The sequence below is a fragment of the Lysinibacillus sp. Bpr_S20 genome (assembly GCF_023337835.1).
Lineage (GTDB): Bacteria > Bacillota > Bacilli > Bacillales_A > Planococcaceae > Lysinibacillus.
Window position 1 is genome coordinate 230,686 of sequence record NZ_JALNLQ010000002.1, and the last position, 57,671, is coordinate 288,356.

49 protein-coding genes (2 of these 49 only partly in view) are annotated in these 57,671 nt (G+C 36.5%); 37 read left to right on the forward strand and 12 right to left on the reverse strand.

Annotated elements, in window-relative coordinates:
• From MWJ95_RS05650 to MWJ95_RS05675, 6 genes are all read left to right on the forward strand, one after another.
• Positions 1 to 404, forward strand: partial view of a CAP and S-layer homology domain-containing protein gene (locus MWJ95_RS05650; RefSeq protein WP_249073482.1) — the final stretch only. The gene continues 679 nt to the left of window position 1, outside the view; the window shows 404 of its 1,083 coding nt (coding positions 680-1,083); its start codon lies beyond the left edge, outside the window; it ends in the stop codon at positions 402 to 404.
• Positions 405 to 963: 559 nt separating this feature from the next.
• Entirely contained in the window at positions 964 to 1,893 is a 930-nt protein-coding gene (locus tag MWJ95_RS05655; protein WP_249073481.1) for a C40 family peptidase, read from the forward strand.
• A gap of 238 nt (positions 1,894 to 2,131) precedes the next feature.
• The gene (locus tag MWJ95_RS05660; protein ID WP_249073480.1) at positions 2,132 to 4,030 is read left to right on the forward strand and encodes an N-acetylmuramoyl-L-alanine amidase; all 1,899 of its coding nucleotides are present in this window, start codon (positions 2,132 to 2,134) and stop codon (positions 4,028 to 4,030) included.
• A gap of 175 nt (positions 4,031 to 4,205) precedes the next feature.
• Positions 4,206 to 4,451 (forward strand): hypothetical protein, encoded by a 246-nt coding sequence (locus MWJ95_RS05665; RefSeq protein ID WP_249073479.1) that lies wholly within the window; start codon positions 4,206 to 4,208, stop codon positions 4,449 to 4,451.
• Positions 4,452 to 4,686: 235 nt separating this feature from the next.
• Positions 4,687 to 6,615: an N-acetylmuramoyl-L-alanine amidase gene (locus tag MWJ95_RS05670; protein WP_349294137.1), complete on the forward strand. Its 1,929-nt coding sequence runs from the start codon at positions 4,687 to 4,689 to the stop codon at positions 6,613 to 6,615.
• Between the two features lie 1,658 nt (positions 6,616 to 8,273).
• Positions 8,274 to 9,557 (forward strand): oligosaccharide repeat unit polymerase family protein, encoded by a 1,284-nt coding sequence (locus tag MWJ95_RS05675; protein ID WP_249073477.1) that lies wholly within the window; start codon positions 8,274 to 8,276, stop codon positions 9,555 to 9,557.
• A 250-nt stretch (positions 9,558 to 9,807) separates the two neighbouring features.
• On the opposite strand, the gene MWJ95_RS05680 is transcribed toward MWJ95_RS05675, so the two are convergent.
• Entirely contained in the window at positions 9,808 to 11,775 is a 1,968-nt protein-coding gene (locus tag MWJ95_RS05680; RefSeq protein WP_249104698.1) for an S-layer homology domain-containing protein, read from the reverse strand.
• Positions 11,776 to 12,012: 237 nt separating this feature from the next.
• Between MWJ95_RS05680 and MWJ95_RS05685 the strand changes: the two genes are divergently transcribed.
• The 4 genes from MWJ95_RS05685 (at position 12,013) to murJ (ending at position 18,393) form a co-directional block, all read left to right on the forward strand.
• Complete coding sequence (locus MWJ95_RS05685) at positions 12,013 to 14,277, forward strand: S-layer homology domain-containing protein (protein ID WP_249104699.1); 2,265 nt, start codon at positions 12,013 to 12,015, stop codon at positions 14,275 to 14,277.
• A gap of 338 nt (positions 14,278 to 14,615) precedes the next feature.
• Complete coding sequence (locus MWJ95_RS05690; RefSeq protein WP_249073474.1) at positions 14,616 to 15,761, forward strand: polysaccharide pyruvyl transferase family protein; 1,146 nt, start codon at positions 14,616 to 14,618, stop codon at positions 15,759 to 15,761.
• Positions 15,758 to 16,858, forward strand: a complete 1,101-nt coding sequence (locus MWJ95_RS05695; RefSeq protein ID WP_249104701.1) for a glycosyltransferase — start codon at positions 15,758 to 15,760, stop codon at positions 16,856 to 16,858. The genes MWJ95_RS05690 and MWJ95_RS05695 overlap by 4 nt, the downstream gene beginning before the upstream one ends.
• Positions 16,855 to 18,393, forward strand: coding sequence for a murein biosynthesis integral membrane protein MurJ (gene murJ, locus MWJ95_RS05700; protein WP_249073472.1), 1,539 nt, complete (start codon positions 16,855 to 16,857; stop codon positions 18,391 to 18,393). Before MWJ95_RS05695 ends, murJ begins: the two co-directional genes overlap by 4 nt.
• Before the next feature lie 282 nt (positions 18,394 to 18,675).
• Here the strand turns inward: murJ and MWJ95_RS05705 are convergent, their stop codons facing one another.
• Entirely contained in the window at positions 18,676 to 18,906 is a 231-nt protein-coding gene (locus MWJ95_RS05705; protein ID WP_249104703.1) for a hypothetical protein, read from the reverse strand.
• Positions 18,907 to 18,919: 13 nt separating this feature from the next.
• The gene (locus tag MWJ95_RS05710; RefSeq protein ID WP_249104704.1) at positions 18,920 to 19,096 is read right to left on the reverse strand and encodes a hypothetical protein; all 177 of its coding nucleotides are present in this window, start codon (positions 19,094 to 19,096) and stop codon (positions 18,920 to 18,922) included.
• Positions 19,097 to 19,449: 353 nt separating this feature from the next.
• On the opposite strand from MWJ95_RS05710, the gene MWJ95_RS05715 reads away from it, so the two are divergent.
• Entirely contained in the window at positions 19,450 to 20,049 is a 600-nt protein-coding gene (locus MWJ95_RS05715; protein ID WP_249104705.1) for a TetR/AcrR family transcriptional regulator, read from the forward strand.
• A gap of 65 nt (positions 20,050 to 20,114) precedes the next feature.
• On the opposite strand, the gene MWJ95_RS05720 is transcribed toward MWJ95_RS05715, so the two are convergent.
• Together MWJ95_RS05720 and brnQ are read right to left on the reverse strand one after the other, a co-directional pair.
• Positions 20,115 to 21,500 (reverse strand): S41 family peptidase, encoded by a 1,386-nt coding sequence (locus MWJ95_RS05720; protein WP_249104707.1) that lies wholly within the window; start codon positions 21,498 to 21,500, stop codon positions 20,115 to 20,117.
• 186 nt (positions 21,501 to 21,686) lie between these two features.
• The gene (brnQ, locus tag MWJ95_RS05725; RefSeq protein WP_249104709.1) at positions 21,687 to 23,039 is read right to left on the reverse strand and encodes a branched-chain amino acid transport system II carrier protein; all 1,353 of its coding nucleotides are present in this window, start codon (positions 23,037 to 23,039) and stop codon (positions 21,687 to 21,689) included.
• A 249-nt stretch (positions 23,040 to 23,288) separates the two neighbouring features.
• Here brnQ and MWJ95_RS05730 point away from each other — a divergent pair, with 249 nt between their 5' ends.
• Entirely contained in the window at positions 23,289 to 24,188 is a 900-nt protein-coding gene (locus MWJ95_RS05730; protein WP_249104711.1) for a C40 family peptidase, read from the forward strand.
• Between the two features lie 377 nt (positions 24,189 to 24,565).
• Here MWJ95_RS05730 and MWJ95_RS05735 read toward each other — a convergent pair whose 3' ends face one another.
• Both MWJ95_RS05735 and secA2 read right to left on the reverse strand, forming a co-directional pair.
• A complete protein-coding gene (locus MWJ95_RS05735) occupies positions 24,566 to 25,468 on the reverse strand; it encodes an accessory Sec system S-layer assembly protein (RefSeq protein ID WP_249073466.1) in 903 nt (300 codons plus the stop codon).
• On the reverse strand, positions 25,468 to 27,831 hold the full coding sequence (gene secA2, locus MWJ95_RS05740; RefSeq protein WP_249073465.1) for an accessory Sec system translocase SecA2: 2,364 nt from the start codon (positions 27,829 to 27,831) through the stop codon (positions 25,468 to 25,470). The genes MWJ95_RS05735 and secA2 overlap by 1 nt, the downstream gene beginning before the upstream one ends.
• A 224-nt stretch (positions 27,832 to 28,055) precedes the next feature.
• On the opposite strand from secA2, the gene MWJ95_RS05745 reads away from it, so the two are divergent.
• Positions 28,056 to 29,120 (forward strand): glycosyltransferase family 4 protein, encoded by a 1,065-nt coding sequence (locus tag MWJ95_RS05745; protein ID WP_249073464.1) that lies wholly within the window; start codon positions 28,056 to 28,058, stop codon positions 29,118 to 29,120.
• Positions 29,121 to 29,434: 314 nt separating this feature from the next.
• On the opposite strand, the gene MWJ95_RS05750 is transcribed toward MWJ95_RS05745, so the two are convergent.
• Positions 29,435 to 30,493 carry an LCP family protein gene (locus MWJ95_RS05750; protein WP_249073463.1) on the reverse strand — a complete coding sequence of 353 codons (1,059 nt, stop codon included), beginning with the start codon at positions 30,491 to 30,493 and terminating at the stop codon, positions 29,435 to 29,437.
• A 138-nt stretch (positions 30,494 to 30,631) separates the two neighbouring features.
• Positions 30,632 to 31,267, reverse strand: coding sequence for a YigZ family protein (locus MWJ95_RS05755; protein WP_249073462.1), 636 nt, complete (start codon positions 31,265 to 31,267; stop codon positions 30,632 to 30,634).
• Positions 31,268 to 31,422: 155 nt separating this feature from the next.
• On the opposite strand from MWJ95_RS05755, the gene MWJ95_RS05760 reads away from it, so the two are divergent.
• From MWJ95_RS05760 to MWJ95_RS05840, 17 genes are all read left to right on the forward strand, one after another.
• Entirely contained in the window at positions 31,423 to 32,571 is a 1,149-nt protein-coding gene (locus MWJ95_RS05760; RefSeq protein ID WP_249073461.1) for a sensor histidine kinase, read from the forward strand.
• A gap of 34 nt (positions 32,572 to 32,605) precedes the next feature.
• Positions 32,606 to 33,280, forward strand: coding sequence for a response regulator (locus tag MWJ95_RS05765; protein ID WP_249073460.1), 675 nt, complete (start codon positions 32,606 to 32,608; stop codon positions 33,278 to 33,280).
• Between the two features lie 363 nt (positions 33,281 to 33,643).
• Positions 33,644 to 34,192 carry a nuclear transport factor 2 family protein gene (locus MWJ95_RS05770; protein ID WP_249073459.1) on the forward strand — a complete coding sequence of 183 codons (549 nt, stop codon included), beginning with the start codon at positions 33,644 to 33,646 and terminating at the stop codon, positions 34,190 to 34,192.
• Between the two features lie 450 nt (positions 34,193 to 34,642).
• Complete coding sequence (locus MWJ95_RS05775; RefSeq protein WP_249104712.1) at positions 34,643 to 34,789, forward strand: hypothetical protein; 147 nt, start codon at positions 34,643 to 34,645, stop codon at positions 34,787 to 34,789.
• 14 nt (positions 34,790 to 34,803) lie between these two features.
• Positions 34,804 to 35,646 carry a DegV family protein gene (locus MWJ95_RS05780; protein ID WP_249073458.1) on the forward strand — a complete coding sequence of 281 codons (843 nt, stop codon included), beginning with the start codon at positions 34,804 to 34,806 and terminating at the stop codon, positions 35,644 to 35,646.
• Positions 35,647 to 36,059: 413 nt separating this feature from the next.
• Entirely contained in the window at positions 36,060 to 37,427 is a 1,368-nt protein-coding gene (locus tag MWJ95_RS05785) for an ATP-dependent helicase ComFA (RefSeq protein ID WP_249104714.1), read from the forward strand.
• Positions 37,424 to 38,014: a ComF family protein gene (locus MWJ95_RS05790; RefSeq protein ID WP_249073457.1), complete on the forward strand. Its 591-nt coding sequence runs from the start codon at positions 37,424 to 37,426 to the stop codon at positions 38,012 to 38,014. Before MWJ95_RS05785 ends, MWJ95_RS05790 begins: the two co-directional genes overlap by 4 nt.
• Positions 38,015 to 38,094: 80 nt before the next feature.
• Positions 38,095 to 38,508 carry a TIGR03826 family flagellar region protein gene (locus tag MWJ95_RS05795; RefSeq protein WP_249073456.1) on the forward strand — a complete coding sequence of 138 codons (414 nt, stop codon included), beginning with the start codon at positions 38,095 to 38,097 and terminating at the stop codon, positions 38,506 to 38,508.
• A gap of 119 nt (positions 38,509 to 38,627) precedes the next feature.
• Positions 38,628 to 38,888, forward strand: coding sequence for a flagellar biosynthesis anti-sigma factor FlgM (gene flgM, locus MWJ95_RS05800; RefSeq protein ID WP_249073455.1), 261 nt, complete (start codon positions 38,628 to 38,630; stop codon positions 38,886 to 38,888).
• 27 nt (positions 38,889 to 38,915) lie between these two features.
• Complete coding sequence (locus tag MWJ95_RS05805) at positions 38,916 to 39,416, forward strand: flagellar protein FlgN (RefSeq protein ID WP_249104716.1); 501 nt, start codon at positions 38,916 to 38,918, stop codon at positions 39,414 to 39,416.
• Between the two features lie 66 nt (positions 39,417 to 39,482).
• Complete coding sequence (gene flgK / locus MWJ95_RS05810; RefSeq protein WP_249104718.1) at positions 39,483 to 41,030, forward strand: flagellar hook-associated protein FlgK; 1,548 nt, start codon at positions 39,483 to 39,485, stop codon at positions 41,028 to 41,030.
• A 26-nt stretch (positions 41,031 to 41,056) separates the two neighbouring features.
• On the forward strand, positions 41,057 to 41,971 hold the full coding sequence (flgL, locus tag MWJ95_RS05815; protein WP_249104720.1) for a flagellar hook-associated protein FlgL: 915 nt from the start codon (positions 41,057 to 41,059) through the stop codon (positions 41,969 to 41,971).
• 111 nt (positions 41,972 to 42,082) lie between these two features.
• The gene (locus MWJ95_RS05820) at positions 42,083 to 42,646 is read left to right on the forward strand and encodes a DUF6470 family protein (protein ID WP_249104722.1); all 564 of its coding nucleotides are present in this window, start codon (positions 42,083 to 42,085) and stop codon (positions 42,644 to 42,646) included.
• A 16-nt stretch (positions 42,647 to 42,662) separates the two neighbouring features.
• On the forward strand, positions 42,663 to 43,106 hold the full coding sequence (gene fliW / locus MWJ95_RS05825) for a flagellar assembly protein FliW (protein ID WP_249104724.1): 444 nt from the start codon (positions 42,663 to 42,665) through the stop codon (positions 43,104 to 43,106).
• Entirely contained in the window at positions 43,106 to 43,324 is a 219-nt protein-coding gene (gene csrA, locus MWJ95_RS05830) for a carbon storage regulator CsrA (protein ID WP_249104726.1), read from the forward strand. Before fliW ends, csrA begins: the two co-directional genes overlap by 1 nt.
• Before the next feature lie 194 nt (positions 43,325 to 43,518).
• The gene (locus MWJ95_RS05835) at positions 43,519 to 44,331 is read left to right on the forward strand and encodes a flagellin N-terminal helical domain-containing protein (protein ID WP_249104728.1); all 813 of its coding nucleotides are present in this window, start codon (positions 43,519 to 43,521) and stop codon (positions 44,329 to 44,331) included.
• Positions 44,332 to 44,406: 75 nt separating this feature from the next.
• A complete protein-coding gene (locus tag MWJ95_RS05840; protein WP_249104730.1) occupies positions 44,407 to 45,831 on the forward strand; it encodes an APC family permease in 1,425 nt (474 codons plus the stop codon).
• Between the two features lie 61 nt (positions 45,832 to 45,892).
• Here the strand turns inward: MWJ95_RS05840 and MWJ95_RS05845 are convergent, their stop codons facing one another.
• Both MWJ95_RS05845 and MWJ95_RS05850 read right to left on the reverse strand, forming a co-directional pair.
• Positions 45,893 to 46,927 carry a D-alanine--D-alanine ligase family protein gene (locus MWJ95_RS05845; RefSeq protein ID WP_249104733.1) on the reverse strand — a complete coding sequence of 345 codons (1,035 nt, stop codon included), beginning with the start codon at positions 46,925 to 46,927 and terminating at the stop codon, positions 45,893 to 45,895.
• Positions 46,924 to 49,434 (reverse strand): YheC/YheD family protein, encoded by a 2,511-nt coding sequence (locus MWJ95_RS05850; protein ID WP_249104735.1) that lies wholly within the window; start codon positions 49,432 to 49,434, stop codon positions 46,924 to 46,926. The genes MWJ95_RS05845 and MWJ95_RS05850 overlap by 4 nt, the downstream gene beginning before the upstream one ends.
• Positions 49,435 to 49,673: 239 nt before the next feature.
• On the opposite strand from MWJ95_RS05850, the gene MWJ95_RS05855 reads away from it, so the two are divergent.
• The 6 genes from MWJ95_RS05855 (at position 49,674) to hpf (ending at position 54,743) form a co-directional block, all read left to right on the forward strand.
• Entirely contained in the window at positions 49,674 to 50,054 is a 381-nt protein-coding gene (locus MWJ95_RS05855; protein ID WP_249104737.1) for a flagellar protein FlaG, read from the forward strand.
• Between the two features lie 27 nt (positions 50,055 to 50,081).
• Entirely contained in the window at positions 50,082 to 52,418 is a 2,337-nt protein-coding gene (gene fliD, locus MWJ95_RS05860; RefSeq protein WP_249104739.1) for a flagellar filament capping protein FliD, read from the forward strand.
• A 40-nt stretch (positions 52,419 to 52,458) separates the two neighbouring features.
• Complete coding sequence (fliT, locus tag MWJ95_RS05865) at positions 52,459 to 52,818, forward strand: flagellar protein FliT (RefSeq protein ID WP_249104741.1); 360 nt, start codon at positions 52,459 to 52,461, stop codon at positions 52,816 to 52,818.
• A 76-nt stretch (positions 52,819 to 52,894) separates the two neighbouring features.
• Positions 52,895 to 53,305 (forward strand): flagellar export chaperone FliS, encoded by a 411-nt coding sequence (gene fliS, locus MWJ95_RS05870; protein WP_249104743.1) that lies wholly within the window; start codon positions 52,895 to 52,897, stop codon positions 53,303 to 53,305.
• Positions 53,306 to 53,655: 350 nt separating this feature from the next.
• Positions 53,656 to 54,039, forward strand: coding sequence for a PilZ domain-containing protein (locus tag MWJ95_RS05875; protein WP_249073440.1), 384 nt, complete (start codon positions 53,656 to 53,658; stop codon positions 54,037 to 54,039).
• Positions 54,040 to 54,191: 152 nt separating this feature from the next.
• Positions 54,192 to 54,743 (forward strand): ribosome hibernation-promoting factor, HPF/YfiA family, encoded by a 552-nt coding sequence (hpf, locus tag MWJ95_RS05880; protein ID WP_249073439.1) that lies wholly within the window; start codon positions 54,192 to 54,194, stop codon positions 54,741 to 54,743.
• Positions 54,744 to 54,875: 132 nt separating this feature from the next.
• Here hpf and MWJ95_RS05885 read toward each other — a convergent pair whose 3' ends face one another.
• Positions 54,876 to 55,925: a PD-(D/E)XK nuclease family protein gene (locus MWJ95_RS05885; RefSeq protein WP_249073438.1), complete on the reverse strand. Its 1,050-nt coding sequence runs from the start codon at positions 55,923 to 55,925 to the stop codon at positions 54,876 to 54,878.
• A gap of 357 nt (positions 55,926 to 56,282) precedes the next feature.
• On the opposite strand from MWJ95_RS05885, the gene secA reads away from it, so the two are divergent.
• Positions 56,283 to 57,671: the 5' portion of a preprotein translocase subunit SecA gene (gene secA / locus MWJ95_RS05890; RefSeq protein ID WP_249073437.1), read on the forward strand. It continues 1,122 nt past the right edge of the window; only the first 1,389 of its 2,511 coding nucleotides appear in the window; it begins with the start codon at positions 56,283 to 56,285; its stop codon lies beyond the right edge, outside the window.

Here is a 57,671-nt window from a genome sequence, read left to right on the forward strand (position 1 = left end):
TTCCAACAAAAAATTATTCGCCAACCATGTCTAATGATGTCATCCGTTTAGTTAACGTGGAACGACAAAAAAGAAAGCTACAACCCCTAAATTATGATGCAGCATTAACACAAGTTGCCGTTATTAAGGCACAGGATATGGTGAATCGACATTATTTTGAACACAACTCACCTTACTACGGGATGCCCTGGGATATGGCAACATTATTCGATTATCCTTATACGAGCTTTGGAGAAAACATAGGAAGAAAAATCCCATCCCCTGATGCGGCCGTTAAAGCATGGATGGCTTCTCCAACCCACCGTGAAAATATTTTACGAGAAAATTACACAAATACCGGAGTAGCAATTGCCGTGGATAGCAATGGAAATTACTATTGGGTGCAATTATTTTCTAGTCAATAGCTGAAGCGAGCGGGGTAAGAAATACCCGCGCGGAGTGTGAGAATACCCGCGGGAGGGAAGGTAAATACCAGCGCGGAGTGTGAGAATACCCGCGGGGGGGAAGGTAAATACCCGCGGAAGGGAAGCGAATACCCGCGGAAGAGAGGCGAATACCCGCGAAAGTGAAGCAAATACCCGCGGAAGGTGAGCGAATACCCGCGAAGGCGAGAATACCCGCGAATAGCAATAGAATACCCACGCAAGCAGCGTAGCGACAGGTACAGGTGTAACCCGCATTCATCTCACCACCTAAAGGGGACTTCTGCTGAAAAAAAGTAAACTGCACTAATTCTTGTAATCTATTGTGACAAAGCGTAGCGAATATTACAGGAATGTTACAAAAATCCTGAATATCCATTATGTAATACCCATATTTTAACGCTGATAAACCGCGAAACGTTGGTATATCAGTGTTTTTTTGTACTCTCAAAACCGTTACACAATTGAAAAGTTATACTAGCATCTTTTGTGATAGTCTATTTATAGGCAAAAAAGTTTCTGAGAGGGGAATACCGAATATATGAAAAAGAAATGGTTACTACCGATTTTTGCATCTTTTATGTTATTTACAACAACTCAAATAGATACAGCTGAAGCAGCTACAGCATCTGATGTTACTGATACAGCTTCAAAATATTTAGGGGTTCCATATCTTTATGGGGGTACGACTACTAAAGGAATCGATTGCTCAGGCTTTACATCAAAAGTATTTGGAGAATTAGGTATTCAATTAAACCGTACATCAGGCTCACAATATCAACAGGGTACTGCGGTAGCTAAGAATGATCTTCAAGTTGGAGATTTATTATTCTTCAATACTAGTGGTAAAGGTGTCTCACACGTATCGATATACGTAGGTGACGGAAAAATGATTCATTCACAAACAGGTAAAGGTGTTAGCTACTCAAATGTAAACGATCCATATTATTGGGGTTCTCGTTACATCGGTGCTAAACGTGTAGCAACATTTGATAGCACACAAGCTGAAGCTGTTAAAGAAGAAGTAAAGAAAGCTGCGATTGATTTTACAGTTTATGCTTCTCGTGCTGAAGTGGCAGAGCAAATTGCTAAAGCGCTTAACTTGGATACATCCGATAAAAATACGAAATTTACAGACGTAAAACCAACATTTGAACATGCTGGTGCGATTGCTGCTGTATCGAAGTTAGGTATCTTTGATGGTGATGGTAGTGGTAAATTTAATCCATCTTCACCGATAACACGTGCTCAAATCTCGAAAGTTTTAGTACAGGCCTTCGGATTAAAGCAACAAGGCAATGTTGTAACATTTACTGATGCTCCTGCAAATCATTGGGCAAATGAATTTGTTTCAATTCTAGCGTCAAATCATATTACAGAAGGTAAAGGAAATGGTACTTTCGGTTATGATGAAATGTTAAAAATTTCACAGCTTCAAGCATTTATTGAACGCGCACAAAAATTACAATAATATCAAATTCCGTATTACTTAGACAAGGGCTACGTTAGAGTAATACATGCAAGGAAGTTCTTTTAAATAATGAATAAATTGAGGAGAGTTTGCACTTGCAGACTCTCTTCTTTTTATGAAATACCAAATATAGGAGGGGTGCCCAAAAGTAGTATAATAGTTACATTTGTATGATAGTTTTGTCTGTGTGATTTTGCTAAAATGAACCACGAGAACAGGAAGGGAGGAAATAAGACAAATGTACCTCAAAAAAATCAGTCTTATATTATGTGTCTTATTCATTTCAGCTTCTATGTTTACAATACATAGTGCCCAAGCAAGTGGCGGATTTGTAGATGTTCCTAAAACGCATGAAGCCTATGATGAGATCAATTATTTAGTTAGTTTAGGTGTTATTAAAGGATATACGGAAAACGGCAAAACGTATTATAAACCTTATAATAGCGTAACCCGTGGACAAGTTGCCAAAATGGTCGTTATTGCATCAGGTAATAAGCCACTAGTTGTTAATAAATCAAGCTTCACGGATGTGAAAGTCGGAACAGAGCTTTCAGGCTATGTAGAACGTGCTATACAGCTTGGCCTTTTTAAAACAAATATTAAAGGTCAGTTCTATCCGAACAAGCCTTTAACTCGTGATGAAATGAGTTATGTTTTAACTAAAGCGTTTAAACTTGATACAAGTGAATATCAAAATATCGATTCTCCTTTTGTAGACGTAGCTATTACGAATCCGTACGTTACATACGTAAATACAGTTTACTATAATGGTATCGCGCAAGGATCGGGTCAAAAATATAACCCGACTAGCCAAATGACACGTGCGCAGTTTGCATTATTTGTAGCGCGTGCCAAAAGTGAAAAGTATCGTTTAGAGCTACCAGTTAAAGGTGTAGTTGTACCGGATACATCACAAGTCATTGGATTAGTTTCTGTAACTACCGATGGATTAAATATTCGCAAATCTAAAGATTCTTCATCTACTATTAATATTGTAGGTACTGTCAATAAAGGCGGTAAGCTATCCGTTTATGCAGTTGAAGGTGACTGGTTAAAGGTTACTTATAAAGGTGCCTTTGCTTATATTTATAAAACATATGCACAGTTTTTAGATGCAGATGGTAACCCATTAGGGAATGTCCAAAAACAAGTTACTGCAACACAAAATGTAAATCTTTACGTAAAACCAACTTCTTCATCAAAGGTAATTACGTCAATTAATAGCAAAACAAAATTACCAGTGTATAAGACAGTAAGTGGTTACCATTTAACTGTAGTAAACGGTATTCCAGGCTATGTCGTGGCTAATAGTACGGAGGACGTTGAAAAACCTTCTACTCCAGATCCAACTCCGACTCCACCACCAACAGTCTCTGGTGATGTATTAGGTCGAGTGACGGTTGACAGTTTAAATATCCGCAAAGAAGCAAACTCTACTTCTACAGTGCTAGCTAAGCTGAAAAAGGGCGAAACTGTTCAAGTAAACAGTATTAACGGCTATTGGGCTCAAGTTACTTACCAAGGTCAAAAAGGGTATGTCCATAAGTCATACGTAAAGTTACTAAACCAAAGTGGTAACCCATTGAAAGACCGAATCATTATTATTGACCCAGGACATGGCGGAAAAGACGTTGGTACATTGTATGGTTCTTTCTACGAGAAAAATATTACATTAAAGGTTAGTACGATTGTAAAGAACAAGCTGGAAGCAGCAGGTGCAAACGTTAAGATGACACGTACAGGTGATACGTTCCCTTCATTACAGGGGCGTGTAGATTTTACAAATGCTAATTACGGTGAAATCTTTGTAAGTATCCATGTTAACTCTGCATCGAATACTTCTGCACAAGGTACTGAAACATATTATGCAAAATCAACAGGTGATATGTATCAAGAGGACATTGATCTTGCGACATTTGTAAATAATCAAATCGTTAATAACGTAAAAATGAAAAATCGTGGTGTTAAAGAACAACAATATTACGTAATTCGCAACACGATTATTCCAGCTATTCTTGTTGAGCTAGGCTTCCTATCAAATAGTGAAGACCGCGCTAAACTGACAAGTGATCAATATGCTGAGATGTATGCTGATTCCATCTATAAAGGAATTTCGCAATACTACGCAAAAAAATAATAACAACGGGCTACATTGTTCAATGAACAATGTAGCTTTTTTACTTAAAAAAGCATGAGGAAGAAAGAGGCAATTGAATCACGTTGTATGTACAATTGCTGTACGCATCATGCCAAGCTGAAAGTACTATGAGAAAAACTATATTTCCGAAAAAAATGATAAAAAGAGACAAGAAATGCTTGTTGCATTTAATGAATTTGTATCTTTTGTAGATAACCATTCCTCCTTGGTAAGAAGTTTGTTATACGACCAAGTAAAAAAAGATGAATATGTAGCATTGGAAACAGCTATTGCTAAAGAAATTCTTTTATTCCAAAAAGCTGTAACTGACCCTGAAAGACGAACGCATGTCGAAAACCTTGAAGTAGCTTCGAAAGAGTTCAACAACTATATTAAAGAACAAATGGATAAAAGCATGTGATAACTTATCTTGAAAATTCTATTAATAATAGGTCCTGAAAGTCTTGTTAGATATAGGCTTTCAGAAATTTTTAATTTGGGGGATTCCAGTAGAAAGATATTGGGTTAACATGCCGAAAGATACATCCTATAATAGCATTCTATTATTTATGATAAAAGTTTAATAATTCCTGTATTTAATAGTTTTACCTGTCTAATTTTGTTAATATTAATGTTAGAACAAGAAAGGAGGAAATATGACATTGAATCTTAAAAAAATTAGTGTTGTATTATGCGCCTTATTCGTTTCAGCAATGTTTACAATACATAGTGCACAAGCAAATAGTGGTTTTGTAGATATTCCAAACAAGGATGAGGCATATGAAGAAATCAATTATTTAGTTAATTTAGGTGTTATTAAAGGATATACGGAAAAGGGCAAAACGTATTATAAACCTTATAATAACGTAACGCGTGGACAAGTTGCTAAAATGGTGGTTGTTGCATCAGGTAACAAGCCATTAGTTGTTAATCGATCAAGCTTCACGGATGTAAAAGCAGGCACAGAGCTTTCAGGCTATGTAGAACGTGCTATACAGCTAGGCTTTTTTAAAACAAATATAAATGGGCAATTTTTACCAAATAAGCCGTTAACTCGTGATGAAATGAGTTACGTATTAACAAACGCGTTTAAGCTTGATACAAGTAAGTATAAAAATATCGATTCTCCTTTTGTAGATGTAGGTATAACTCATCCGTACGTTACATTCGTGAATACGATTTACTATAATGGTATTACAAAGGGAAGCAATCAAAATTATAATCCAAATGAACAAGTGACACGTAAACAGTTTGCGTTATTTGTAGCGCGTGCCAAAGAAGAAAAATATCGTTTAGAGCTACCAGTTAAAGGTGTAGGTGTACCGGATGCATCACAAGTCATTGGCCTAGTTTCCGCAACAACTGACGGCTTAAATATTCGTAAATCAAAAGATTCTTCAGCTGCTACTAATATTGTTGGCACTGTCAACAAAGGCGGTAAACTATCAGTCTATGCAGTTGAGGGAGACTGGTTAAAGGTTTCCTATAAAGGTGCCTTTGCTTATATTTATAAAACGTATGCACAGTTTTTAGATGCAGATAGTAACGCATTAGGGAATGTCCAAAAGCAAGTTACTGCAAAACAAAATTTAAATCTTTACGTAAAACCAACTTCTTCATCAAAGGTGATTACATCCATTAATAGCAAAACAAAATTACCAGTGTATAAGACAGTAAGTGGCTACTATTTAACTGTAGTAAACGGTATTCCGGGCTATGTTGTGGCGAATAGCACAGAGGAAGTTGTAGTAGAAAAACCTACAACTCCAGATCCAACACCAACACCAACACCAACACCAACTCCACCATCAACAGTTTCTGGTGATCTATTAGGTCGAGTGACGGTTGACAATTTAAATATCCGCAAAGAAGCCAACGCTACTTCCGCAGTAGTAAGCAAGTTAAAAAAGGGCGACTTTGTTCAAGTGAACAGTATTAACGGTTATTGGGCACAAGTTACCTATCAAGGTCAAAAAGGGTATGTCCATAAATCTTATTTAAAGCTTTTAAATCAAAAGGGTAATCCGTTAAAAGATCGAATTATCATTATTGATCCGGGTCATGGTGGTAAGGATCATGGAACCATTTTCGGTAAAACGATTTTCGAAAAAGACATTACATTAAAGGTCGGTACTCTTGTCAAGAACAAACTACAGGCTGCAGGTGCAAATGTAAAGATGACACGTACAGGTGATACATTACCTTCATTACAGGGGCGTGTAGATTTTACAAATGCTAATTACGGTGAAATCTTTGTAAGTATCCATGTTAACTCTGCAGTGAATACTTCAGCACTAGGCACTGAGACATTTTATTCAGTGTCAACAGGTGATATGTTTAAGGAAGATATTGATTTAGCGACATTTGTAAACAATCAAATCATAAATAACGCAAATATGAATAATCGTGGTGTTAAAAAATACAACTATTATGTCATTCACAACACGATTATTCCAGCTATTTTAGTAGAGTTAGGCTTCCTATCAAATAACGAAGACCGCGCTAAGCTGACAGATGATCAATATGTTGAGAAATATGCTGAATCCATCTACAAAGGAATTTTGGAATATTACTCAAAACAATAATAATGAAGAGCTACATCGTTCAATAGTAGACGATGTAGCTCTTTTTGTAGTATTAAGGGGAATTTTATTAGCGTAAAGAAATGATCTACCGGCGAACCTGTATATTTAGCGGCGGAAGTCACGGGTTTAGCGGCGCACCATGCATAATTAGCGGCGGAATTCACAGGTTTGGCGGCGAACTATGTATAATTAGCGGCGGAATTCATGAGTTTAGCGGCGAATCGAGCATATCAATCGGCCGAATTCACAAGCTTATCAGCGATATATGAATAAATAGGAAACAATTGTCGATTGTTGGAACCTTTTAAGCGTGTGAACGTTTTAATTTTTGCAATCGTTTTGCAATCGTTTTGCGATCATCACGCCCTCTATAAGGATATATGTATCGTATGTTCCAGTGGCTAAATTACCAGGCATAGTAAATCTGATATTTTTCCGAATTGGTACTAATATCTCTTTGAACTCAGTATTGCCTGTTGCGGAATCATCAGCCAGTCCTGTTCATGCCCGTATTAACACCTTTATCGTTTGTGCCTAAATTTCTCCTTTCAATGTACAACGTGCAGGCACATTAACATTGTTCTTAATCGCTACAGTGGAGAAAAAAGTAAATTTACCAGACGGTGGGGCACATAGCTATCGTAGCTACCCAATTTAATGCATGCTTCATAAATATTTGTGCATTTTTGTCACCATTCGTTGTGAAATAGGCTACACCATTTTATCCTGCCAATCCGCTTCATTATTGAATTGAACAACTCGGCCTATACTGTGCAATAGCATTGGCTACGTCAATGTCAATTTCCTGTTTTATGGATAAACAGTAAGTACTCTAACACAATATCTTCAAGGGGTTTTTGCGGATTCATTATAGGCTGTCTAAAAGGCACAAATTGCATCATCTCCATTTCAAACGTACATTTTGACATTTTCACGTTCTTGTTGCTGATAAAAAAGCTTTAAGTTCCGGGCTATAGTTAACCTTTTCAGAAACAAGTTGGTCATTAACTGTTCCACAAGGGTGTGTAATATTGACATATTTCTCACTACTTCCAGAGAAAGAGCATGCTACGGGTAGTGAAATGAATAATTCTTCATACCATTCACATCCTTAATTTTGTACTTTTCTTTAATTATGTGTGATTGAACCATGAAATTTGCACTACTTATGTATCGTGCCTCTAAATAATCGATAAATCATTAAAAAAGGGTGGAACATTAGTTAAGACGTATGCTTTGAATAGAAGTAGATTGGAGTGGATGCTGGGCGACTCCTGGTGATCAATAGAGGAACGACGGTTAAAAACGCCTTCGAAAACAACAAATGTTTTCTGTAGCGAAAGCGAAGCGCTAGTCGGAACGGATATAGTGATTAGCTCAACAATTGTTGTGGTATAATTTTTTCTAAAATAGATTGTCGATTGATGTGAGGGGAAAATTGTGTGCAAGGGGACCAATGGTAGGGGGATTGGCTCGGAAGACTGGGGATAAACTCGTAATTTAGAGAAAAAGAGAAATCATTGCATAATTTTATATAAAATCAATTATAAGTCTATCTGTATTTATGTTATAATAACACTTGTTTTGCTTAAAAAGAATAAACAACTATGATTCGCGATAGAGGAGGGCAATCACATCTACTGAGATGTATGACATTTATGAATAAACTGAAACAAACCTTTGCAAAGGTCAACAAAATTGATACGTTTTCGCCGTATTTCTTTTTACCTTTTATATTAGTGCTCTATTTCTTTACAAGTCTATTTGATTTCCATCGATTTGAATTATTTAATTTACGTGTATCAATTTGGCCAGCGGTATTTTTAGCAGTAGCCTGCTATTACATCGGTGTGTACATTATTGATAAGTTACAATGGACAATCCCATCATTTGGTTTATCCTTCTTTGGGAAATATGTTGTTCATTTTATCGTACTTTTAACTTTACTAGGTTTAGTTTCATATGTATTAATGATGATTTCCGGTGGTGGGTTAGGAATTTCTGATGAATCTAACCGCCGTAACCTTGATCCAAAACTAAACTTCTTTGCACAATTATTATGGTATGGTGTTTTACTGCTAATATCTTATAAAATGATTTTAGAAAAAAATATGACATGGAAAAAAACATTAATCTACGGCTCCATGTATGCTGCTGTAATGTTCTTATTCCTATTAATGGGTTACCGTACGCCATTAATCATTATGTTATTTACTGGTATTATCATTTTCCATTACGTTGTAAAACGTGTGAAATTAACATGGTTCCTTACGGCTCTGTTTGTTATCGGAGTAGCTTTCTCAATGTTTGGTTTCTTCCGTGTTGTATCAGAGGATACAACGAAGGAATTTAATAGCCGTGAACAGCCAGAAGTAGCTTTAACTGAAACAGAAAAGGAACAACTTTTATCAGTAGAGCAGCAAGTGAATTTAACACCAAAATGGATTCGTTCATTAAATGGTGAGAGCGTAACTGGCCATATTGTTTTAAGTAAAATTATGGAATATACACAAGAAGAAGGCTACCTTAAAGGGGAAATCCATGCTGGTGTCTTCAATACCATTTTACCGGGCGAACAAGTATCGCCACGTATGAGAGTAACAGAGGTTGTAAACTCTCTAAGCGAATCAGAAGGTAAATATATTACACGTCCTAATAGAACAACAACACCTACATTTATCGGTCAATTATTCTTAGATGGCGGTTATCTACTTGTAGCAATTGGCTTCTTCTTATACGGTGTATTAATTTCATTAATTTATAATAAAGTGAAGCAAGGTGGTATTCGTAGTTTCCACTCAGTAGCTTATGCATTTGTCATTACCGTATTTACAGTATCTATGCATACGGGCTTACTTGATTTAATCTTTATTTTAATGCTTGGCTTTGTCATAATTGCGTCAGCGATTATTAAAACAGATAAAAAGAAGCTTTCATACTAAACAATACAAGAGATGTCTCAAATATTATTTGAGGCATCTCTTTTTCGTTAGGTATTATTATCCGTCGCTTTTATTTCACCAAAAACAGATGTTGGGCCGAGACTCTGGAGCGCAGCGGGGAGGGGCTTGTGATAACGTCTACGTGACCAGAACCCGACGCCCCCGGAAAAAGCACTTAGTCGGAAAGGAACCTTAAATAGCTTCCCAACAACAAAAAAAGTCGCCCTAATAGGATAGGACGACTTCTTTTTTATTTGACTGTATTGATTACTTTTACGTAGTCTTTGCTAACGAAAGCTGTACTTGTATGGAGCTTGTCAGAAAGGACTTCATACCAGCCGTTTGTAGCAGAGCTTGTGATGATAACAGGCATACCGCTTCGTGCATATGTGAATAGTGGGCTAAAGCTAGTAGCCGCGCCAGTACGAACGTTTAAGCCGTTTGTTGTTGTTAGACCAACTGTGTATGGGTTACGGGCATCCTTAAAGCCTAACGCCTTTTCAGCACGGTAATAGTGTCCGGCAATTTTTGAACCCCAGAATGGATCAGAAGCGTATTTTACGTTAAAGCCAAGCGCTTTTGAACCAACTACTGCACCATTAGCAAAGTTTTTACCAGGTGAACCCCCTGGAGTAATGTAGTTTGGCTGTAGGAATTTATCCACAAGCTCATTGATATTGTCAGCTACACTATCAAATTTTTTGTTGTCTGGGTTTGTATCATACACGTACAAACCAAATAGGTTATTTAAATCTTGTGCACGGGGACTCATACCATAAGCACTCTCATGCTGTGCAAGTGCCAACACGAGCATTGCGTTAATTTGGGATTTAGCTTCTACATTTTTCAATGTTTTCCCTAAACCTATTAACTTACTTTTCTTTGTAGCATCTTTATAACTGCTGACTCCTGTACTCTCAACTTCTGCTAGCTTTTTCATAATATAAGCATCTATTTCTTGTGCAGTATATTTTGTTTGAGCACGGGCAGGTAAAAATTGATAGTAGTTATAAGCATCACCTTTAGATGAGCCACTGCTATTTGTGAAATAAATACCGTCCCAGCTATAGTATCTTTCGCCCTGCTTCATAAATGCTGGTGCTTTTCCGAAAACATAGCTAGAAGAATACTTATTTGTTTTGTAATCGTAGAGTGTGTGTTTAATTTCGCCATTTTCATTTGAATAGTACGAACGACCTTTGCTCATTGAAAATGGGATTAATGTAACATCAGCGTGCTTTAAGTAGCCGACCTGACCTGCTAGTCGAACTTTTACTTGTGTTGCATCACTACTTAGGTATTCCATTTCTGTGTTTGCTGCAACAGATATCGCGTCATTAATTGTTTCAGATTTAAGGGCTAAATAATCATTTGTAACAACGATGCCTGAGGACATTTTTACAATTTTGTCACTTTGGACAATAACCTGTGTGTTTTTTGTCATAGCTTTTTCAGCAGCTTCAAAGGTAGAGAATCCTTGGTTGCCAACTAATGCACCGTTTGAAATTTCTTTCACAGCATATTTAGAGGGGCCAGTTGTATTACCACCGCTAGTATTACCATCATTAGAACCGCCACTGTTTGAATTGCCATCGTTTGGTTCACCAGCATCTGGATCACCAGCAAGTTGCATTAAACGTAGAATAAACGATGATGATTGTCCAATCGTTGCGTTTTTTTCAGGCATAAAATTACCATTAGAGCCTTGAATGATTCCTAGTTGTGCACCTATAGCTACTGCTTGACGGTAGTCTTTATAAATAGCTGCATTATCCTTAAAGGTAATAGAAGAAGTACCTTTAGGAATTTTTAAATAATCAATAGCTCTCTCAAGCATAACCGCCATATGTTGTCTTGAAATAACGGCATTAGGTTTAAATGAACCATCTCCGTAGCCTGTAATAATCCCAGCTGAAGCAGCAAGTTTAATACCTTTTGCATGTACATATGTATCTGGAACATCTTTAAAGACCATGTCGCTTGTCGTTTGAAGATTCATGGACTTCGCTAAATAAGAAGCAAACTCTCCACGTGTCACATTGTCATTTGGACGATAACTTCCTTTAGCATCTTTTATTAGTGCATCTTTGGAAATTAAATAACGAAGACCCTGTTCATGTGAATGCCCTGTTAGTTCATCGGCAAATGCCAGTTGGGGCTGCCAAAGAAGCATGCCGATAACTGTCATGAACAAAGCAATGATTGATAGTTTTTTCATATTTTACCCTCCTAGACTTCTACATCATTTTACCAAAGTTATAGAGTAACGATAAGGTCAAATGTTAGAAAAATCATAAAATGAGACTATATAAATAGATTTCGTGTCAATTAATATAAAACTGGAAAATAGCTTAAATGTTCCATGGCTATTTTGGCATATTTTTGCTAATCTTATAGAAGTAAAACATGTGAAGGGAGAGTTGAGAGCTCCATATTTCCTTGGAGTGCAAAAAAAATGAAAAAAATAGCGAAAAATTTACTAGTTTTAGTTGTATTATTGTCAATGGTTGTTAGTCCGTTAAATGCTTATGCAGCACAAACGGTTAAGAAGGATTATAAACTATCAAAAGGTGTGCAGTATAAACAATATACATACAGCAGTACCAAAACAAATTCTATTAATCATATTGCTATTAATGTAGATGAGCCAACGACAGAAGTACAATTAGGTATGCCCGCAACAGTCAATGGTAAAGAATCTACAGTCGCAAATGCTAATCGCCATTCACGCGAAGGGAATCGTGTAGTTGGCGCTATTAATGCAAGTTTCTTTGATATGTCGGTAGGTTTCCCATTATTTTTACTTTCTAAAGATAATGTGATTTTAAACGGTGGTGCAGTTTCAAACGGCTCCGATGAATATATGAATGTTCCTACAGCTTTCGGGGTTGCACCTGATGGCAGAGGGGTCATTGACTATTTTGATTTTGATGTAACACTTTCTCATAAAGGTAAAAACTATGAAATGTCGGGAATGAACCGTGCACGTAATATATATGAAGGAATTGTTTACACACCACAATTTTATAGTAAAACAACAAATACGAATGAATATGGTTTCGAAATCGTAGTAGATACAGGAGCTCCGATTACTGAAAACAAATTTGGTCAAACATTAACTGGGAAGGTTAAGCAAATTACACCTTATGGATCGAAGGAGAAAATATCCATTCCTTCAACTGGTTTCGTCGTTTCTTTACAAGGTGGGGATTGGCACAGTAAGTTAAGCAAAATTGCAATTGGAGATGAGTTGAGTGTTAACTTCTCGATTGATAAGCTTTGGAAGGATGCGAAGTTTATCTTAGCTAGTGGTCCGTATCTAGTAAAAGATAATAAGCCTTACATTATGATGAGTACATCTAGCAGTCGTGCAAAAGCGGTTGTGCCACGTACAGTTGTAGCGACAAGTAATAACGGAAAAACAGTTCACTATATTACCGTCGATGGAGGTCAGAAACATAGCGCAGGGATGAACATGGTTCAACTTGCTAACTATTTAGTGTCACTTGGTGTCGATCGAGCAATTAACTTAGATGGTGGCGGCTCAACAACAATGGGCATTCGAAATCCCGGTACTAATAATGTCGTTTTAGCGAACCTACCATCAAATGCAGGTAATGCGCAACGCCTTGTATCCGCAACATTACAAGCTGTTAGTACGGCACCGACCGGCAAAGGCGCAATTATTAAATATACGCACAGCACAAACCATGCAACTCTTTTAGCAGGTGCTTCGTCTAGTATAGCAGTGCAATATATTTGGGATGAAAACTATAATCCGCTACCACTAGAAGGTCGTGTATCGCTAAAATCTGAGAATAATACGTTGAAAATTAACGGCTTGAACTATACTTCAACGACAGCTGGCAATGATCGTATTTACATCAACCACGATGGTACACCTGTTCAATCGTTCCAAGTGAAAGTAGTAGATGCTCCAGCAGAAATGAACATTACACCAAAGTCAAAAACAGTAGGATCAGGCGAAACTGTCAAATTTACGATGGATGCAAAGGATGAGGGTGGCAAACCTTTAGTTTACAATGCATCACAGGTGAAATGGACTGTAGAAGGTAATATCGGTACAATTACTAGTGATGGTAAGTTTACAGCTAAAAATCCAGGGGCTACTGGTAAAGTAGTAGCGACCTTAGGGAAAAAACGTGCAGAAGCTGCAGTAACTGTAGCAAAGGGCGCGTTGTTTAAAGATATTCCTAGTAATTATGTATACTATAAAGAAATTGAGTATTTAACAAAAAATAAAATTATTACAGGTCAAGCAGATGGCACATTTAGACCAAATGACAAACTTACACGTGCACATGCAGCAGTTATTATTAGTCGTGCACTTGGTTTAAATACATCAAACGTCAAAAATCCAGGTTTTAAGGATATTCCAGCGAATCACGTTTACTATAAACAAATCGCATCTGTCGTTGAGTCTGGTATTATGAGTGGTAAGGGCAACAATACCTTTGATCCGAATGGTACTTTAACTCGTGCACAAATGGCGAAGGTTGTAGCATTGGCTTATAAACTAGACGGGACAAGCAGTATCAACTTTAAAGATGTATCAAAAAATCATTGGGCATACACATATGTTCAGCAGTTAGCTGCAAATAAAATTACAACTGGCTATGGTGATAATACCTTTAAGCCAAATGAAGCAATTAACCGAGCTCATTTTGGATTATTCCTTTATAGAGCAATCCATAAATAAAAGCCGCCCTTAAAAGAAAGGCTTCGTATTTATTAAATAGCAAACTAGTAGTGTTACCTAGTTTGCTATTTTTCTCTTTAAATAAAAATGTATGGAAGTGAGCGAGTTGGCTTGTATTCTTGCAAGTAGAAAAATACTCGATTGTTACTTTTTTAAGTAATCTTGTCTATAAGTTGGAAGTGGAGGCTTGGTGACTCCTTGGTGATGAGCATATTTTTTATCATGTTACAAATCTACTAGCGACTTTTGAAGCTCACTTTTTTTACTATTTTTAAAAAGAACGAAAATGTGCAATTGTGGTATAATCTCAGTATTAAAAAGTAAAAGGATGTTTTTTAATGAAAATAGGCATTGTGGGGAATTACGGCAATGATAATAATGGTGATGAATCAATATTATACGGCATTCTTCAACAAGTAAAACAAACATTTTCGGTAACTAGTGATGACATTACCGTTTTTAGTAATAATACACAACAAACATCCGAACGCTATGGGGTACATAGCTATCCATTGTATTACAGAAAGAGTAACTTATTTAAAACGTTTATCCATACTTATAATAACAATAAACAATATGTATCAACATTTGACCTCCTCATCATTGGTGGTGGTGGTATTTTAATGGATTTTTATAAACGTGAGGCTCACCTGTATGGAGCGTATGCAATGATGGCAAAACAAAGTAATGTTCCCTACATTATTTACGGATGTGGCGCTGGACCGCTAGATACGTTTTCCGGGAAAATTAGTATTCGCGTAATGTGTCGTTATGCAGCAAATATCTCTGTACGTGATCCCCAGTCTAAAAAGCTTTTGCAAAGTATTGGGGTGAAAAAGCCAATAGAAGTTATTGGTGATCCTGCATTTACATTAAAAGGGGATCGTCATGATTATGCAGATAAACCAGTTAAAATAGGTGTATCAGCGGTTCCGTACTATAATGCAAACTATTGGCCAGAGGGAAATGTTGAAAAATATGATGCGTATGTTACAAGCATGGCAAAAAATTTAGATCATGTAATTTCTGAGCATAATGTCAAAATTACATTTTTTGCCACTAAGTTCCCGCAGGACGTCACTGTGACGAAAGATATTCAGAAAAAAATGCAACAACGTGAACATACAGAAATTATCGATGAAAATTTGGTGCCGGAGCGATTACTTGATGTAACGGAGAAGCAGGATATTATTATCGGCACACGTCTGCACTCGCTTATTTTGGCCACAAATTCAGAAACGCCGATTATTGCGATATCCTATCATACAAAAGTACAGGATTTTATGTCCTTTGTGGGCTCATCAGATCGTTGCTTACAAATGCAAGATATAGAGGATGATGAGAAGGCTCTATCCACATTAGTTGGCAAACTAAGTAGCAATTGGGCGCAGTCGATCGCGGAGACGAAACAAATTGCTACCCATATTCATAAAGAGGCCATGCGTGGTCAGGAATTAATGAAAAAGGCAGTGACACGTCTATGAAAAAAATACTTGTAATTAGTAATATGTATCCAACTTCTGATCATTTATCATTCGGTATTTTTGTGAAAAACCAAGTCGCTGCACTTGAAAAAGCAGGACTAGACGTAGATATATCTGTTAATACTAATCCGGCAACAGGCAAGAAAAACACCATTATGAAATATACAAAATGGGGTTTATCGACATTGATGAAAGGCTTAAAAAACAGAAAGTCTATTGATGTCACACATGCACATTATGTGTTTCCATCGGGTATGCTGTCGCTACTATTAAAGAAAATGTTTGGCATACCATTTATCGTTACAGCGCATGGTGGCGATATTGAGCGCATGGCGAAGAAGAACGCTAGAATTCGCAATTGGACAGCGAGTATTTTACGTGAAAGTGAACATGTTATCGCAGTAGGTCCTGTCTTAGCTCAACAAATTGAACAAGATTTTGGCATTGAAAAAGGTAAAATCTCTGTCGTTAGTATGGGTGTGAATCGTGAGGTTTTCACAAAAGGAAATCAAGAAGCGGTATGCAAAGAACTGCAATTAGCAACTGAGCCATTTAGATTTTTATTTGTAGGAAATGTTATTAAACAAAAAGGCGTTGAAGAGCTGTTACAGGCTTTCCAAATGCTAAAAACAAAAGTATCTCGTCCTGTAGAGTTAAATATTGTAGGTTCTAGAAGAGATCAATCGTTTTTCCAATCTTTGCAACCATTAATCAGTGAAGACGTCAAATTTATAGATCCACTAAAACAACAAGAACTAGTAAAGTGGTTCCAAGCAAGTGATGTCTTTGTATTACCATCTCATTTAGAAGGATTTGGATTAGTGGCATTAGAGGCATTAGCGACAGATACACCTGTTATTGCTTCAAATGTAGGCGGACTTGTATCGTTGCTTGGAGAAGGCGCAGGGCATTTAGTGGAGCCCGAAAATGCGATGGTTTTATCTGAGGAGATGCTGCGTGCCGTGAACACGCCAACAGAACAATATATGAATCGTGAAGCGGTCGACAAAGTTTTAGCCATTCACGATGAAAAAAATATAACAGCTCGTTGTATTGAGATTTATAAGTCGGCCATTGAAGGTAGGGATGACTTATGAAAAATTTTTTAAAAGTAATCGGAGCGGTTGCGATTATTAATATTGTAGCTCGTGTTTTTGGATTCTTACGCGAAGTGATTATTGGTTCTCAATATGGTAGTAGCCATATTGCTGATAGTATTTTCACAGCTTATACAATTCCAAATTTTTTATATCTAGTCGTAGGTGGTGCATTTACTACTGCCGTCATCACGATTTATAATCGGGAAACGACGGACCGTGCACTATTTGTTAAACAGTCCTTTACAATTGTTTTGTTAACCGTTTCCATTATGACCATTGTCATGTTAGCATTCACGAATCCGATAATGGACATGTTTAATCAAGCTAAAGCTGAAAAGGGCAGATTAAGTCAAAGTGATTTAGAGTTAGCTAAAAATCTATATTATTGGATGATGCCATCGTCAATCTTGCTCGTATTATCCTCATGGTATAGCGGATTGCTAAACGCAAATCATAAATTCCATTTGTCTAGTTTTGCCATTTTAATTTATAATGCAGTGTTTTTATTAATTGCTGTAGTTTTATCTAATATTAAAAGTATCGGTGCAATTGGATATGGGATTAGTGCATTAGCAAGTGCGATCATAATGATATACTTCTTAATTGCCGGCTATCGTAAAATGGGTTCGTTTAAGGTTGGTTTTTCATTTGAACGTAATAGTGCATCAAAGCAATTGTGGGTAATGATCTTACCGATTATGCTTGGTGGCGCTACCATTCAACTTTATGCATTATTACAGCGTGTTTTTGCAGGGATGTTATCTGAAGGAGCAGTAGCTGCTGTAAACTATGCCTCAAGGCTTATGCAATTCCCACAAGCTATTTTAATTACAGCAGTAACAACTGTTATCTTCCCGATTTTGAGTAAAAAAGAGGGAGAGAACGACCATGCTTCCATTAAAAGCTTATACTCAAAAGGGTTACATTATCTATTGTTGTTACTTTATCCTGTAACAATCTACTCATATTTTTACTCAGAGAATCTAATACAGGTTGTTTATCAACGAGGTGAATTTGATGAACTTTCAACTGCAATTACTACACCAGTAATGGCAATCTTCTGTTTATCGATGTATTTTTTAGCCGCAAACATGTATATAACGCGCTTTTATTATGCAAAGGGTGACTCAATGGCACCTGTTGTCTTTAGCATAATCAATGTATTTGCTGTTAATATTGCTGTTATTATGCTACTTGTTGACAAGTGTGGAGCAGAGGCAATTGCCTGGGGTACATTTGTAAGTTCAGTAACAAACTTTATTATGCTAATTGTTTATGCAGGCTTTAAATATGACCTGAAAATGGGGATCTTCAGCAAAGAGCTTCAATTTTTCAGAGCAGTTCCACCAATGATCATTATCACAGTTGTTTTGTATTTTTCAAGTAAATATTTAGTATTTAGCAACATGTATATAAATTTCATTGTAAGCCTTGTTATTTTTAGTGCAGTAGTTGTTGGCTCGTACTTATTATTTGGCGTGAAAGAAGTTAAAGAATACGGCAATAAATTAAAACGGAAGTTTTCTAAATAATAGTGAAGTGGGAATCTAAGCAAGAATTAGATACCCACTTTTTTATTTTGTTCAATGGACACTAAAGTTACTAGCTGCAAAAAAGTTGTTATTTTTATAATATTTTATAGTGAAAAAAAAGGAGCTGTATTATAATTAGTTTTAACTTACTTTCAGTAAATATCTTTTGTAACGTAAGTGAAACGGCAGTTACAGAAGTTTCCACTTATATAGGTGGTGTGATAAATGCGGATTTAAGTTACTTTTAAGTGGGTATCCGAAGAGCTGTTGAAATAGAGGAACTCAGTGTAAGAACGCCACGTCCTGTGGCAATTTATCTGTGAGAAAGCATAGCAGCAAAAGGAACAACACACGATTGAGTGACCAACATAATGCTGCTGCCGCTACGTTAGCACTACGCTTTCGCGCAAAAAACCATAATGCTGCTGTCGCTACGTTAGCACTACGCTTTCGCGCAAAAAACCATAATGCTGCTGTCGCTACGTTAGCACTACGCTTTCGCGCAAAAACCATAATGCTGCTGTCGCTACGTTAGCACTACGCTTTCGCGCAAAAAACATAATGCTGCTGCCGCTACGTTAGCACTACGCTTTCGCGCAAAAAACCATAATGCTGCTGTCGCTACGTTAGCACTACGCTTTCGCGCAAAAAACCATAATGCTGCTGTCGCTACGTTAGCACTACGCTTTCGCGCAAAAACCATAATGCTGCTGTCGCTACGTTAGCACTACGCTTTCGCGCAAAAACCATAATGCTGCTGTCGCTACGTTAGCACTACGCTTTCGCGCAAAAACCATAATGCTGCTGTCGCTACGTTAGCACTACGCTTTCGCGCAAAAACCATAATGCTGCTGTCGCTACGTTAGCACTACGCTTTCGCGCAAAAAACATCTGTCGGCCCTCGTGCATGCCTAAACATAAAGCCGATTCCGGACGCAATTATGCCGAGGCATAATTAATTCAGTGTGGAATTTTTTATGAACATATGGATAATATCGCAGTGCTCTGTATGCATAAAGGACTAAGTCTACTACAAATTATGATAAGGGAGGAAGTATGGCAAGAGGTAGGAAGGTTAATTCAAATGGTGAACGAAGTAAACAATTATTACTTGAAAAAGCTTTAGAGTTATTTTCTGAAAAAGGTTATCACGAAACCAAAATTAGTGATATTGTAAAAGCTGCTCATGTAACACAGCCAACTTTTTATTTATATTTTGAAAGCAAGGACTCTCTCTACAACGATCTGAATTCACGATTTCAACGTGGATTTGATGAAATTATGAATAAACAATCAGAAGAAGTTGAAGAGGGATTAGAAGGCTTTGTTAGAGAGCTAAAGCAAAAAGTTCATATGTTATTCGTTTACATAATCGAAAACCCAAAATTAACAAAAATCGGATTATTTGAATCTGAGCAGTCACTTGCAGTTAAATCTCGACTTACACAGCAATTTACTCACCTTATACATCGTTATGATTGTGCCCATATAATACAATCATATTGTGTAGACCAAGACATCGTTGTAGATAGTTTTGTAGGGTCCTTAGAGCGTTTAATACTAACTAATTTACTTGAACACAAAAAACTACCATGCGAGTTAGCGAGCGACTTAGTTCATTTATACTTTGTAAGAGAAATTTCTCAGGCCGAATAAAGGGCTTGGTTCGTTATAAATAAAAAAATTCCTCTCATCACTAATAAAGGATGAGAGGAATTTTTTTATTTCTTAACTGTAATATGAAGATAAGCGCCTTTTTGAAGCTTATTGCCTGTTTCTTTTTGAATAGATGGATGAACAAGTAGCATATACTCTTGCCCACTGTTTAACGGCTTTAATGGAGTAACAAGTAATGAACGACCATTAACTTTTGTAGAAATAGGTACCTCGTTACCTCCTAAAGCGACGAGTTGTACACTACCATTAGCAATCTGTGAAGAGAGTGCTTGAGAGAATTTCACCGTAAAGGTTTTAGAAGCTGCTACATTTTTTAAGCTTGCAAGTTCTTTATAATTTGTATGTTGTGCTTTTATTGCATCATAATGTGCCTGGAAGATAGGAGCAGTCTTTGTAGGGATGTTCGGTTTTACTCCAACTTCATTAATTGTTTTTCCTAAAGGGCCTGTAAAATTACCGACAGTCAGCTTTAAATAGCTACCATCTTGCAATTCAAAAAAGCCTTGCATACAGCCTTTTCCATACGTATTTTCTCCATATAAAATAGCAGATTGCTGATCTTGTAATGATGCTGCTAACATTTCAGAGGCGCTAGCACTATAGCGATTTACAAGAATACGAGTATCAGCTGGGAATTTTTCATTTTGAATGCCAGCACGTACTTTGTAAGAGGCGTGTGCTTGTTCTAGTAAATAAGCTATTTTCGCCTTTGGGAATAGCCCTGCCATCTCCTCAGCTGTTGTCACATAGCCGCCGCCATTGTTTTGTAAATCAACGATAAAAGAAGTTGCGCCACGCTGTTTTAATTGAATAAGCGCATTTTTTACTAGTTTTGCACCGTCTTCTGAGAATGATGACATAGCAATATATCCGACATCCCCAAATAATAATTCAGATTCCACATTCGGTAATGTGAATTTTTTTCTTATGACGTTTGTCGTAGAAGTTGTCCCATCTGCATGCTGGAGTGTCACTTCTATTGTAGTGTCTTCATCTCCAATTAACAGGGAGGAGGCTTCTTGTGTAGAGGTTCCTACTACGGATTGTCCGTTAATGGCAGTAATAATGTCTCCAGCAACTACACCCGCATCCGATGCGCCGCTGTCCTCAAACACTTGTAAAATATGAATACCGTCTTCATGTTCTTCGATGATCACACCAATCCCAATTGTTGATAGATCGATGCTATTTATAAAATCCTCAAATTCTTTTTTCGTAAAATATGTAGAATAAGGGTCTAGCATATCAATGATTTCAGAAATTGTTTTAGCTTTTTGCAAGTTGCCATGGATGGTTCCTACATAATTTTCCTCGATAATTCCTTTGATTTCTTTTACAAGCTGCTGTTCATTGCCTGCAGCAGAAGCATTGGTAAATGGAATGATGAAAAAGCTTAGAACAAATACGAATGACCACAATACTTTTTTCATTGGACACCTCTTTTCGAATTTCCTTTAGTATACATGATTTTCCATATGAGCGTGAATAGGGAAAGTAGAGGAATTATGACAAAAAAAATCTGTTAGCCTTTTGCGAATAAGTAAGTTTATGCAAGATTCATAGACCGTCGTTGTCTATAGGAAGCTTGAGGCTTATTCGCAAAAAGCAAGCAGATTCTAGTTAGATGAAGAAATTAGAGAAGTCTTCTTTGATTTTTTTGTGAGGTTATGAATAATCAAGCCGATCAGCGCACCAATGATTGCAGGTACAAGCCATGCAAGACTTTGCTCGTATAATGGTAGAGCTTTTAAAATGTTCACATATGGAGCAATATGAATCTCCATTTGCTTTAAACCATCATTCAGACTAACAAAGAATGTAGGAATTAACGCTAAAATGTAAACAATTTTTCCGCCTTTAAAGAAGTGATCGAAAAGTGACAGAACCATTAATACCATTGCAAGCGGATAGATGATTAATAATACAGGTAGTGATGCACTAATAATTGTAGAAAGACCTACATTTGTTATAGCTGCACTGAATATTGTGAAAATTACTAAAAACGTTTTATACGAAACTTTAGGAAATAGTTTATTGAAAAATTGAGCATTGGCAGTTAGTAAACCTACAGCAGTAGATATACATGCTAGTAAAATTGTAGCAGATAATATAATAGTCCCGAGTCTACCGAATAGAGCCTCAGCTGACTTCGCTATGATTGTACCGCCGTTATCAAAAGTTCCTATTGCATTGATACTAGTGTTACCAATTTGTCCAAGTGCGATATAGACAAATGATAAGCCAATAGCCGCAATAATTCCTGCGAAAATTGTCGTTTTGACTTGCTTTTTAGTATTTGACATACCCATGTCGCGCAATGCTTGTAAAATAACGATTCCGAAAACAAGTGCACTTAGTACATCCATTGTTAAATAGCCTTGCACAAAGCCCTCAGTCAATGGTGTCTCCGTATATTTTCCTAAAGCTGCTCCTGGTTCACCCATTGGTGAAATAAAGCTCTTAATAGCTAGTAATAGAATAACACCTAATAGAACAGGCGTTAAAATTTTCCCTACGCGATCGACAAGCTTTGAAGGGTTAATCGCTAATAATAGTATTAAGGCGAAAAATATGATTGAAGTAATGAAAAGAGGCGCCCAATGATCCGTTAATCCCTCTGGAAGAAATGGGACGATCCCGATTTCAAAGGATACAGACCCCGTACGTGGCACTGCAAAAAATGGTCCAATCGCCAAATATACGATTGATGTAAAAATAACACCAAAGGTAGGGCCAACACGATTCGCTAGTATTTGTAAATCGCCACCCGCCTTCGCAATCGCAACAATGGCTAATAGCGGTAATCCAACACCTGTTATTAAAAAGCCGATCATGGCTGTCGTTATATGTTCACCAGCTTGTTGACCTAATAATGGGGGGAAGATAATATTTCCGGCGCCTAAGAATAAGGCAAATAATAGTAAACCTACTGCTAAATTCTCTTTGATGAAAAGCAAAATGTTTTTCATAAAAATTAAAACTCCTTTAAAATTGAAAAGATGAAACTTTCTAAAAATTTTAAATACTGATGTGTATGTTATCATATGAATACTAATCTTGCAATTAATATTCTCCTACAATTTGTCAGAATCTGTCGGAATCAGCAAGATTCCTAAATTGTTTGAAAAATAGTCAGTTTTTCCGATACCTCAATTCAAAAATCTCTAGTATGATAGACACACAAGGAAATATTTTAGCACGAACGGAGGCAAATTGATATGAAAAAAACAAAAAAATTAAGAATCCTTGCATTAAGCACTATTGCTACTTCTTTTTTAGCATTTCAAACTGCAGAAGCAGCTACGTATACGGTGCAAAAAGGCGACACTCTAACGAAAATCGCTCAAAACCATAAAGTAACAGTTCAAGACATAAAAAGCTGGAACAATTTAAAGAATGATATGATTTATGTCGCACAAAAGCTTGAAGTTTCAAAACAAGCTACTAATGTTGTGGTAAAACCCTCGAATCCATCAACTACAAAACCGACAACACCATCAAAACCCGCAACTGCTTCCCATACAGTAGTTAAAGGTGATACATTGTCCAAAATTGCTAAGCAATATAATGTGATAGTTAAGGACATCAAAGACTGGAATGGTCTTAAGACAGACACGATTTATATTGGACAGGTGTTAAAATTATCTTCGGTAGCTTCAATACCCGAGAATGAAACAGTACATAATAACGGATCTTCAGATGCAGGAACATCCACATCTAAAGATCCTGCTGCTAATGGACAAGCTATTTATAAGAAAACAGTAGAAGTAGCCAAGTCATTAGTAGGAACACCATATCTTTACGGTGGCAACACATCGGAAGGTTTAGATTGTAGTGGCCTTATTTACTATGCCTTTAATCAAGGCGGTTTAAAAATTGGAAGAGACAGTAGCGAAGGATATTTTTACGGTAATACAACACAAGTTAAAAATCCGGTAGCGGGAGATTTAGTATTTTTCCAAAATACTTATAAAGACGGAATATCCCATATGGGTATTTATCTAGGCAACAATAAATTTGTCCACGCGGGGTCAGACGGTGTTGAAATTTCAGACGTTACATACTCTTACTGGTCAACAAGATTAGTAGCTTATAAACGATTGGACGCTATTAAATAAAGTAAAAGCGATTTTTGCCTATACGGGAAAAATCGCTTTTTTCATGGAGATGAAGGCGGACAACGCTGATAAAAGTGTGCATATAGCTGATAAAAAGTGAACAACGCTGATAAAGTGTAGAACATCGCTGATAGAAGTGGGATCGCCGATAAAATCGAAGAATCGCTGATAAAACCAGATAAAACGCTGATAAAAGGTAGAATATCGCTGATAAAGGTAGAACATCGCTACTAAAGCGAACAAACGAAAAATCCCTTCTTTCAATAGGAAAGAAGGGTTTTCGATGTTGCATTAATGGGCATTCATGTATAGAGAAGCGTTAAGTTTAAGGCTCTCACTCCGAGTGTAAGGAGATTATTTGCCCGTAAAGTGTCACTTTATTGTGTTACACGTGCTGTCCAACGAGAAAGGTCGGCATCTTTTGCGTCAACAAGCTCTGCAGGGAAGATAAATGTCCATGGCTTTGTTGAGTTTGGTTGCACAGTTAATATTGGATCCATTTTAAATGAACCTTTAGCAATTTGTTTGCCTGTTGCATCAATAATTTCTAGTGGTAATTGTTCTAGGTTAATCGCTTTATTATGTCCGTTACGGATGAAGATAGACACATTTAAATTACCGTTATCAGCAAGTTTCGCTTGTAGGCCGGTGAAGTTTACTTCTGTTTCACCTAACTTCGGTAAAGTTTTTACGATGTTGGCAAGTTCCTCTTTTTGTGCGGCAGGGAGTTGCTTTTCCCATGATGGATCTAATTCTAATTGGTGACCGCGAAGAGAAACAAGGTTGAATGCAATTTTCCAGCCATCTTCTGGTACTTTATCGACTTTGATCGTTGATTTTTCAAAATCAAATACCCATGGACGAGCACTTTCTGCTGGAATTGTTCCAAGTGCTGCGAAGTCGAATGTTTTCGATGCTACAAGCTCATCATTTTTATCCATAATGAATAGTTCAATTTCACCTAGCTCAATCGCTTGAGGTAAGGATGAGCGGAAAAATGCACGCACTTGCCATTTTTTTGAGCGTTTGTCTTCTTCAATACTAATAGAAGAAAGTGATAATTGATTTGGTTTCAACGGTTCTAGCTCATTAGCAAGGAAGTTGAATATATACTTTTGCTCCTGAGGTACTTCCCAATCTGGATGGTATGATAATTTCGTCACAACATCTCGGTTATTGTTTGTATTTTCTACCTTGATGTTTTGCAGTAAATCCTTAGAATCGATTGTATTTTCTTGCCCAAGTTTATCTGATTTTTTAAAGAATGAGAATAAGCCCATTATTGTACCTCCATTTGTGCTTCAATCATTTTCATGAAGCCTGTAATTTCTATAATGATAGAACGACGTAATTCTTGGAAATTCTTGCCGAATAATTCTAGGCCTTCACGTTGGTAAATTCGCATCGGGTCTTCTTGTTGGTAATGACGTAAGCCGATACCTTCTTTTAAGTGTGCCATGTTTTCTAAATGTTTCACCCAGCTACTATCAAGATAGCTTAGCATTACTTGTGGGATAACAGCCATTACTTCATCATTGCCAGCAAACTGTTCCATGCGATCAAGCAACTCTTGTTCAGAAGGCTGAATATCAGCTAAAATTTGTTTTACTTTGCCCACTTCACGGTCAATTGTGACAGGCGTCATAAATAGTGAATTGAGAGAGCGTTCCATTTGATCATAATCCCATTCCACTGAAGGGAGTTCATCTGGAGCGGCTTCTCTTACAGCAAAATCAACTGTTTCACTTAGCATTTTTTTCAGCTCACCCATTAAATCTTCACCAGCTAAAATTTTATCGCGTAGACCGTAAATAACTGTACGCTGGTCATTGATCACATCATCTAATTTTAGGTTGTATTCACGCATACCGTATTGAGAGCCTTCTACAATACGTTGTGTACGGTTAATGAGTTCTTGAACTTCTTTATTTTGGATGATGCCTTTTTCATCGACAACCATTTTTTCTGAGAATTTTTCAACCTCTTCTTTTGCATAACGGCGGAACATATCATCTTCAATAGAGAGAATGAAGCGGGTTTCACCGATGTCGCCTTGGCGACCTGAACGACCACGTAGCTGATTATCTACACGACGGCTTTCATGCTTTTCGGTACCGATGACAAATAAGCCTCCAAGCTCGTGAACTTCTTCAGCTAGCATAATATCTGTACCACGGCCAGCCATATTGGTTGCTACAGTAATACGCCCTTTTTGACCTGCCTGTGAAATCAGCTCAACTTCTTGCTCAACTGTTTTAGCATTCAGCAATTGGAACGTTAAGCCTTCCTTCTTTAAATGTTCGGCAACTGTTTCAGATTGCAGTATTGACGTTGTCCCAATTAAAACAGGTTGTCCTTTTTCATGACGACGTTTAGCTTCGGCAGCCACGTACTTATATTTATCTTCCTGTTTTTTGAAGATAATATCAGGCTGATCGACACGTTTACGAGGACGGTTTGTTGGAATTTGAATAACTTCCATGCCGTACACTTCACGAATTTCTTTTTCCTGTGTTTTCGCTGTACCCGTCATCCCAGAAAGCTTAGGATACATACGGAAGTAGTTCTGAATGGTAATCTGTGCTTGTGCTTTATTTTCTTCAGTAATCGTTACGCCTTCTTTTGCTTCAATCGCTTGATGTAAGCCATCAGATAGTGAACGACCTTCTAAAATACGACCTGTGAACATATCAACAAGCTCGATTTTGTCATCTTTTACGATATAATCAACATCACGCTTGAACATTACGTGTGCACGAACTGCTTGGATCACGTAATGGTAAAGTGTTTGGTGTTCCAGATCATATAGATTATCAACATTGAAGGCAGCCTCAACCTTTTCAATGCCTTTATCAGTTAAAGAAGTAGCTTTTGTTTCATCATCAAAATCGTAATCTTCTTCTTCTTTAAAACGTTTAGCTAGCATAGAGGAAATGCGGTGTAGTTCATCATTCGCTCCCATTTTCCCAGCGATAATAAGCGGTGTTTTTGCCTCATCAATCAGTACACTATCGACTTCATCGATAATGGCGAAGTGATAAGGACGTTGTACTTTATCAGCCAAGCTATGTGCCATGTTGTCGCGTAAGTAGTCAAATCCGAACTCAGTACCGACACCATATGTAATATCTGCGTTATAGGCTTCTTTTTTTTCATCCGGCTCCATCATTGGGATATTTAAACCAACTGTTAAGCCAAGGAAACGATGAATTTGGCCGACAAGCTCGTAGTCACGCTTAGCTAGATAGTCATTAACTGTAATGACGTGAACGCCTTTACCTTCTAATGCGCGTACATATGAAGGAAGGGAAGCGACAAGCGTTTTACCTTCACCTGTAGGCATTTCTGCAATATTGCCTTCAGTTAAAACAAGGCCACCGATAAGCTGTACATCAAAATGACGCATACCTAATACACGTTTTGAGGCTTCGCGTACTACAGCAAATGCGTCCGGGATGATAGATGTAATTGGTTCACCTTGTTCTAAACGATCCTTGAAAATAAAAGTCATTTCTTTTAATTCTTCATCTGACTTATTCACATAATTTTCTTCAAGACTATTAATTTGATCTACTATTTTATAGTAGCGCTTTAATTGACGAGCACTAGTTTGCTCATTGTTGCGTTTAAAAATTGAGAACATGAAATTTACGCTCCTTTTAAGTTGTCTAAATGCTAGACACTCCATTATTTTATCAAATTTTACGAATGATGACTAGATTTGACATGCAGCATTCTTCCATTTCAAAAAAAGGAATAATATTTGTGAAATGGTGGAAAATAAATAGAAAAAGTATATTTCGGCGTCTGTTCGTGCTATAATCAATTAGAATTTAAATGTAGATTATTTTTTTGAGGAGGAGAGACATGCTCTACGTGTCTTTAATAGCAGCATTTGTTGCTTCAATATTGTTAACTCCACTAGTTAAACGATTAGCATTCAGAATAGGTGCTGTTGATGCACCGAACTATCGAAAAGTACATGCACGAATTATGCCAAGACTTGGGGGATTGGCGATTTTCCTTGCGTTTTTAATAGCTGTGGCTATTTTCCGGCCGATATTGATATACAATGAACATGGTAGTGATTTTTTACTGGCAATTATAATTGGGGCTTGTATTATCGTAGCAACAGGTGTCATAGACGATATGCGTGAAATTTCCGCAAAAGCCAAATTAGTAGGTCAACTTGTTGCGGCACTTATTGTCATTTTTGTAGGTGGCATTCATATTGAGATGATTAATTTACCATTTTTTGGCGAATTAAATTTTGGATTACTAAGTATCCCTTTAACAGTTATTTGGATTGTTGGTATTACAAATGCCATTAATTTAATCGATGGTTTAGATGGCTTAGCGGCAGGTGTTTCAACGATTGCCCTCATAACTTTAGCGGCTATGGCATTTATCATGAGCAATATGTTCGTTTTAGCAATTGCAGCCATTTTAGCAGCAGCAACATTTGGATTTTTATTTTACAATTTCCACCCAGCGAAAATCTTCATGGGAGATACGGGAGCCTTATTCCTTGGCTTTATGATATCAGTGCTCGCATTGCTTGGATTTAAAAATGTAACGGTCGTAACATTAATTATTCCGGTTATTATACTAGGTGTGCCAATTTCTGATACATTCTTTGCGATTGTTCGTCGCGTACGTATGAAGAAAAAATGGTCTGATCCAGATAAATCACACTTGCATCACCGTTTACTAGATATGGGCTTCACACATCGTCAAACAGTACTTATTATTTATGGGATTGCTATCATGTTTGGTTTAGCAGCCATCATCTTCTCAATGGCAAAAGTATGGGGCGCCATTTTACTCGTAGCTGTCATTTTAACAGCCATTGAAATTTTGGTTGAAGTCATTGGACTGGCGGGTAAAAACTATAAACCACTGTTGAATTTTGTGCGGATATTTAATAAATAAAACATTCAAGCAACCATCCACTTTATGGATGGTTGCTTTTTTAATTGGTGCTCGGATAAAGAGAAAAACGGCAATGTGCGTTCTTGCTTGATTAGCGGCGGAATTTTGGGGTTTAGCGGTGTTCTTTGCTTGGTTAGCGGCGCAACTTCGTGTTTTAGCGGCGTTCCTCCTTAGGTTAGCGGCGGAACTCATACTTTTAGTGGCGAATCGCGATAAAATAACATGGAGCAAAACTCAGGTCAATAAGTGCTACAAGATCATGCCATACAAAAAGCCTTTCCACAAATATATTTAACGTGGAAAGGCTTTTGCAGTTATTGAGCGTTATTGCTATCAGTGGCATCATCGCCAACAGCGTTAGCATTATTAGTATTTTTATTCGTTAAGCTACTAGACGCTTTTTTGGTGTCAAGATGGTTATTAAGAGTTTCAGACACTTCATCAACCGATTCTTGATTTAATTTATAGTAGTAAACACCAGTAGACATATCATCTGTACCTTCTAATGTTAAAGAATCAATACGTGGCATCCCTTGTGTTAAATAAGATAGGAATGACTTCATTTCGCTAAATGTCATATTTGTCTTCATATTATCACCAAGTGCTTTAATGACATCATCGTATTTTGTAATAGATCCTACAGAAGAAACTTTATTGATGATCGCTGTTAAAATTTCTTGTTGACGCTTGCCGCGTTCAATATCACTGTCTTGCTTACGTGTTCTTGCGAGTGCAAGTGCCTGACTTCCGTTTAAGTGCTGTAAACCAGGCTCTAAGTTGATGGCGTTGCGATCGAATTCATCTTTTTCGTGTAACTTATAAGGCACTTCAGCTTCAATTCCACCTAATGCATCCACAACATCAATAAACGCATTAAAGTTCATACGTACATAATAGTCAATTGGCACATCTAATAGTTGTTCTACAGTATCAATTGTTGAAAGTGTTCCTCCATAGGCATGTGCATGAGTAATTTTATCCTTATGTTCTACAGAAGGAATGTAAACATACGAATCTCGAGGGATACTGAGCATTTTCACCGTTTTCGTTTTATTGTTTAATGTTGCTAGAATGAGCGCGTCTGAACGTGAATTCTCAGAGCCTTGTCCTCGGTTTTCACTATCATCTACACCGACAAATAGGACTGAAACATTATCATGAATTGGTTCTACCTTCGCATCACGAAGTGCAGAAATGTCTCGACCTTCTAATTCTTCATGCGCTGAGTCAATAGCATGTTTTGCTTGCTTCGCAATATATACGCCATATGCCGTCGCGCAAATTAGTAAACTAGCAACAAGAAGAATGGAAACTTTTATAATTATAGAAGTTTTGGAAGACTTCTTTTTGCTTTTTTTATTTCTATTTTTCATTTTTAATATATTCTCCTCTGAATTTTCGGAATAATAATGCGGTTAAACTAAACTTTATTCAAACAAATGTGCAAATGATAAAATAGCTCAATATTAAAATTATACTATGGATATTTAGTTTTCGACAATTAAAACTATTTATTTCACAACAAATTCAATAAATTGAGCATTCTCAAAAGTAATGTTTGCTTGTCCGTTTGTCAGTTCTGTTACCCAGTTTCGGAACGGTTCTTCTTCCTCTTTTAACACGGAAACAATAATTTCGACGCCTTCCAAGTAGCGAATTTCTTCTAAAGTATACGAAGAACCTCGAATTTCATTTTCTACTTTACCAAGCCATGTGTAATCAACAGCAATTTTCATGAAATGGTGAAGCTTACGTTCAACTACTTGAGCAGCAAGCAAACCTTCTGTTGTCGCTTTTCCGTACGCACGAATAAGACCGCCACCGCCAAGCTTAATGCCACCAAAGTAGCGTGTGACGACAACGACCGTATCCTTTAACCCTTGTTTTTTTAGGACTTCTAACATAGGGACGCCTGCTGTGCCGCTAGGTTCCCCATCATCATTTGCTTTTTGAATATGATCATGTTCTCCGATAATATAGGCTGAACAATTATGTGTTGCATTATGGTGCAATTTTTTTATGCGTTCAATAAAAGAAATTGCATCCTCTTCCGTTTCTACACGTTCTATATAAGTAAGGAAACGAGATTTTGAAATAACAATTTCACTTTCTCCATATCCTTTTACAGTTAAATAGTTTTCTCTCATCGATATCAATCTCCTTTAAAGTAGTTCTATTCTATAATTTTCATAAAGAAAAAGCATTAATTTTTAACATGAGGATGCTATAATAGGTATAGACTATGTAATTGGTCTATTGAAAATAGTTAGTAATCATAAGACATTAGACTGGGGAGTATACTATGTTTTCAAATGATACCTTCGATTTAAAGTCGCTTGATGACATATTTAATCGAATGTTAGAAACAATCATGAGCTCAAAAGATGATATCTTTATTATAAGTGAACAAAGCCGAAGAAGTTTCGAAGATATGCAAAACGAGCTAGAAATTGTTCGAAAACAAGTTTCAATTGTTATTGATGAAGGCGATGCTTTAGAAAAAAGTACACAGCTTGCTAAGCAAAGACTTGTGCTAGTGAGTAAAGCTTTTGATAATTATACCGAAGAACAAGTTAGAGAAGCATATGAAACTGCACAGGATTTTCAAGTGAAGCTCTCTGTTATTAGAACACAGGAAAAGCAGCTACGTGATAAAAGAGATGATTTAGAGAGAAGATTAAGAGCATTACTCGATACTATTGAACGTGCAGATCATATTGTCAATCAAGTAAATGTCGTTTTGAATTACTTAACTTCAGATTTAAAGAATGTTGGTTTAGCACTTGAACAAGCAAAAATGAAACAAGATTTTGGTATACGTATTATTGCAGCACAAGAAGAGGAGCGTAAACGCCTATCTAGGGAAATTCATGATGGGCCTGCTCAAATGCTAGCAAATGTACTTATGCGCACTGATTTAATAGACAGAACGTATCGTGAAAAGGGCATTGACAATGCTTTAGCTGAAATTGCCGATTTAAAGAAAACCGTACGTAATGCATTATCAGAGGTGCGACGTATAATCTATGATTTAAGACCAATGGCACTTGATGATTTAGGTATTGTTCCGACATTAAAAAAATACTTATCGACCGTTACTGAATATAATCCCGGTGTTGAAGTTCATTTTCAATCGAGGAGCACCGAAAAGCGTATACCATCAAACTATGAAATATCTATTTTCCGATTAGTGCAAGAGTGTGTAACAAATGCCATGAAGCACGGGAAATGTAAGGATATTTGGGTAAAACTTGAATGGTTGAAGAATGCCGTAAATATTGTTGTAAAGGACAATGGCATAGGTTTTGATTCGCAGAAAGTTAAAGATCATTCTTTTGGGATTTTAGGTATGAAAGAACGTATCGAAATTTTGGATGGGACAATCTCAATTAAAAGTGAGGTAAATCGAGGTACGACGGTTTTATTTAAAATTCCGTTAGAAGTAGCGTAAAACGATTGTTGGAGAATTTAGGGGGTAAAGACAAATGACGAAGATTATTATTGTAGACGATCACCAGCTATTCCGCGAAGGAGTAAAGCGTATTTTAGATTTTGAAGATACGTTTGACGTAGTAGCAGAAGGTGACGATGGTACAGATGTGGTTTCTTTATATGCTGAAAATCAACCAGATGTAGTATTAATGGATATAAATATGCCGGGGAAAAATGGAGTAGAGGCAACGGCAGATTTAATAAATGAATTCCCAGATGCAAAGGTTATTATGTTATCTATTCATGATGATGAAACATACGTAACACACGCACTAAAATCTGGATCACTTGGCTATATGCTAAAAGAGATGGATGCTGACGAAATCGTTGAAGCTATTAAAGTAGTTGCGAATGGTGGATCTTACCTACATCCAAAAGTAACTAAAAATTTAGTAGCGGAATTCCGTCGTCTTTCTGAGCATGAAAATAAAGGTAACTTCCATCAAACAGAAATTCGTCGTCCATTCCATTTACTAACAAAACGTGAATGTGAAGTATTACAATTATTAACAGATGGGCAATCTAACCGTACAATTGGTGAGACACTGTTCATTTCTGAAAAAACAGTTAAAAACCACGTTTCAAGCATTTTACAAAAAATGAATGTAAACGACCGTACACAAGCTGTTGTGACAGCCATCAAAAATGGCTGGGTTGAAGTACGTTAATAACATACATGAACTTAACTATCAGCGGGTGTCCAAACATCCGCTGACATAGAGGAACTCAAGAATGAACGCCAGGTCCTGCGGCAAATGCAGACTTAAGCACAAAGCTGAGTCCTACGAGGCATAATCGATAGCTGTTTTTAAAGGCTACTATATTATATAGTAGTTTTTAAAACAGTTTTTTTAATATAAGTATGCCGCTGCTCTTTTGTGGCGAAATTTATACATAATGATCACATAAATCGTGCAACATTTTAATAGTACGCGCGTCATAAGGAAGATGTAGCACCTAAATGTTGAAAAAGCACAACAAAATTCCTGCAACGGGATTTATATGCTACAATATGCGCGGGAGGTTTTTTTATGTTAAAGAAAAGTTTTTTAGCAGTTTTTACCTTATTAATGTTAACTGCATTAATGTTAACTGCCTGTGGTAATAAAAAAGAAGAAATGAGTTCAGAAGATAGACAAAAAATCATTGATGATGGAACTGTAGGGTTTGAAGCGAATGGTGGGAAAATAACAAAGGCAGAAAATGTCCCTGCTGATGAAGAAAAAGCGATATTAGCAGCCTTTAATGAATATATTGCAGCTCTCAATTCAAAAGAAATTGATCGTTATATGCAAACACTCTCAAAGAATCCAAAAGGTTTCAATTATGAAGAAGAAAAAGAATATATTACAGACGTATTTAAACAGTCAGACGTTAAACGTGATGCTAAAAATACTACAATTATAAAATATAGCACGGATGAAGCGCAGGTTTATTCAAATCTAACATCGCATGTTGTACAAACTAAAACAAATGTAAAGCATGAAAGTGCAGGACAACAAGTGACAGTATTCGTTAAAGAAGATGGACATTGGAAGGTTACAAGTGTCTTTTATACTGAATCGAGTACTGGCAGATAAAGTTAGGATATCTTCATGAAAGGCTCATCACTAAAAGTTGAGGTTGAGTGATTTTAGGGCATAGCGACAAAGATAAGACACTAGTGGAACGACGGGCAAAAAGCCTTGTGATAACGTTCATTGGACTTGCCTATGGAAATCAGCCTTAGGTTAGGTGATGAGCCTATATTCTTTAATCGAATAAAGTTCAACCTCTGGTACTAAGAGAAATACATAGAAAATGAATGTGAAATGAATGCTAAGATAACAATTTAGCAGACGTCTAGAATGATGAAAGAGTGAAGTGGACTTACTTCTATTCGACATTCAGACAGATTACGTAATGTCGTAATTCATTTCACATTCATTTCTTTTTTTAGTGGGTTCCTACTGAATGACGATAAAGCAAGCATCATTCAAAACCCAGACAACATTTTTTTATCTGTAGCGAAAGCGAAGCGGCAGCAACAAATGTTTACTGTAGCGAAAGCAAAGCGACAGCAACAATTTTTTTCTGTGCGAAAGCGAAGCGACAGCAACAAATGTTTTATCTGTGCGAAAGCGAAGCGACAGCAACAATTGCGCCGAGGCGCAATTGATTGTAAACTATTAGAATAGGAGAGTGGACATGGATGAGGACAGCAATCGTAACAGATAGTACTGCATATATTTCGGCCGAGGAACGAGCGCGCTTAAACATTCATATGATTCCGTTAAGTGTAAATATCTCAGGACAACTATTTGCAGAAGAAGTAGATATCACGGCATCTGAATTTTATGATAAAGTACGCGGGGCAAAAGAATTCCCGAAAACAACCCAGCCCCCAATTGGAGAATTTGTTGCTCTCTTTGAAGAGCTTTCAAAAGAGTATGACGAAGTAATTTCTATTCATTTATCAAGTGGAATCAGTGGAACATATCAAGGTGCCATTCAAGCAGGCGAGATGGTAGAAGGCATTGATGTGTATGCTTTTGATAGTGAAATATCCTGTGCGGTACAGGGTTTTTATGTTCTACGAGCAGCTGAAATGGCAGCACAAGGCTTTTCCGCAAAAGAAATTCTTGCTACATTGGCGGACATGAAGCAAACAATTCGTGCTTACTTCATTGTAGATGACTTAGCGCACTTACAACGAGGGGGACGTCTGTCTGCAGCAGCAGCATTAATTGGCGGCTTATTACAAGTAAAGCCAGTACTGCATTTTATGGACAAGGTCATTGTACCTTTTGAAAAAATTCGTACACGTAAAAAAGCATTAAAGCGTGCAGAGGAGCTACTAGCAGAGGATGCTAGTAAGTATGAAGCAATGGACGCTGTCGTGATCCATGCCAATTGTCAGGCAGAAGCCGAAGAATGGCTAGCACAATTAGCAGCAACCTACCCGAATGTTAACTTTAAATTAAGTTATTTCGGTCCCGTCATTGGCACACACCTGGGCGAAGGCTCAATGGGGCTAGGCTGGACAAAAAAATAATCTTCAGTGAGACAGTCTCTACATTAAATTTGTAGAGGCTGTTTTTTTATTTTGCGAAAATACCATATTGCCAGGGGAAGTTGGGATACTAGGTGGTAGATTTCGGATATATCTGATGAAAATATGAGAATCGCTGATAAAAGTAAAAGAATCGCTGATAAAGTAATGAACATCGCTGATAAAGTAATGAACATCGCTGATAAAAGTTCGAGAATCGCTGATATACCAATGAATATCGCTGATAAAAGTACAGAAATCGCTGATAAACTTTGAACAACGCTGGGGAAGTAGGGATTTTGCGGTAGATTTCGGATATATCTGATGAAAATATGAGAATCGCTGATAAAGTAATGAACATCGCTGATAAAAGTACAGAAATCGCTGATAAACCCCAAAACGAAAGGAGCAATGCAATGAAATACAAAGGTTGGTTGTTGCCACCTGCATTACGAGATTTTCATGAAGGACGTATTTGGTTAAAGGAGCATACTCCATTCCAAATGGAAGATATCGAGAAAGCAATCCATCGTAAATACTTCCATATAATAGAAGGAATTCAAAAAGAGCCACATCTTAGATGCAATCGTTGTCATAATGATGATCCTCAGCAATTTACAACATTTGATTGTTCGAAATGCCAGCAGCCATGTGTATATTGTAGACATTGTTTGAATATGGGCAGAGTGAGTAGCTGTACGCAATTGATAACTTGGACGGGCCCTCGGGCAATAAGAACAAGAAAGCATGCGCTCAAATGGGCGGGGCAATTTACAGTGCTTCAAGAGCAGGCGGCAAATGAAATGCTAGAAAGTGTGAAAGCACAACGTTCCCATCTTATTCATGCGGTATGTGGGGCAGGGAAAACGGAGCTACTTTTTCCGACTGTACATTATGCGCTAGAGCAGGGCTTACGGGTATGTATCGCTACGCCTCGTACTGATGTAGTGCTAGAGTTATATCCACGCTTTCAAGCAGTTTTCCCGCAAACGGTGATCCATGCACTATATGGTGGATCACCAAAGCAGGAGGGGTATGCGCAGCTTGTGTTGGCGACAACTCATCAGCTATATCGTTTTGAACGAGCGTTTGACGTGATGATTGTTGATGAAGCTGATGCATTTCCCTATACATTTGACGAAACCTTGCAAAGCGCTGTGCAAAAGGCTAAAGCGGAAAACGCACCAATATTGGTGGTCACAGCAACACCTTCACATAAATTACTGACTCAGTATCAACAGGAAAGCTATTCATTTATCCCAAAGCGCTATCATAACCGTCCATTACCGGTCCCTCGATTTCATTCCTTATGGAACTATGAAAAAAGCTTGAAACGGGGAAAGATTCCGCGAAAGCTAAAGCAATGGACAGAGGAACGCCTAGCACGAAAAGAGCCTTTTCTATTATTTTTCCCGAAAGTAGAGTTAATGAAAATAGCTACGCCACTTTTTCAGCAATTAGATGGAAGCATCATGGCGGTACATGCTGAAGATCCTGAGCGTAAAGAAAAAGTGCTTAAACTCCGTCAAGAAGAAGTTCCAGGTTTACTGACAACGACTATTTTAGAAAGAGGAATTACAATCAAGAATGTACAGGTTGCCGTTATTGGGGCAGAATCAACAATTTTTACTTCTAGTGCACTTATACAAATCGCTGGGCGAGTTGGCCGAAATGCTGATTTTGCAGATGGAGACGTCGTATTTTTTCATCATGGTATTACGATTGAAATGGATGATGCGCGTACAAAAATTCTTAATTATAATAAGAAAGGATTTTCACAATGAATAAAATGGAAACACTTTGCTTGCTATGCTCACAGCCTTTGCAATCAGTAATCTCATGGAAACTACTTTTAACCAAACAATTTCAACCGACCATCTGTGAAAGATGCTCAGCTAAATTTGAATATTCCTCAACGGCATCAGCATTTTATCAGTATAACGATGCCATGAAAGATTATTTGCATCAATATAAATTTCTTCAGGATGTCGCACTTGCTAAAGTATTTCGGCAGAAACTATATGCCCGGTTTAAACATGAAAAAGCAACTATCATTCCTATTCCTATGCATCCTCTCAAGCTAAGGGAACGTACCTTTTCGCATATGGAGGAGTTATTAAAGGCTGCTCATATTCCTTTTATACAACTTTTAGAAAAGACAACAGCAGAAACGCAAAGCTCCAAAAATAGAGAGCAACGAATCCAAGCAGCTCCCCTTTTCCGTCTGATGGATGGAGCGCATGTTGAACATAAAGAATATCTTCTTTTTGACGATATAAAAACGACAGGAACAACTTTACAGCACGCCACCGAGCTATTACTGAAGGCAGGTGCAAAAAATGTAAAAAGCTTCACACTAATTAATGGATGAAATTACAAACGCATTGTGTATAATAGATTACGAGTATATAAGGTTCGTTTAGCTGTTATATGGAAAAGGAGGAAGAGTAGATGGCAGAGGTTCGTAATTGTCCGAAATGTAATGAGTTTTTTAATTATATCGGGGTCAGAGAAGTATGTCATAAATGTGCTCAATCTGAAGAGGAATTATATCAAATCGTTTATCGCTTTTTACGTAAACGTGAAAACCGTGCGGCGACAGTAGAACGTATTGTTGAAGCAACGGGAGCTGAAGAGGAGCTATTGTATAAATGGGTACGCAAAGGGCGCTTACAGCCTGCAATGTTCCCGAATCTTGGCTACCCATGTGATAACTGTGGTCATTTAACGACGAAAGGCAAGCTTTGTACAAAATGTCAGGATGAATTGAAGTCGGAGCTACGTACATTTGAAGCGGCGAAAGAGTTCCGTGACAGTGTGGCGGATCATGATCGTGTAACGTATCACTCAGATCGAAAACGTTAAGGGCTTAAAGTGTGTTAATTTTAAACAAAATTAGCACACTTTTTTATATTTGAAAACTTAACATTATGTGAGACAATCCGAAATAATAGGAAGAAAGCTTTTTGATAGGGGGGTATTATATGAAAATTACATCTTATGGGATTAATGCAGTGAACGCCTATAAAAATCAGGTGCGCAATGTAAAATCAGACACTAACAAAGCATCCTTCGCAGATAAAATCGAAATTTCAAAGACTGCACAGGAGATGCAAGGGATTTCAACATACAACACAGAGCGTGCAGAACGCGTAAAACAATTAAAAGAAGATATCGCTTCTGGCGAATACAAAGTGGACGCTCGCAAAGTGGCAGAAGATATGCTGAAATATTATCGTTTCTAAGGAATAACAGAAAGGGTGCTTCACAATATGTCTGTAGAGGCGATCTGTTCTACATTAACAAAGCTAGAAAGAATGCACAAAAGCTTACTTGAACTAGCCAATAAAAAAACTGAAATCATTACAGTTGGGGATATCGAAGCATTGGACCAAATGCTCAAGGATGAGCAGGCGCATGTAGCGGCCATCGATAAGCTCGAGCAACAGCGTCAGAAACAGGTAACGGATTACCTTGAGGCAAAAGGATTTGCTTCAACTGACAAAGCAACTGTCGCTGATGTCATCGAGGCTGCTGAACATCAGACTGAAAAAGATTCGCTTTCAGCAGTGCGCAATCGATTATTGCAAATCATCAACGACTTAAAAAATCAAAACGATTTAAATCAAAAATTAGTGTTCCAATCACTACAATTTGTCAATCTAACACTGGGTTCCTTACGACCTCAGAACGAGCAAATGAATTACTCGGGCAGTGAGATACGCGGAACAAATAAAGTTACCAAAAAATCATTTTTTGATTCTCAAGCATAGTTTCTTGCACCCACGCAAGAAACGTTTGCTTGGAATGAAAAACGTTCATAAAAAGGAGGAAAAAGAATGCGCTCAACATTTATGGGCTTAGAAGCAAGTAAACGTGGTTTATTTACACAACAAACAGCTTTATATACAACTGGACATAATATTTCCAATGCAAATACATTAGGCTACTCTCGTCAACGAGTAAATATGCAAGCGACTCCTGGCTTTCCAAGTGCAGGTTTAAATCAGCCTACTTATCCTGGCCATCTTGGAACGGGTGTTGAAGTAAGCTCAATTCAACGTATTCGCGATCAATTTATTGATCGACAATATCGTCAAGAAACAAATAAGTTGGGTTATTGGGATTCAGCAGCAAAATCAATTTCGCAGATGGAAGATATCATGTCAGAGCCTTCGGAGTTTGGTATTAACCAATCATTTACAGATTTTTGGAAGTCTATGGAGGATGTTATTGACAATCCAAAAGATGCAGCTGCTCGTCAGGTGTTAATTTCAAAAGGAGAGGCAATCGCTGAATCCTTTAATTATATGGATAGACAACTAAAACTTATCCAAGGTAATATCGGGAATGAGATTAAGGTATCAACGGATAAAGTGAATTCAATTCTCAAACAAATTGCAGCCATCAATAAACAGATTCAAGAAGTTGAACCGAATGGTTATGTACCGAATGATTTATATGATGCACGTGATTTATTAGTAGATCAGTTAAATGAATATATTCCTGTATCAGTTTCATGGCAAAAATCAGGTGGGTTAGCAAGTGATGTAGCTGAAGGTTCTATGACGATTACATATGTACCAGCAGATGGTAGTAAACCTATTAAATTAGTGGATGGTAGGGAGTATGCTGCAATTGCAGCGATGGATACAAAGAATCAGCGCGTCGATGGTGAGATCGATGATCAAACGACAGGAGGCTATTTTAATTTTAATGAAATTAAAATCACTGATGTTGGCCAGCCACCAGGAGACCCAACGACAGGTCCATACAAACTTGACTATAAGCAAATGGAGCCTGGTAAGGGTACATTACTTGCATTAATTGATGCATATGGACATAGCGGTGAACAAGGTACTTATCCAGAAATGCTTGCTAATTTAGATAAACTGGCAGAGGAATTTATAAATAAATTTAATGAAATTCATAGTAAAGGTTTCGGCTTAGATGGTAGTTCAGGTGAAGACTTTTTCTCTGGAACAACTGCACGTGATTTTAAGGTAGTGATTACTGATCCGAAGCAGGTAGCTGTATCTGGTGTGAAGGGTGAGGAAGGTAATAACCAAAACATGCGTGAGCTAGCAAAGCTACAATCGCAGGCTCAAGATAACTTAAAGAAAGGTACTTTCCAAAACTATTATAAATCATTAGTAGGAGATTTAGCAGTAAAGGGTCAGGAAGCTGAGCGTAGTGCATTCAACTCTGCAAAGATGCATTTAGAAATTTCAAAGCGTCGTGATTCAATGAGCTCAGTTTCTTTAGATGAAGAGATGACTAATATGATTACATTCCAGCAAGCATACAATGCCAACGCCCGTATGATTACGGTGGTAGATGAAACATTAGATAAAATCATCAATGGTATGGGAAGAGTTGGGCTATAAACCACTTGACTGAGAGGAGATAAATTATGCGCGTTACACAATCAATGCTATCGAGTAATATGCTACGCAATTTAAATACAAGCTATAGTAAAATGTCGAAATATCAAGATATGTTAACCTCAGGTAAAGTAATTACAAGACCATCCGATGATCCAGTTGTAGCAGTAAAAGGAATGGGCTATCGTATAGATCTTGATAAAAACCAACAATACCAACGTAATCTTCGTGAAGCAAATACATGGCTAGACACAACAGATGAAGCATTTGATCAAGTAGGTGAAGCATTAAAACGTATAAAGGAGCTTATTGTACAAGCTGCTAACGATACAAATACTGATGATGATCGTCAAAAAATCAATGCAGAAATGCAACAAATTAAGGAACAATTGCGTGATATCGCCAATACAAAGGTGGGCGAAAACTATATCTTTACAGGCACGCATACAAACCAACCGCTTTATACTGATAAAACAGGGCCACAAAATCCAGCAATTACTACTGGGGGAAAGAAGCCGATTGAAATAAATGTTTTTGATGGTATCTCAATGAATATTAATACCCCAGGTGCTGATTTGTTTAACGATATTGATGAGTTTATGAAGCATGTAACTACACTTTTAGAAAGTGGTGCAACAGGTGAGCAGATTGGTGATGAACTGGGTTTAAAAGCAAGTGGTAATGCAATTCCTGGTTTAGATAGTATTTATGAAAGTACATTAACTTTAAGAGCAGATGTGGGAGCTCGTCAAAATCGTGTAGAGATGATGGGAAATCGACTAAGTCTTCAAGAAATTAATGTAACAAAACAACTATCTGCTAATGAAGACACAGACTATGCGAAGACGATTACAGAAATGATCACGCAGGATTCCATTCACCAAGCTGCTCTATCCGTAGGAGCAAAAATCATTCAGCAAACCTTAGTAGATTTTATCCGATAAAATCTACTAAGATTCTGTCCCAAAAGCAAAGCGACAGTGCAAACTTTATTAATGAATAACAGAGCGTTTGAACATTTTGTTCAGACGCTTTTCTTAAAAGGAGAGATAGAAATGAGACTCCCACAAATTCAAATTCGCACAACTGATATTAAAATGGAACTGGAGAACATTAAGCCACAACAGTCTATTGAACAGCCGAGAGCTACTCAAACTATTGAACAACCAGCTGCTATCTTAGAAATTCATACAACTAGAGGCGTTTTACAAATCGACTCTTCTCAAGCAAGACGAGACATAGGGATGATTAGTCCTTTGGAATCAAGTGCAAACTATGCGGAAGAAGGTAAGCAAGGGGCACTTGAGGGGATGGCACGTAGAGCAAGAGAGGGACGTCAATTAATGGAGAATGCAGGTAAAGGACAAGGACGTGCGATAATTCAAAATATCGCAAAACAAAATCATGGTCCCCATCATGTGCCATTCAATATTAAATTTGTACCTTCCGTAGGCTCTGTTAAAATCGACTACACACCAGGTACTACAGATATCAATATTGAGAGAAGAGAACCAATAATTGACGCAAAGGTGAACAAACCTATACATGACTACACACCTGGTAAAGTAACTAGTACAATGGTACAAAGACCAGATGTTAACATCGACGTCATCATTTAAAGGAGCGCATGAAAGAATGAAAATAGCTACTAAATTTTTAGGTGAAATCGAAATTGCAGAACAAGATATCCTAACATTTGAGCAAGGTTTATTAGGATTGGAAGATTACAAGAAATTTGTGTTACTACCTATAGATGCAAACCTTCCATTAGTATTACTTCAATCAGTTGATCAAATGGAAATTGGCTTTGTAATAGCCTACCCATTTGCCTTCAAAAAAGATTATACCTTTGATATTAGTGATGAGGATCGTGAGCAGCTACAAATTGAAAAAGAAGAAGATGTTCTTGCATACACTATTGTGACAATGAAGGAAACTTTGCAGGATTCTACTATTAATTTGCTAGCACCTATCATAATTAATATGGATAAAAAACTTGGTAAACAAATTGTCCTTCAAGATAATAAGTCTTATCCGCTACGCTATCCAATGCAACCATTGGAAGGGAGTGCGAAATAATGCTAGTGCTTTCACGAAAAAAAGATGAATCTATTATGATAGGTGACCAAATCGAAATAAAAATATTAGCAGTGGATGGCGAACAAATTAAAATTGGTATTGTTGCACCAAAAACAGTGAAAGTACATCGCTCCGAAGTTTTTGAAGCGATCCAAGCACAAAATAAGGAAGCTTTAACAGCATCATCAAGCTTCTTAGAACAGCTAAAGAGGAAATAAGAAGATGTGCTTTAGCTATAATTGTAAATTAGTAATCTATTACATAAAAAAATAAAAAAATTTTAAAAAAACTATTAAACATTTCCAACTAAATACGATATATAGATTGTAAGGAGCAGGAAGTACATACTACCTAATCCGATATTCCACACGGATGTGGAATAACAAAACAAACATTCAAGGAGGAATTCCAAATGAGAATTCAACATAACATTTCAGCTTTAAACACACATCGTAACCTTTCTTTCAACAACACTGAAGCTTCTAAAAACTTAGAGAAATTATCTTCAGGTTACAAAATCAACCGTGCTGGCGATGACGCTGCTGGTTTAGCAATTTCTGAAAAAATGCGCGGACAAATCCGTGGTCTTGACATGGCTACTAAAAACGCTCAAGACTCAATCTCTTTAATCCAAACTGCTGAGGGTGCTCTTAACGAAACTCATGCTATCCTACAACGTATGCGTGAATTATCAGTACAATCTGCAAACGATACAAATACAGATGATGACCGTGCGCATTTACAATCAGAAATTTCACAATTAGTGGAAGAAATTGACCGTATTGCAGAAACTACACAGTTCAATACGAAAAATTTATTAAATGGCGATTTCAAAAATGAAGTTTTCCATATCGGTGCGAATAAAGGTCAAAAAATCACATTAGATATCGAGTCTATGCAAGCAGATAAAATCGGTGTTGATAAAGTAGCTATCGAAACTCAAACTGGTGCTGATGCTGCAATCGAGACAATTGATGATGCTTTAAAACTAGTATCTGAGCAACGTTCTGCACTAGGTGCGGTTCAAAACCGTTTAGAGCATACTATTAATAACTTAGGTGCAACATCAGAAAACTTAACAGCTGCTGAATCACGTATCCGTGATACAGATATGGCAAAAGAGATGATGGGCTTCACGAAAAACAACATCTTAATGCAAGCAGCACAATCGATGCTAGCTCAAGCGAACCAACAACCACAAGGTGTACTTCAATTATTACGTTAATTGATACGTTAATTGATGGGAAAGAGAGAAGGAGACTTCTCTCTTTTTTATTATTTTAATTAAAGGATGTATTGTATGCAGATGATAGAACGAACAAAATTAGCTACCTCAATGAAAGCATCGTGGACATGGGCGATTGCTTTTGGTTCTTCAATTGGTTGGGGAGCATTTATTTTACCCTCTGATTGGGTAAGTAAGGCCGGAAGTGTTGCTGCCATGATTGGTATAATACTTGGTGCCCTAATAATGATGCTTATTGCATATTGTTATGGTTTACTTATTGAAAAGTTTCCTGTTTCAGGTGGGGGATATAGCTATGCCTTTTATAGTGCAGGGCGCAATTGGGCTTTCTTCACAGGTTGGTTTATGATATTAGGCTATGCGAGCATTATCGCTTTAAATGCATCAGCCTTTTCATTGCTATTAAAGTATTTGTTTCCAAATTTTATGAATCGAATTTATCTTTACACCGTTGCAGGCTGGGATGTTTATTTACCTGAGGTAATTATTTCTACATTTATCATGTTAATTTTTGCGGTCGTAAATATAGTTGGTTCAGATGTTTCTGGTAAGGTGCAGCTTATTTTTTCAGTCATTTTAGCTTTAGGTGTTGCCATTATGGCTGCTTTTACGTTTACCTTTGCCGAACAACCAATTAGTTATATGCAGCCCTTTTTCAAAGAAAATCAATCCATGATTATTTCAATTATAGTTATTTTAGCAATTGCGCCGTGGGCTTATGTAGGCTTTGATAATATACCACAGACAGCAGAGGAATTTACTTTTTCGGCAAAAAAGGGAAGGAACCTTATTGTTTTTTCATTAATTTCATCAGCCCTTGTTTATGTTTTGATGATTGGTGTTGCTTCTTGGACAGTTGATTTATCGACTTTTCAATCTAATAGTCAACTCTGGTTAATTGGAAGTATTATTGAAGCAACTGCAGGAAAATTAGGTGTATTTATTCTTGCTTTAGCTATTATTATGGGGATTTTAACTGGGCTTAACGGCTTTACGCATTCAGCAAGTAGGTTACTTTATTCAATGGCTCGAGGGAAGGCAGTACCTGATTATTTTACAAAGTTACACCCTACATATAAAACGCCATACCGTGCCATTTGGTTTGTCGTTTTTGCAATGCTACCTGCACCTTGGTTTGGTAGACCGGCTTTATCTTGGATTGTTGATATGTCTTCAATTGGCGTGACTATAGGCTATGTATTTACATGTATTGCTGCGTATAAAGTATTGTTAAATGAAGGCGGAGCAATATTAAAAAAAGGCATTGCTTTATTAGGGCTTATTTGTAGTGTGGGATTTATTTTATTATTATTGGTTCCAAATTCCCCAGCTGCTTTAACAGTGCCTTCATTACTAGCGCTAATTATTTGGTTTTTATTGGGCACGGTATTTTTTGTTGTCAATTATAAACGTTATAAAAATATAAGTAATGAGCAGCTCTCTTATTTAATTTTAAACATTCAAAAAAAAGATAAATAAAATTAAAAAGCTATAATTAGTCAAATGACACGCAGTGCCCTAAGACTAATTATAGCTTTTTTTAGAGACTTAAATTTTTCTTTTGAACTTCATAATATAATGCAGTTTTTATTAAAGAATTAGCTAATAACGTTTCATCAATGCCTGTCTCCTTTAGAAGAAATGGATATAAGCTTGTGCCTTCTAAACTTGGGACTGTATTTACTTCGTTAATAAATATAGAATATTCATCATCAATAAAGAAATCAATTCTCATCATTCCTCGCCCGTTTAAAGCTTGAAAGATCATTTTACTATACTTTTTAATTTGTAGTTCAACATTTGAAGGTAACTGAACAAGCTGTTTAACGGCAGTTGAATGAGTAGAATATTTATCGTCATATGAATAAAATTCACTATCAGAAATTGCTTCTCCTAATTTAGAGATAATTAGGTCTTCTTCATTTTGTAACACTGAAACAAAAATTTCCCTACATTTTATTCCTTCTTCAATTAATACATCTAAATCATACCGAAATGCTCGTTCTATTGCGTAAACTAAATCTTCCTCGAGATATACTTTTTCAATGCCAATACTTGAACCAAGTCTAGCAGGCTTAATAAATAACGGGAAATCGAGGTCTTTCTTTATGCGTGAAAGTAAAGCTTGTTGGTTTTTATTCCATTGAATTTTATTAACAGAAAAATCTTTAATAGTAGGAATACCTATACTTTTCAATCTGTTTTTTGTATGAATTTTATTCATTCCTATTGCGGAAGCTTCCACCCCGTTACCAGTATAAGGTATTTGAACTGTTTCGAGTAACCCTTGAACTGTTCCATCTTCACCAAATACTCCATTTAATAGTGGAATTGCCATATCAATTGACTTTGAAATTAATAGGTAATCTAAATGGTTATTTGATGAAAATTGCATTTCTTCTTTTAATAAGGGGCGCTTCAGTTGTACACCAATTTGCCAAACCCCATTAGGATCAATAAAAATTGGAATGATTGAATATACGTCATAATCAATCCATTTTGAAAAAGTATAAGCATTATTAATAGAAATATTTCTTTCTGTAGAAATACCTCCATAGATTAAACCCAGAATCATTCCGTTCCACCCACTTTAGCTAGTGTTTTAACGAATGGAATCATATGGCGGGCAATATCATATTCGTATCCAAACACACCAGGGCGGTTTGCATTGATTTCAATAATATAAATATCTCCTTCTAACGTAAGAGCTAAGTCAAGAGCTTGTTCATTCACTTGTCCATCATGTAGCTGATTAAAGGCATCGGCAATTTCATAGGCAGCATTCCAAACTTTATCTATAATATCTTTATAGTTGTTCGGGAAGTTTTGGGTAACGTAACGGTTAATATACGTCATCGTTCCACTAAATGCGCGTCCTTCATTAAACGTTTGGGTATTAATTTTAAAGCCACCGTCACTTACACGTACATATTCACGTGCAATGCACCATTTAGATGAATCAGTAGGGTCCTTTATCATATGAATACGGAAATCTATAGGCTTATCATCGAGAGATTTAGATTCGATAAATTTTTGCACTAAATAATTTTTGTAAATGTCACGGTCATTACAGATTCTTTTTATTTGAGTCCAGCTATATTCAATTGTTTCGTCCTCTGTCCAAATATAGCGATTGCCAACTTTAGAAAGTTTAATAATTCCTACAGCGAATGAGCCATGAATTGGTTTTAAAATAATTGTATTATACTCCTCAATAAAGTTATATAGAGAATCTTCATTTAAATTTTCAATATGAGGAATGACGTAATGCTTAACTGAATCGATAGCTGCTAAACGATTATTAATTGTGACTTTATTCAAATTATTCATATCTAAAGTATGGCTGAAAGGAATATTAGCAAATTCTTCATATGCTAATTGGTAAGTTGGATTATTCTTCATTCGTAAACGATCCAAAATGACATCAGGATAACGAACAATTTTTTCCTTCCAAGCAAAATCTTCTAAAAATCTGCCTTTAATAACTTTGTTTTCGTAATCAATATCTTGTATGCGAAATGCATAAAAGTTTACATTTGCATGATGTGCCATAAGTGCACATGCTTCAAGGTATTTTTCACCTGTGAAGTGTTTCTCGTATAAAAAACCTATCGTTACTTTGGATTTATCTAGATCTATTACCTCAATTTCAGGATGATTTTTATAAAAGAATTGATCTTTAAATGCAGGCTCTTTTTGTACATCATTCGTTAAAAATAATCTCTGTTTTGCTAAATATTTTGCATAGGCTATCATATTAACTGCACGTTCTTTTTCGTGATATTTTGATTGTGGTACAGGGTTTGCCTCATGCATATAAATATGCCCCTCTTTATCAATTGCTAAGTCAATTCCCATTTCATTAATTGAATAGCTGTAAATACGGTCGATTGCATTTGCAATTTCGAATGATAAATCATGTAAGCTTTGAGAGTAGTATTCAGCATCTTTTTTATTAAATTCACTAAACAAGAATTCGTGAAGCTCTTGAGAGTGTCCCCCTCTACTAATATTACTTAAAATTCCCTTACGACTACCGATTCGTGGATAAAGCCTTGTCAGCTCCCATTTTCCTTCTCCATTTTTTTGCATATGTGCACGGAAATCAAAGGGGTTTCCTGAACGTGTTCGGAATTCTCTATATTCTTGTAAAATGTAATAATCTGGAATTAAATATTTAGATACCCAATTTGAAAAGCCTTCATGATTCATTAAAATCGGTTTTTTATTCACTTCTACGACAAAGCGATCATTTGATTTTTGCTCAACGAGGAAAATATTTTCACCACGTGCGGCAGCGGCTCTTTTAAATACGCCTTTTTTATGTATTTTTAAAAAGTCGAAAACTTTTTCTAAGTCTGTTACGGCTATAAAAGGGATAAGTAAATGACCTAAGTTTGATGCCCTTAATAGTTTTCTTGGAAGCATTACTTTGTCTTCAAGTGGAAACGTTGTAAATGGTGCTTTTGTTCTTAGCCATTTTTCAACTGAATCTTGATTCCAATCAATTTTTGGAAATATGTTATAAATAACGTCAGGTATTGAAATTGTTTCCGTCTCTTCGCTTTCTAAGGAAAATCGAGCATGAATGACTTCTTTTTCGATATCTACGTCCTTCGAAGCAAAGAAATACATTTTACAGTTTTGACGTTCAGCCTCTTCTAACTCAGCTCGAATTCGATCAATAGTATAGGCAAAAATTGGATTTTCCGGACCGTAGTGCATACCGATTATGATTTGTTTATCATTTTTTTCATCCGTTACTTTAAATGATTCATGAAGCTTTCGCAATGAAGGTTCTAATGAAAATTGAACGGTAGCTAAAATGTTTTGAAAATCTGCTGCTTGTACTAAATCAGCACATTGAATTACTTGTAGCTCTGTTTCTTTATATAAAGAAATAAGTTCTTCATCGTTTTGTTGTTTAATATACGGATCAAGAGCCTGTAAACCTTCGACAATGCTAATGAAAACCGGTAAAAATCCATCGATATTGTTATTTTTTAAAGCGGCTTTCATATAGTCAATAGACTCGACCATTGTCTCGGTAACTAAGCTAATTTGGTTTTGAATTTTTGACATAAAGAATCCTCCAATCTTCTATTTCTATTATAACCCAATATATTAAAAAAGACCTATTAAATTGTGAATAATAATAGGATTGTTACGAATATCACTTTTGGGTTTATAGTAGATATTACTTTTTTTTTGAAAAATAGTGACTATGAGTGTTGTTGGGTTAAAAAAACTGAAATTCTCTTTTTTTTTGCCGATAATAGTAGCAAAGAATCTGTACTATATTATTTAAGGAGGATAAAATTATGCGGATTTCAGGGAATGCAGATATGGGTGCAACTACTCCTAATAAAACAGTTTCGCCAACTGTAGAAAATGTAGTAGGACAAGGAAGCAAAGCCACAATGAAAAATGCGGTGCTTAATGTTGAACCAACTCAGCAGTTAGGTAATGATGAGGAAAAAAAAGTAATAGTACAAGAAGTTGTCGAAAAAATGAATAAAATGTTAGAAGTAAATCAAAGCAATGCAAAATTTAAATATCACGAAGGTTTGAAAAGTTATTATATTACTGTTGTAAATAGTACTACAGATGAGGTAATAAAAGAAATCCCACCCAAAAAGTTATTAGATGCTTTTTATGAAATGCAAAAGCTATTCGGTATGATTGTCGATGAAAAAATATAAATTTTACTTAGATGGAGGAATTAAATTATGGTAATGCGAATTGGTGGACTAGCGTCTGGAATGGATATTGATGAACTGGTAAAAAAATTAATGTCAGCAGAAAGAGCGCCTTTAAATAAGCTTTTCCAAAGTAAGCAGCGCTATGAATGGCAACGTGATGCATATCGTGATGTTAATAAAAAATTAAAAACATTTGATACGTATATTGCGGATAATTTAGTTTTAAAATCAATCACTTCAAAAACTGCATCAAGCTCAAATTCGAACTTAGTGTCAGCTGTAGCTACTGGTAAAGCAACAGGTACAGTTTCCATTGAAGGTGTATCACAATTAGCTGAAGCAGGTCGTATTACAAGTGGACAAGTAAGTGCTAATGGTACAACGAAAATGAAGGAAATAGCATCAGGTACAATTGAATTTCGAGCAGTTCAAGCTGATGGGACGATGGCTAAAGAAACAACAAAAATTGAAATTTCTGATGATATGACAGTAAATGACTTTGTTAAAAAGGTGAATGAAAGTGGTGCTGGTGTATCAGCCGTATTCGAAAGTGGCCGTTTCTCATTTACTGCGAAAAATACAGGTAAAGGTAGTGTTGAGATTACTGGAGATACTTCCGGGCTGAAGCTTACTGAAGCTGAAGGGGCTTCAATTCGTGAAGGGAAAAACGCTATTTTCCAAGTAAATGGTATCGCAACAGAACGCTCGTCAAATACGTTCTCAATTAATGGTTATAACATTACCTTAAAATCAACATTTAACGGCGAACAAGCAACTACTGAACGCTATAATTCGGCTTACGAAGAGTGGATTAATACTACTTCATCAGAATACAACCAAAAGATTGATGATGCACTTGCAGCGATAAAAACGGCAACAGACGAATATGATGTTGCAAAAGCAGATTTTGATGATGCGAAAAATGCATTTTTGGGTACAGTAGAGCTATCAAAAGCTGATAAAACGGCATTTAATAAAATCGGTAACCCTCAGTTTGCACGTAATTTAACAGAAGCAGAAGTACAAACGATTGCTGATAAATCGTTTGAAAATAAAGAAGAATTTAATGCGTGGTTAAATGATGATTCCTCAGATGCAGAGTTAAAAGCGAAGTTAAAAGGTGCAAATATTAATTTTGCTCAATTTAAAGCTATTGGTTCTCTTGACTATGAAAAATTACAAAGTTTATCAGCACAGTCAATGTATAATACGTTAGGCGCAACATTCTTAGGTGGGCTGACAGATGAGGAAAAGGCTTTAGTAAAAGATTTACCTACTTCTAAGGAAGACTTTAATAATCAAATTGCTGATTGGAAAAAAAACGGAACGGAAGAGCAAAAGGCATTAGCTGAAAAATTATCAAAACTCAATAATACGCAAAAGGATACCTTACGCCAGCTTTCAGATGATGATTTTGATACAATGACGGGTTTAGCAGAAGCGCAATTGGATCATAATTTAAAGCTTGAAGCTAAAAATACTGCTGAAAAAGAGCATACTGCATTAGTAAATCGACAAACAAAGGCAGAAGCAGATTTTAAAGATGCATATAAGCAACAGTTCAAAGAAGAATACACAGATGACAAAGGTGATCCAGGTAAAGTTAAGGATATACCAGAAGCTTCAGAAAGTCCCGTTAGATTAACATCTACTACAAACGTAGATGAAATGATGGATAAAATTAAAGACTTTGTGAAGACATACAACGGTTTGATTTTAGATTTCAAAGACCAAACAACCCAAACAAAATATCGTGACTATGCTCCACTAACTTCTGAGCAAAGAGAAGGAATGTCTGAAAATGAAATTAAGCTTTGGGAAGAAAAAGCGAAAAGTGGTTTACTTCGTAGTGATGAGCTTATTCGCGGAGGTCTTTCAAATATGCGATCATTAGTCTATGAAGCGAATCCAGGTCTTGAAGGTTCGAAATATAATACATTGTTCAACATCGGTATTACGACTTCTAAAAATTATAATGAGGGTGGAACATTAGCAATTGATGAAGATAAATTGCGTAAAGCCTTAGAGGAAGATCCTGATGCAGTAGAACGTTTATTTAATAACGTAGATGGTAAAAAAGATGCAGTTATTGATGGCAAAACAGTTGATACACGTGGATATCTAAGAAAACTTCGTGACACAATGAAAGATTTAGAAGTCTCGATTGAGAAAAAAGCCGGTCGTGCAACAATGTCAGCTAGTCAATACACGATCGGAAAGAACTTAATGGATACAGAAAAGCGTATTTCTACATGGCAAGACAAGTTGAAAAATATCGAAGCACGTTATTGGAAACAATTCGGAGCTATGGAGCAAGCAATCAATAAAGCAAACCAGCAATCTAGTATGTTCATGCAAGGTTAGGTTTATAAGAGGCTTCTAATTAGCAAAGTAGGAGAAAATTATGCAACTAATAAATCAACTATTACAAGTATCAGCTAATTTATTTAAGCTTTTAGGTGATATTCCAAATGGTGAAGAGCGTGATGAATATATTGATAACATTAACGACATGCTAGACAAGCGTGGAAAGTTTATTGAAGATTTGGTTCAAGAAGGCTTTCAATTCGACGAACAGAATCGTATTCATCGAACGTTACTCGAATTAGATCATGGGATAAAGGAACGATTGGCTACTGTCATGAATGCCGTAAAGCAAGATATGGCAAACCTACAAAAAACGAAAAAAAGTGAAGAGCAATATTTCAATCCTTACTCGAATGTTCGTGTGATGGATGGGATGTATTATGACAAAAAGAATTAACATTTACCTATTAGCTTTTCTTCGTAAAATGGTTTAAAATAGTAAAAAAGTAACCTTTCAAAGGAGTTGTCCTTTATTGGCAGCAAATTTAACAGCACAAAACGCGTACAAACAAAATAGTGTTACCACTGCTTCCCCGGGTGAGCTGACGTTAATGCTTTATAATGGATGCTTGAAGTTTTTGCACAAGGCTAAACTGGCAATTCAAGAAAAGAATATCCAAGAAAAAAATACAAATCTTATCAAAGCACAAGCGATTATTAGCGAGCTGATGGCGACGCTGAATATGGACATCGAAGTGTCAAAAAATATGTTTGCTCTTTATGAATATATGAATCATCGTTTAGTTGAGGCAAACATTCAAAATGATGTCGCTATTATTGAAGAAGTTGAGGGATTAGTGACGGAATTCCGTGATACATGGAAGGAAGTTATTCGCATCAATCGACAGCAACAATTCGGTCAGGGAAACACTGGACAAATTTAGACAACATCAGAGGCCATCCATTCATGATGGTCTCTTTTCTTTTATAAGAAAAATGAGACACAGCATTTTATCATTACAAAAGGGAATTATTTAACTTCTTTCAGCAGGTATCCAAACACCCACTGAAAGGAGTTAAAGCCTCCGGCGGATGTCACGGAATCGGAAAGGAATCCTTTGTGCAAGCACAAAGCCGATTCCAGACGTAATTATGCCAAGGCATAATTGATTTAGCCATAAAATAGGTCTTTATTCAGTAAGATATGTTACTTATTCCCTCTAGATGTAAATCATGCATCGTGTCATAATCAAGCTTAATAAATAGATGTTTACAATAGTATTGGAGTGGGTAGATGATATTTAAACGCCAGGAAGGCTTTCGATTTAAGTTTGAAAAGCCTCTTAACATGACTTTTGCAATATATGAGGATGGACGAGTCAATCAAGCGGAAACAGCAATGGCTGACTTGCTTGATATTAGTCCACGAGGTTTAAAGATGTTTACTGAGGTGGATTTAGGTGTTAATCCTCCTCCTTTGGATTTACGCTTTGTTCTTGATACTAAAGAGGTACGAGCTTTTGGTGAAGTCATTTGGAGCCGTCCTTTTGGCAAGGGCAAGCAGTATGGCGTGAATTTTCATGATCAGGAATCGGTTGAAGATTTGATTGTCGAAGAGTTGAAGCTGCGTCGAAGAAAAGAAGCTGATGAAGCAAAACTAAATAGCATTAATTCCTAAGAGGGATTTGCTCATCACATACCTAACCTCTTAGTTTTCGCAGGTGCTGTCCAATGGAAAAAATATTTTTGTGAAAAAAAGAATTATTTTAGAGGAATTTCTCACACTTGTGTAGAAATATAAAGTATAGCAGTTATAAAGGAGGAGTTTACATGTTAAACTTTAACATTCGCGGTGAAAATATTGAGGTAACTCCAGCTATTCGAGAGTATGTTGAAAACAAAATCGAGAAAGTTGAGCGTTATTTTAACGAAGATATTAACGCCAATGCTAACGTAAATTTAAAGGTTTATAATGACAAGCAAACGAAAGTGGAAGTTACAATTCCGATGAAGAATTTAACTCTTCGTGCTGAAGAGCGTCATACAGATATGTATGCTGCGATTGACTTAATTGTTGATAAATTAGAACGTCAAATCCGTAAGCATAAAACAAAAGTAAACCGTAAATTCCGTGAGCGCGAGGGTGCAGGCCTTTATTTTGCTACTTCTCAGGCAGCAGCTGATGTAGTAACAGAAGACGAAGAATATTCAATTGTTCGTACTAAGCAATTTGATCTAAAACCGATGGATCAAGAAGAAGCTGTTTTACAAATGAATATGCTAGGGCATGATTTTTATATCTTTACAGATGCAGAATCAAATGGCACAAACATTGTCTATAAACGTAAAGACGGTAAATATGGCTTGATTGAAACAACTTAAACTTTAATATGTTCAAAGGCTCTCGCAAAAGCGGGAGCCTTTTCTTCATTATTTTATTGAATGCTTTGAAACCCGTGACAAAGCAAGGGAAGCTTTAGCCCTGACAAAATATTTCCGGGAGCAAATTCTTATTTAAAGTAAAGTTAATATAGGGTGAATTTTATCAAGAATTTCGTCAACTTTTTTCATAATAAAAGTAATATCTTGATTTTTGAAGTCGAATTCCCACTTATATAGTGAATTATAGGTGCCATATCGATATTGTGTTTTTCGCCCGTAGTGAGTTTCATGATGGCAAATAGTACCTACTTCATCCCTTAACCAATTTAGATCATCATGAGAAAGTTTGTTATGTTCATCTATCATTGCTTTTAAAACAAAGTCCTCATAGTTAAATTCCCAATAAAATTTTATTGGATGACCTAGTATATCTTTATGGAGACAACCGTTTCTCCAATTCATGACAGGATTGTTTTGTCCACTATATATATCCCACTCTTCGAATCTTTTTGAATGACATTTTAATTCGTGATATATGTAATAAAACAACGGGAACCAAGTACGATATCTTTTTTTCTTCCAATAGGAATCGTCCCAAATTTCAGGAGCATTTTCTAATTCACTTTTGATATGGATTTTACGTAAATTTTCATTTTCTAATGATGCAATCCAATCTTTATAAATATATTCTTCAATCGGAAACCCTGCAAAAACTTCTAAAATCCATGGTAGTCTAAATAGATTGAAATTATAAAGTTCGGGCTGTTCACAAACTTGAGCGGAACCAAATAGAAATAATAAAAATAAAACATTATTTTGATCTGAAACATTTTTTTGATTAAAATCAAATTGCGTTCCTTGAAGTTGATCACTTGTTGGAATAGAATCGACTTTCATTTCAATAACTAAATATCTTGGGGTGCTATTGAACAAATCGATTTTGATAACTAAATCAATTTTTCGTTTACGACCAAAAGAGTACTCTGGAAAACAATTAATATTTTTTATTTCGTTAAGCTGAAAATCAATTGCTTTATTGCACATTTTATAAATACGGCGAATGATTTCGAATTTTATTTGTAATGATACTGTTTTATTTTCAGTATCAAGAATCCAACTGATAACACCTGTGTGGACTTTTTCCAATTGATAACCAACGATATTTACAAAGTTATTCGACAAAATTATATCTCCTTACTATTGTATGTTGCTACAAAACTACAATCCAATTTTTAGATAGGGTACATTATGAAAATTAGATGGAATCTTCTGTGTTTAGTAACATTAGTTTATTTCAGAGTAACACGTAATTCTCTAATTGTAATATAGTATTAAGGAAAAATTTCTGAATAAATTATATATTAGGAAATCTTTTTTTACTAACGCATTACGTATTTTAATTAGACACATAAGCACTAAGACATTTTTTATATGTAAGTAAAGTAAGTTTAGCTTTTAATGGATAGAGACTCTGTTTGCATGAATCTGTTATACAATGGTAAAATGAAATCTGAGACTATATAGGAAGTGAAAAAATTCATGGTAAACCTATTAAATAAATTATTTGATTTCAATAAACGTGAACTAAAAAAATTAGAAAAAATCGCTGACCAGGTTGAGGGATTCGCTTCCCAAATGGAACAGCTTTCAGATGATCAATTACAAGCGAAAACAGAAGAATTTAAACAGCGCTATGCCGATGGAGAGAGTTTAGAGTCGATTCGTGCGGAAGCTTTTGCCGTTTGTCGAGAAGGGTCTAAACGTGTATTAGAGATGTACCCATTCCGTGTTCAAATTATGGGTGCTGCTGCATTAGATGAAGGTAATATCGCAGAGATGAAAACTGGTGAAGGTAAAACGTTAACGGCTACGATGGCTGTTTACTTAAATGCTATTACTGGTAAAGGCGTACATGTTGTCACAGTCAACGAGTATTTAGCGAGTCGTGATGCTGAGGAAATGGGGCATTTGTATAATTTCTTAGGCTTAACGGTTGGTTTAAACTTGAATAGTTTATCGAAAGAAGAAAAACGTGCAGCTTATGAAGCGGATATTACGTATAGTACAAACAATGAGCTTGGCTTTGACTATTTACGTGATAATATGGTGCTTTATAAAGAGGAACGTGTACAACGTCCGTTACATTTTGCGGTCATCGATGAGGTTGACTCGATTTTAATTGATGAAGCGCGTACGCCATTAATTATTTCGGGACAGGCTGGGAAATCAGCGCAGCTTTATAAACAGTCTAATGCGTTTGTTCGTATGTTAAGTGCGGAAACGGATTACACATATGAAGAGTCGACAAAGGGTGTAACGTTGACAGATGCTGGTGTTGAAAAAGCGGAGAAAGCATTTGGCATTGATAACCTATTTGATTTAACGCATGTACGTCTAAACCATGCAATTAACCAATCGTTAAAGGCACATGTCAGTATGCATAATGATGTTGATTATGTTGTACAAGAGGGCGAAATCGTTATTGTTGATAGCTTTACAGGTCGTTTAATGAAAGGTCGCCGCTACTCAGATGGTCTACATCAGGCAATCGAGGCTAAAGAGGGCGTAGAGATTCAAAATGAATCGATGACAATGGCGACAATTACGTTCCAAAACTACTTCCGTATGTATCAAAAGCTTTCGGGTATGACAGGTACAGCGAAAACAGAGGAAGAAGAATTCCGTAATATTTATAATATGAGTGTTGTGGCGATTCCAACGAATAAGCCGATTGCTCGTGATGACCGTCCGGACTTAATTTTTGCTTCGATGGAAGGAAAATATAAAGCGGTGGCGGCAGATATTGCAGAGCGCCATCTAGCAGGACAACCTGTTCTTGTTGGTACTGTTGCCATTGAAACGTCTGAAATAATTTCAAAATTATTAGATAAACATAAAATTCCACATAACGTCTTAAACGCGAAAAAC

Coding starts and splice junctions, on each gene's coding strand:
- MWJ95_RS05655 (WP_249073481.1), top strand. CDS start 964: ATGAAAAAGAAATGGTTACTACCGATTTTTGCATCTTTTATGTTATTT.
- MWJ95_RS05660 (WP_249073480.1), top strand. CDS start 2,132: ATGTACCTCAAAAAAATCAGTCTTATATTATGTGTCTTATTCATTTCA.
- MWJ95_RS05665 (WP_249073479.1), top strand. CDS start 4,206: ATGCTTGTTGCATTTAATGAATTTGTATCTTTTGTAGATAACCATTCC.
- MWJ95_RS05670 (WP_349294137.1), top strand. CDS start 4,687: ATGACATTGAATCTTAAAAAAATTAGTGTTGTATTATGCGCCTTATTC.
- MWJ95_RS05675 (WP_249073477.1), top strand. CDS start 8,274: ATGAATAAACTGAAACAAACCTTTGCAAAGGTCAACAAAATTGATACG.
- MWJ95_RS05680 (WP_249104698.1), bottom strand. CDS start 11,775: ATGAAAAAACTATCAATCATTGCTTTGTTCATGACAGTTATCGGCATG.
- MWJ95_RS05685 (WP_249104699.1), top strand. CDS start 12,013: ATGAAAAAAATAGCGAAAAATTTACTAGTTTTAGTTGTATTATTGTCA.
- MWJ95_RS05690 (WP_249073474.1), top strand. CDS start 14,616: ATGAAAATAGGCATTGTGGGGAATTACGGCAATGATAATAATGGTGAT.
- MWJ95_RS05695 (WP_249104701.1), top strand. CDS start 15,758: ATGAAAAAAATACTTGTAATTAGTAATATGTATCCAACTTCTGATCAT.
- murJ (WP_249073472.1), top strand. CDS start 16,855: ATGAAAAATTTTTTAAAAGTAATCGGAGCGGTTGCGATTATTAATATT.
- MWJ95_RS05705 (WP_249104703.1), bottom strand. CDS start 18,906: ATGGTTTTTGCGCGAAAGCGTAGTGCTAACGTAGCGACAGCAGCATTA.
- MWJ95_RS05710 (WP_249104704.1), bottom strand. CDS start 19,096: ATGGTTTTTGCGCGAAAGCGTAGTGCTAACGTAGCGACAGCAGCATTA.
- MWJ95_RS05715 (WP_249104705.1), top strand. CDS start 19,450: ATGGCAAGAGGTAGGAAGGTTAATTCAAATGGTGAACGAAGTAAACAA.
- MWJ95_RS05720 (WP_249104707.1), bottom strand. CDS start 21,500: ATGAAAAAAGTATTGTGGTCATTCGTATTTGTTCTAAGCTTTTTCATC.
- brnQ (WP_249104709.1), bottom strand. CDS start 23,039: ATGAAAAACATTTTGCTTTTCATCAAAGAGAATTTAGCAGTAGGTTTA.
- MWJ95_RS05730 (WP_249104711.1), top strand. CDS start 23,289: ATGAAAAAAACAAAAAAATTAAGAATCCTTGCATTAAGCACTATTGCT.
- MWJ95_RS05735 (WP_249073466.1), bottom strand. CDS start 25,468: ATGGGCTTATTCTCATTCTTTAAAAAATCAGATAAACTTGGGCAAGAA.
- secA2 (WP_249073465.1), bottom strand. CDS start 27,831: ATGTTCTCAATTTTTAAACGCAACAATGAGCAAACTAGTGCTCGTCAA.
- MWJ95_RS05745 (WP_249073464.1), top strand. CDS start 28,056: ATGCTCTACGTGTCTTTAATAGCAGCATTTGTTGCTTCAATATTGTTA.
- MWJ95_RS05750 (WP_249073463.1), bottom strand. CDS start 30,493: ATGAAAAATAGAAATAAAAAAAGCAAAAAGAAGTCTTCCAAAACTTCT.
- MWJ95_RS05755 (WP_249073462.1), bottom strand. CDS start 31,267: ATGAGAGAAAACTATTTAACTGTAAAAGGATATGGAGAAAGTGAAATT.
- MWJ95_RS05760 (WP_249073461.1), top strand. CDS start 31,423: ATGTTTTCAAATGATACCTTCGATTTAAAGTCGCTTGATGACATATTT.
- MWJ95_RS05765 (WP_249073460.1), top strand. CDS start 32,606: ATGACGAAGATTATTATTGTAGACGATCACCAGCTATTCCGCGAAGGA.
- MWJ95_RS05770 (WP_249073459.1), top strand. CDS start 33,644: ATGTTAAAGAAAAGTTTTTTAGCAGTTTTTACCTTATTAATGTTAACT.
- MWJ95_RS05775 (WP_249104712.1), top strand. CDS start 34,643: ATGTTTACTGTAGCGAAAGCAAAGCGACAGCAACAATTTTTTTCTGTG.
- MWJ95_RS05780 (WP_249073458.1), top strand. CDS start 34,804: ATGAGGACAGCAATCGTAACAGATAGTACTGCATATATTTCGGCCGAG.
- MWJ95_RS05785 (WP_249104714.1), top strand. CDS start 36,060: ATGAAATACAAAGGTTGGTTGTTGCCACCTGCATTACGAGATTTTCAT.
- MWJ95_RS05790 (WP_249073457.1), top strand. CDS start 37,424: ATGAATAAAATGGAAACACTTTGCTTGCTATGCTCACAGCCTTTGCAA.
- MWJ95_RS05795 (WP_249073456.1), top strand. CDS start 38,095: ATGGCAGAGGTTCGTAATTGTCCGAAATGTAATGAGTTTTTTAATTAT.
- flgM (WP_249073455.1), top strand. CDS start 38,628: ATGAAAATTACATCTTATGGGATTAATGCAGTGAACGCCTATAAAAAT.
- MWJ95_RS05805 (WP_249104716.1), top strand. CDS start 38,916: ATGTCTGTAGAGGCGATCTGTTCTACATTAACAAAGCTAGAAAGAATG.
- flgK (WP_249104718.1), top strand. CDS start 39,483: ATGCGCTCAACATTTATGGGCTTAGAAGCAAGTAAACGTGGTTTATTT.
- flgL (WP_249104720.1), top strand. CDS start 41,057: ATGCGCGTTACACAATCAATGCTATCGAGTAATATGCTACGCAATTTA.
- MWJ95_RS05820 (WP_249104722.1), top strand. CDS start 42,083: ATGAGACTCCCACAAATTCAAATTCGCACAACTGATATTAAAATGGAA.
- fliW (WP_249104724.1), top strand. CDS start 42,663: ATGAAAATAGCTACTAAATTTTTAGGTGAAATCGAAATTGCAGAACAA.
- csrA (WP_249104726.1), top strand. CDS start 43,106: ATGCTAGTGCTTTCACGAAAAAAAGATGAATCTATTATGATAGGTGAC.
- MWJ95_RS05835 (WP_249104728.1), top strand. CDS start 43,519: ATGAGAATTCAACATAACATTTCAGCTTTAAACACACATCGTAACCTT.
- MWJ95_RS05840 (WP_249104730.1), top strand. CDS start 44,407: ATGCAGATGATAGAACGAACAAAATTAGCTACCTCAATGAAAGCATCG.
- MWJ95_RS05845 (WP_249104733.1), bottom strand. CDS start 46,927: ATGATTCTGGGTTTAATCTATGGAGGTATTTCTACAGAAAGAAATATT.
- MWJ95_RS05850 (WP_249104735.1), bottom strand. CDS start 49,434: ATGTCAAAAATTCAAAACCAAATTAGCTTAGTTACCGAGACAATGGTC.
- MWJ95_RS05855 (WP_249104737.1), top strand. CDS start 49,674: ATGCGGATTTCAGGGAATGCAGATATGGGTGCAACTACTCCTAATAAA.
- fliD (WP_249104739.1), top strand. CDS start 50,082: ATGGTAATGCGAATTGGTGGACTAGCGTCTGGAATGGATATTGATGAA.
- fliT (WP_249104741.1), top strand. CDS start 52,459: ATGCAACTAATAAATCAACTATTACAAGTATCAGCTAATTTATTTAAG.
- MWJ95_RS05875 (WP_249073440.1), top strand. CDS start 53,656: ATGATATTTAAACGCCAGGAAGGCTTTCGATTTAAGTTTGAAAAGCCT.
- hpf (WP_249073439.1), top strand. CDS start 54,192: ATGTTAAACTTTAACATTCGCGGTGAAAATATTGAGGTAACTCCAGCT.